This is a genomic window from Paenibacillus polysaccharolyticus (assembly GCF_900102085.1).
Lineage (GTDB): Bacteria > Bacillota > Bacilli > Paenibacillales > Paenibacillaceae > Paenibacillus > Paenibacillus polysaccharolyticus.
Genome location: NZ_FMVM01000004.1, coordinates 173,014 through 230,684, shown reverse-complemented (window position 1 = coordinate 230,684; position 57,671 = coordinate 173,014). Strand labels below are relative to the sequence as shown.

Annotated in this window: 48 protein-coding genes (2 of these 48 only partly in view); 12 read left to right on the top strand and 36 right to left on the bottom strand. The window is 47.0% G+C overall.

Annotated features, from left to right (window positions below; translation table 11 throughout):
- Window positions 1–1,606 carry the 3' portion of a YhgE/Pip domain-containing protein gene (locus tag BLQ13_RS07535; protein WP_090917713.1) on the top strand. 581 nt of this gene lie to the left of the window's left edge, so the window shows 1,606 of its 2,187 coding nt (coding positions 582–2,187); its start codon lies beyond the left edge, outside the window; its stop codon occupies window positions 1,604–1,606.
- Between the two features lie 219 nt (window positions 1,607–1,825).
- Here the strand turns inward: BLQ13_RS07535 and BLQ13_RS07530 are convergent, their stop codons facing one another.
- From BLQ13_RS07530 to BLQ13_RS07470, 14 genes are all read right to left on the bottom strand, one after another.
- On the bottom strand, window positions 1,826–2,197 hold the full coding sequence (locus BLQ13_RS07530) for a hypothetical protein (protein ID WP_090917709.1): 372 nt from the start codon (window positions 2,195–2,197) through the stop codon (window positions 1,826–1,828).
- A gap of 866 nt (window positions 2,198–3,063) precedes the next feature.
- A complete protein-coding gene (locus BLQ13_RS07525) occupies window positions 3,064–3,819 on the bottom strand; it encodes an amino acid ABC transporter ATP-binding protein (RefSeq protein WP_090917707.1) in 756 nt (251 codons plus the stop codon).
- Between the two features lie 33 nt (window positions 3,820–3,852).
- Entirely contained in the window at window positions 3,853–4,512 is a 660-nt protein-coding gene (locus BLQ13_RS07520; RefSeq protein ID WP_090917706.1) for an amino acid ABC transporter permease, read from the bottom strand.
- 186 nt (window positions 4,513–4,698) lie between these two features.
- Window positions 4,699–5,469, bottom strand: coding sequence for an amino acid ABC transporter substrate-binding protein (locus BLQ13_RS07515; protein ID WP_090917704.1), 771 nt, complete (start codon window positions 5,467–5,469; stop codon window positions 4,699–4,701).
- A gap of 128 nt (window positions 5,470–5,597) precedes the next feature.
- A complete protein-coding gene (locus BLQ13_RS07510) occupies window positions 5,598–6,158 on the bottom strand; it encodes a DUF4825 domain-containing protein (protein ID WP_090917702.1) in 561 nt (186 codons plus the stop codon).
- Entirely contained in the window at window positions 6,155–6,856 is a 702-nt protein-coding gene (locus BLQ13_RS07505; protein ID WP_090917700.1) for a permease prefix domain 1-containing protein, read from the bottom strand. Before BLQ13_RS07505 ends, BLQ13_RS07510 begins: the two co-directional genes overlap by 4 nt.
- 2 nt (window positions 6,857–6,858) lie before the next feature.
- Window positions 6,859–7,212, bottom strand: a complete 354-nt coding sequence (locus BLQ13_RS07500) for a PadR family transcriptional regulator (protein WP_090917697.1) — start codon at window positions 7,210–7,212, stop codon at window positions 6,859–6,861.
- Between the two features lie 269 nt (window positions 7,213–7,481).
- On the bottom strand, window positions 7,482–8,981 hold the full coding sequence (melA, locus tag BLQ13_RS07495) for an alpha-glucosidase/alpha-galactosidase (RefSeq protein ID WP_090917696.1): 1,500 nt from the start codon (window positions 8,979–8,981) through the stop codon (window positions 7,482–7,484).
- A 182-nt stretch (window positions 8,982–9,163) separates the two neighbouring features.
- Window positions 9,164–9,928: a carbohydrate deacetylase gene (locus tag BLQ13_RS07490; protein ID WP_090917694.1), complete on the bottom strand. Its 765-nt coding sequence runs from the start codon at window positions 9,926–9,928 to the stop codon at window positions 9,164–9,166.
- Window positions 9,929–9,954: 26 nt separating this feature from the next.
- Window positions 9,955–11,934 carry a beta-glucoside-specific PTS transporter subunit IIABC gene (locus BLQ13_RS07485; protein WP_090917692.1) on the bottom strand — a complete coding sequence of 660 codons (1,980 nt, stop codon included), beginning with the start codon at window positions 11,932–11,934 and terminating at the stop codon, window positions 9,955–9,957.
- 196 nt (window positions 11,935–12,130) lie between these two features.
- Complete coding sequence (gene licT, locus BLQ13_RS07480; protein ID WP_090917690.1) at window positions 12,131–12,982, bottom strand: BglG family transcription antiterminator LicT; 852 nt, start codon at window positions 12,980–12,982, stop codon at window positions 12,131–12,133.
- Window positions 12,983–13,271: 289 nt separating this feature from the next.
- Window positions 13,272–14,102 (bottom strand): helix-turn-helix transcriptional regulator, encoded by an 831-nt coding sequence (locus BLQ13_RS07475; protein ID WP_244159247.1) that lies wholly within the window; start codon window positions 14,100–14,102, stop codon window positions 13,272–13,274.
- Window positions 14,078–14,410, bottom strand: a complete 333-nt coding sequence (locus tag BLQ13_RS28765) for a cupin domain-containing protein (RefSeq protein ID WP_244159246.1) — start codon at window positions 14,408–14,410, stop codon at window positions 14,078–14,080. Before BLQ13_RS28765 ends, BLQ13_RS07475 begins: the two co-directional genes overlap by 25 nt.
- An 80-nt stretch (window positions 14,411–14,490) precedes the next feature.
- Window positions 14,491–15,105 (bottom strand): Type 1 glutamine amidotransferase-like domain-containing protein, encoded by a 615-nt coding sequence (locus tag BLQ13_RS07470; protein WP_090917688.1) that lies wholly within the window; start codon window positions 15,103–15,105, stop codon window positions 14,491–14,493.
- 116 nt (window positions 15,106–15,221) lie between these two features.
- On the opposite strand from BLQ13_RS07470, the gene BLQ13_RS07465 reads away from it, so the two are divergent.
- On the top strand, window positions 15,222–15,845 hold the full coding sequence (locus BLQ13_RS07465; RefSeq protein WP_090917686.1) for a histidine phosphatase family protein: 624 nt from the start codon (window positions 15,222–15,224) through the stop codon (window positions 15,843–15,845).
- 116 nt (window positions 15,846–15,961) lie between these two features.
- On the opposite strand, the gene BLQ13_RS07460 is transcribed toward BLQ13_RS07465, so the two are convergent.
- From BLQ13_RS07460 to BLQ13_RS07425, 8 genes are all read right to left on the bottom strand, one after another.
- Window positions 15,962–18,271 carry a rhamnogalacturonan lyase gene (locus BLQ13_RS07460; protein ID WP_090917684.1) on the bottom strand — a complete coding sequence of 770 codons (2,310 nt, stop codon included), beginning with the start codon at window positions 18,269–18,271 and terminating at the stop codon, window positions 15,962–15,964.
- 936 nt (window positions 18,272–19,207) lie between these two features.
- Entirely contained in the window at window positions 19,208–21,649 is a 2,442-nt protein-coding gene (locus BLQ13_RS07455; protein ID WP_208606758.1) for a glycoside hydrolase family 6 protein, read from the bottom strand.
- 518 nt (window positions 21,650–22,167) lie between these two features.
- A complete protein-coding gene (locus BLQ13_RS07450; RefSeq protein WP_167375669.1) occupies window positions 22,168–23,244 on the bottom strand; it encodes an efflux RND transporter periplasmic adaptor subunit in 1,077 nt (358 codons plus the stop codon).
- A 91-nt stretch (window positions 23,245–23,335) separates the two neighbouring features.
- Entirely contained in the window at window positions 23,336–24,706 is a 1,371-nt protein-coding gene (locus BLQ13_RS07445; protein ID WP_167375668.1) for an ABC transporter permease, read from the bottom strand.
- Window positions 24,707–24,731: 25 nt separating this feature from the next.
- Window positions 24,732–25,427 (bottom strand): ABC transporter ATP-binding protein, encoded by a 696-nt coding sequence (locus tag BLQ13_RS07440; protein WP_090917679.1) that lies wholly within the window; start codon window positions 25,425–25,427, stop codon window positions 24,732–24,734.
- A 257-nt stretch (window positions 25,428–25,684) separates the two neighbouring features.
- A complete protein-coding gene (locus tag BLQ13_RS07435) occupies window positions 25,685–26,842 on the bottom strand; it encodes a hypothetical protein (RefSeq protein ID WP_090917677.1) in 1,158 nt (385 codons plus the stop codon).
- Window positions 26,839–28,305: a sensor histidine kinase gene (locus BLQ13_RS07430; RefSeq protein WP_090917675.1), complete on the bottom strand. Its 1,467-nt coding sequence runs from the start codon at window positions 28,303–28,305 to the stop codon at window positions 26,839–26,841. The genes BLQ13_RS07435 and BLQ13_RS07430 overlap by 4 nt, the downstream gene beginning before the upstream one ends.
- Window positions 28,302–29,015 carry a response regulator transcription factor gene (locus BLQ13_RS07425; RefSeq protein ID WP_090917674.1) on the bottom strand — a complete coding sequence of 238 codons (714 nt, stop codon included), beginning with the start codon at window positions 29,013–29,015 and terminating at the stop codon, window positions 28,302–28,304. Before BLQ13_RS07425 ends, BLQ13_RS07430 begins: the two co-directional genes overlap by 4 nt.
- A 211-nt stretch (window positions 29,016–29,226) precedes the next feature.
- On the opposite strand from BLQ13_RS07425, the gene BLQ13_RS07420 reads away from it, so the two are divergent.
- Together BLQ13_RS07420 and BLQ13_RS07415 are read left to right on the top strand one after the other, a co-directional pair.
- Window positions 29,227–29,703 (top strand): RNA polymerase sigma factor, encoded by a 477-nt coding sequence (locus BLQ13_RS07420; RefSeq protein WP_090917672.1) that lies wholly within the window; start codon window positions 29,227–29,229, stop codon window positions 29,701–29,703.
- Window positions 29,704–29,923: 220 nt separating this feature from the next.
- Complete coding sequence (locus tag BLQ13_RS07415) at window positions 29,924–32,731, top strand: chitinase N-terminal domain-containing protein (RefSeq protein WP_420848915.1); 2,808 nt, start codon at window positions 29,924–29,926, stop codon at window positions 32,729–32,731.
- A 125-nt stretch (window positions 32,732–32,856) separates the two neighbouring features.
- On the opposite strand, the gene BLQ13_RS07410 is transcribed toward BLQ13_RS07415, so the two are convergent.
- From BLQ13_RS07410 to BLQ13_RS07385, 6 genes are all read right to left on the bottom strand, one after another.
- Window positions 32,857–33,117, bottom strand: coding sequence for a hypothetical protein (locus BLQ13_RS07410; RefSeq protein ID WP_090917670.1), 261 nt, complete (start codon window positions 33,115–33,117; stop codon window positions 32,857–32,859).
- A 517-nt stretch (window positions 33,118–33,634) separates the two neighbouring features.
- Window positions 33,635–34,258, bottom strand: a complete 624-nt coding sequence (locus BLQ13_RS07405) for a hypothetical protein (protein WP_090917668.1) — start codon at window positions 34,256–34,258, stop codon at window positions 33,635–33,637.
- 229 nt (window positions 34,259–34,487) lie between these two features.
- A complete protein-coding gene (gene phnE / locus BLQ13_RS07400; RefSeq protein WP_090917666.1) occupies window positions 34,488–35,300 on the bottom strand; it encodes a phosphonate ABC transporter, permease protein PhnE in 813 nt (270 codons plus the stop codon).
- On the bottom strand, window positions 35,297–36,154 hold the full coding sequence (phnE, locus tag BLQ13_RS07395) for a phosphonate ABC transporter, permease protein PhnE (RefSeq protein ID WP_244159245.1): 858 nt from the start codon (window positions 36,152–36,154) through the stop codon (window positions 35,297–35,299). Before phnE (BLQ13_RS07395) ends, phnE (BLQ13_RS07400) begins: the two co-directional genes overlap by 4 nt.
- Window positions 36,151–36,948 (bottom strand): phosphonate ABC transporter ATP-binding protein, encoded by a 798-nt coding sequence (phnC, locus tag BLQ13_RS07390; protein ID WP_090917664.1) that lies wholly within the window; start codon window positions 36,946–36,948, stop codon window positions 36,151–36,153. The genes phnE (BLQ13_RS07395) and phnC overlap by 4 nt, the downstream gene beginning before the upstream one ends.
- Before the next feature lie 345 nt (window positions 36,949–37,293).
- Entirely contained in the window at window positions 37,294–38,280 is a 987-nt protein-coding gene (locus BLQ13_RS07385) for a phosphate/phosphite/phosphonate ABC transporter substrate-binding protein (protein WP_090917662.1), read from the bottom strand.
- Window positions 38,281–38,556: 276 nt separating this feature from the next.
- Between BLQ13_RS07385 and BLQ13_RS07380 the strand changes: the two genes are divergently transcribed.
- Window positions 38,557–40,179 (top strand): bifunctional metallophosphatase/5'-nucleotidase, encoded by a 1,623-nt coding sequence (locus tag BLQ13_RS07380; RefSeq protein WP_090917660.1) that lies wholly within the window; start codon window positions 38,557–38,559, stop codon window positions 40,177–40,179.
- Between the two features lie 149 nt (window positions 40,180–40,328).
- Here BLQ13_RS07380 and BLQ13_RS07375 read toward each other — a convergent pair whose 3' ends face one another.
- From BLQ13_RS07375 to BLQ13_RS07350, 6 genes are all read right to left on the bottom strand, one after another.
- Complete coding sequence (locus BLQ13_RS07375) at window positions 40,329–40,643, bottom strand: hypothetical protein (RefSeq protein WP_090917658.1); 315 nt, start codon at window positions 40,641–40,643, stop codon at window positions 40,329–40,331.
- Window positions 40,644–40,762: 119 nt separating this feature from the next.
- Window positions 40,763–42,124 (bottom strand): MATE family efflux transporter, encoded by a 1,362-nt coding sequence (locus tag BLQ13_RS07370; RefSeq protein ID WP_090917657.1) that lies wholly within the window; start codon window positions 42,122–42,124, stop codon window positions 40,763–40,765.
- 257 nt (window positions 42,125–42,381) lie between these two features.
- Complete coding sequence (locus BLQ13_RS07365) at window positions 42,382–42,804, bottom strand: MarR family winged helix-turn-helix transcriptional regulator (RefSeq protein ID WP_090917655.1); 423 nt, start codon at window positions 42,802–42,804, stop codon at window positions 42,382–42,384.
- A gap of 240 nt (window positions 42,805–43,044) precedes the next feature.
- Window positions 43,045–44,886, bottom strand: a complete 1,842-nt coding sequence (locus tag BLQ13_RS07360) for an ABC transporter ATP-binding protein (protein WP_090917653.1) — start codon at window positions 44,884–44,886, stop codon at window positions 43,045–43,047.
- The gene (locus BLQ13_RS07355) at window positions 44,867–46,687 is read right to left on the bottom strand and encodes an ABC transporter ATP-binding protein (protein ID WP_090917651.1); all 1,821 of its coding nucleotides are present in this window, start codon (window positions 46,685–46,687) and stop codon (window positions 44,867–44,869) included. Before BLQ13_RS07355 ends, BLQ13_RS07360 begins: the two co-directional genes overlap by 20 nt.
- Window positions 46,688–46,949: 262 nt before the next feature.
- On the bottom strand, window positions 46,950–48,008 hold the full coding sequence (locus BLQ13_RS07350; RefSeq protein WP_090917649.1) for a CotH kinase family protein: 1,059 nt from the start codon (window positions 48,006–48,008) through the stop codon (window positions 46,950–46,952).
- 347 nt (window positions 48,009–48,355) lie between these two features.
- On the opposite strand from BLQ13_RS07350, the gene BLQ13_RS07345 reads away from it, so the two are divergent.
- The 4 genes from BLQ13_RS07345 to BLQ13_RS07335 are packed head-to-tail and all read left to right on the top strand — an operon-like array spanning window position 48,356 to window position 51,282.
- Window positions 48,356–49,048, top strand: coding sequence for an LSm family protein (locus tag BLQ13_RS07345; protein WP_090917648.1), 693 nt, complete (start codon window positions 48,356–48,358; stop codon window positions 49,046–49,048).
- A 52-nt stretch (window positions 49,049–49,100) separates the two neighbouring features.
- Window positions 49,101–49,238: a hypothetical protein gene (locus BLQ13_RS28450; protein WP_167375667.1), complete on the top strand. Its 138-nt coding sequence runs from the start codon at window positions 49,101–49,103 to the stop codon at window positions 49,236–49,238.
- Window positions 49,239–50,600 (top strand): arsenic transporter, encoded by a 1,362-nt coding sequence (locus BLQ13_RS07340; RefSeq protein ID WP_090917646.1) that lies wholly within the window; start codon window positions 49,239–49,241, stop codon window positions 50,598–50,600.
- A 13-nt stretch (window positions 50,601–50,613) separates the two neighbouring features.
- The gene (locus BLQ13_RS07335; RefSeq protein WP_090917643.1) at window positions 50,614–51,282 is read left to right on the top strand and encodes a DUF2642 domain-containing protein; all 669 of its coding nucleotides are present in this window, start codon (window positions 50,614–50,616) and stop codon (window positions 51,280–51,282) included.
- A 132-nt stretch (window positions 51,283–51,414) separates the two neighbouring features.
- Here BLQ13_RS07335 and BLQ13_RS07330 read toward each other — a convergent pair whose 3' ends face one another.
- Window positions 51,415–52,155, bottom strand: a complete 741-nt coding sequence (locus BLQ13_RS07330; protein WP_090917641.1) for a nuclease-related domain-containing protein — start codon at window positions 52,153–52,155, stop codon at window positions 51,415–51,417.
- A gap of 309 nt (window positions 52,156–52,464) precedes the next feature.
- Window positions 52,465–53,358 carry an NAD(P)-dependent oxidoreductase gene (locus BLQ13_RS07325; RefSeq protein ID WP_090917639.1) on the bottom strand — a complete coding sequence of 298 codons (894 nt, stop codon included), beginning with the start codon at window positions 53,356–53,358 and terminating at the stop codon, window positions 52,465–52,467.
- 592 nt (window positions 53,359–53,950) lie between these two features.
- On the opposite strand from BLQ13_RS07325, the gene BLQ13_RS07320 reads away from it, so the two are divergent.
- The 3 genes in view from BLQ13_RS07320 to BLQ13_RS07310 are tightly spaced (each overlapping or abutting the next) and all read left to right on the top strand, a layout consistent with a single transcriptional unit that may run on beyond the window.
- Window positions 53,951–55,087: a GerAB/ArcD/ProY family transporter gene (locus BLQ13_RS07320; RefSeq protein WP_167375666.1), complete on the top strand. Its 1,137-nt coding sequence runs from the start codon at window positions 53,951–53,953 to the stop codon at window positions 55,085–55,087.
- A complete protein-coding gene (locus BLQ13_RS07315) occupies window positions 55,044–56,549 on the top strand; it encodes a spore germination protein (protein ID WP_090917636.1) in 1,506 nt (501 codons plus the stop codon). The genes BLQ13_RS07320 and BLQ13_RS07315 overlap by 44 nt, the downstream gene beginning before the upstream one ends.
- Window positions 56,546–57,671 carry the 5' portion of a Ger(x)C family spore germination protein gene (locus BLQ13_RS07310; RefSeq protein ID WP_090917634.1) on the top strand. It continues 50 nt past the right edge of the window, so only the first 1,126 of its 1,176 coding nucleotides appear in the window; its start codon is at window positions 56,546–56,548; its stop codon lies off the right edge, out of view. Before BLQ13_RS07315 ends, BLQ13_RS07310 begins: the two co-directional genes overlap by 4 nt.

The window sequence follows — 57,671 nt, the reverse complement described above, 5'->3', positions numbered from 1 at the left end:
TGGAGCAAGCAAACTGGACGAAGGGACGGCTACGTTAAAAGAAAACCTGGCGAAACTGGCTGACGGTGCAGGCAAACTGCAAACCGGCGCCGTTTCGTTAAAAAAAGGCACAGCCACCCTCGCCAAAGGCACAGGTGATCTTCACACTGGCGCGAGCACATTATCGAGTGGTCTCGCACAATTAGCTGCCGCCGGCACCAAGCTGGGTGACGGCGCAACGCAGGCTGCAGCTGGCAGCAAACAGCTGCATGCCGGTATCCAAGCTGCGCAAGAAGGTGCGTCCAAACTGGACGCCGGACTCGCAGCTACCGAACAAGGCAGTGCCAAGCTGACCGCCGGACTGCAAACTTCCGTGGAAGGCAGCGGCAAAGTCAGCGAAGGCGCCAAAGCGGTCGCCCAAGGTCTGGCTCAATTAGCAAAGTCCAGTCCCGAACTGGCAGCCAGCCCCGCTGTTCAACAGTTACTCGCGGCTAGTCAGGCCGTTGCCGCTGGCAGTGAGCAGGTATATCAAGGCGGACAGCAACTCGTTGCCGGAAGTCAGCAACTGCAAGCTGCACAGCAACAATTGCATCAAGGCAGTAGCCAGTTGGTTCAAGGTGAAGAGCGGCTGGTACAAGGCGCAGCACAGTTATCCGGCGGACAAGAAAAGTTGAGCGCTGGGCTAAACCAATTCAACGCCAAATTAAACGAAGCCGCCGCTGGCGGTGCCAAACTGGCAACAGGATCAGAGCAACTGAATACTGGCGCAAGTAAGCTGTTGTCTGGCGTAAGCCAGCTGGAAGGCGGAGTTTCCACCCTTACGGACGGTTCTCTTAAGCTGGCTGATGGTGCTGGTAAGCTGCAAGAAGGCACGATCAAGTTAACGGACGGTTCCGGTGAACTCGCCACCAAATTAAACGACGCTGCGCAACAAACGAGCAGTGTCAAAAAGACCGATGAACTGGTTACGATGTATGCCGAACCTGTTCATGTCGATGAACACAAATTAAACGAAGTGCCCAACTACGGCACAGGTTTTTCGCCCTATTTTCTATCACTCGGATTATTTGTCGGTGCGTTGATTGCAACGCTGGTTGTGCCAACACGTGGTAGTAGTGTAAGTGACGCAAGTGGATGGAATCGATTTGTCAGCAAAACCCTTGCCTTCACCATTATGAGTGGCGTTCAATCTTTGCTCGCTTCCGGGCTGGTATTGTACGGGCTTGGCCTGAAGGTACAGAGTGTGCCGCTATTCCTTTTGTTCAGCTTTGTGACGAGTCTGAGCTTCATGTACATCATTCAGGCATTGGTAACTTGGCTGGAGAATCCGGGACGCTTTATTGCCATCCTGCTGCTCATCTTCCAACTCACCACCAGCGCGGGAACGTTCCCACTGGAACTCATTCCGAACTGGCTGAAAGTGTTCAACCCATGGCTACCAATGACATACTCCGTAACGGGATACAAAGCGGTCATCTCCAGCGGACAATTCGGCGTTGCCTGGGATCAGATCGGCATTCTGTGCATCTTCGCTGTTCTCGGTCTGGTCGGTACATTAACGTATTTCCTGAAACATCGCACGGTGGAAAACGAAAGTCTCAGCAGTGAAGCTGTATTTCAGGCTTAGATAAGATATTCAGCTTTGGTATAAAACTTAGCTATCATGTTCGATTTAATATAAATATCAACACAAACGGTTATAGAAATGTAAAAGGCATATCCTTTATGTCAGACTGGCTGTGATGCAGCGAGTTGGGACAATGGATATGCCTTTTTGAATTTGTTTTTATAATAAAATAACCTTTGCCGGCTTCATGTTATAAGCAAAAAGATTTTATACTTATCGTCAGGCTCTCACAACATGTTCTTCAACAAACTCTAGAAACTCTGCTTGCATGGAGCCGAGCGTAAGCATTTTTTTGATGATGCTAAATCGATAATGAATACCATGAGACTGAAATGACCATATCGACGCCAACGAAACCCCGGATTTGAGTCGCTGTTGCTCCAGATCTGAAAGTGGTATTCGAACCATTTGAACAACTTTGGAAGAAAATAAATTGAGGAACAAAATTTTAAGCACGTCAAGATTGATCAGCAATATAGCTCGAGATGTCGTTGAGGAAATCGCTTGTGACGTAACATAACAGGCCAGCATATCTGCTTCTTTGTAAGGTTCGCTTAGTCGATTTATTAATTTTCTAGTAATAAGTAGCATATTGTTCGTACTCCTAATATGTAAAATACACCCGCAGTCAAAACTATAACACTAAAGACTGCATCAACCAACTGGCATAGTTTTATCAAAAATAGTGGTGCGTGTCTCTTGGAAAGATCGTATGAACTCGAGGTTTCTCCCACCCATATTTCCTTTGGGGAAAGTTTCGTTCTAAAAGAACACTAGTATGGGCGATCTACAGTTCGCCAGATGCCAGATTCACCCTACTGTGGACGATCTCCGGCTTTCCAAATTCTAACGATCACCAGCGACGCTATTCAGCCTATTTTAGGCATTTATAAAATCTAACGATCACCAGAAAGCTTATTTACTTGATGTACAGTGATCTACGCTACATTTTGAGGATTTCAGCCCAAATAACGCTTGTGGTGATCGTTAGAATTCCAAAGGTCGCCGAAACGACAAAATAAGCTTCTCTGTGATCGTTAGCGTGTTGGTTGTAAGCGAAGCCGAGAAAATCAGAGTTCAATTCAGGTACTCCGTATGGAGTTCGACGTGACATCGAACAAAATATACCAAGGAAATAACGGATTTCAATCCACACACTCCATACAGAGTGCGACTTTGGTTTTAAGCCATAGATTCATTAGATCCGGTAATTTCAATCCACGCACTCCATACGGAGTGCGACAGCGAAAAAACACGTAATAAAAGCATAGATTGTATACTTTATTACGTGTTCTCGTTTAATTCTTCTACTAATTAGTTTAATCTTAATATAAAAACCTTAAAATATTCAAGGTAATATGCCAAAAGGGTTCAAATCAGCCTATTCTCAGGTGCGAATCCCCCAGGGATTTCATGGGAGCTTGGCATTCGCACCTGTTTTAAATCACGCTCCACCGTTACTCTTCCATATCTACTCTCTTTAAAAACGTCTGGGTACGTGCGAGCTTGGGTGCACCGAACAGTTGATCGGGTGGGCCTTGCTCGGCAATTTCGCCATTGTCCATGAAGAAGACACGATCCGCAACATCACGAGCAAAGCTCATCTCGTGTGTGACAATCATCATCGTCATGTTTTCCTGTGCCAATTGCTTGATGACGCGAAGTACTTCTCCCGTCAGTTCCGGGTCGAGTGCTGAGGTTGGCTCATCAAAGAGCAGGATGTCCGGTTGCATCATCAGGGCACGGGCAATCGCTACGCGTTGCTTCTGTCCACCGGACAGATTGGCCGGATAAACATCGGCCTTGTCCGACAATCCGACTTTGGCGAGTAATTCCGCACTGCGGCTACGAATGACTTTGGTACTTTCCTTTTTCAACGTCTTCGGTGCGAGTTCCAGGTTAGCCTGTACAGTCAGATGCGGGAACAAGTTAAAATGCTGAAACACCATGCCCATACGATCGGTAATCTTCCGAATCTCGGCAGCACCTACGTACCTTCCGTCATCCGCCAGTGTCTGATTCTGAATGCGAATCGTTCCGCCCGTAATATCCTCCAGGTGGATCAGGCTGCGCAGCATTGTGCTTTTCCCCGAACCCGAAGGCCCGATGACCGCAATGACTTCCCCTGGCGCCACGTTAAAAGATACCTGTTTCAGCACATCCAGTGTGCCAAATGATTTTTTCAACTGATTTACTTCTATACTATAGGTCATATGCAGACAGTCCTTTGATTGAACAGATTTGATTTATTCATACGAAAAGCGCTTCTCCAGAACCTTGAATAGCAAGGTAAGCACCAGAGTCATAAGCAAATACATAATCGCCGCTACGAAAAATGGAATGAGTTGCAAATCCCGATTCACTGCGGCTTGCGCATAATAGAGCAACTCTGGTACAGCTACAGCATAGAGCAATGCCGTATCTTTAACCAGCGTAATGGCCTCGTTCGCTGTGGCTGGGAGCACCACCCGAACCATCTGTGGAATGATAACTTTCGTCATGGTCTGCCACTTCGTGAGTCCAAGCACTTTGGCCGCCTCATGCTGACCTTTATCAATGGACAACAATCCGCCCCGAAAGATTTCTGCAAAGTAAGCTGCATAGTTCAGAATAAATGCGATAGCCGCTGCAATGAAACGATCAAAGACCAGATACTCTCCGATGACCGGAAGTAATGGAAGGCCGAAACAGAAAAATAATACTTGCAAAAGTAACGGTGTCCCACGCATCACATAGACGTATGTGTGTGCAATCCAAGCCAGCGGTTTGAACTGGCTCCGCATCGCCAACGTTACCGCGAATCCTAGGGGGACCGATAGCACAATCGCAAGTAAAAATAAGAAAATCGTCGTTTGTGCACCTTCCAGCATCGGTTTTATAATCGTTGAAATATAGTCCCAATTCATGAATTAGTTCTCCTCTAATCTGTTAACCCCGCACTCCTTGGAAGCATATCGCTCCATCATGGAATACGGGGTCATCGTTTTCGTGAGTACAGTTTCCCCAACTGGGAAAAGCTCACATCATTATTTGTCAGGTGTATTTCACCTGGCTACTTTCAAATTCGCAAATTCAATTCTAAATGATTCTTCTTACTTCAGAACCTTATCCTCACCAAGCCATTTCTTAGAGATTTCAGCGGCTTGGCCGTCCGTGTTCAGCTCATCCAGCGCATTTTGCAGCTGATTGAGAAGTTCTTCATTGCCTTTTTTGATCCCGATGCCATATTGCTCTGGCGCCAGTGATTCATCCAGCAATTTGAAGGTACCTTCTTCCTTCGACATATAATATCTTGCGACCACTTCATCAATGATGACTGCGTCCAGACGTTTCGTTTTCAGATCAGTCAGCGCCAGTACATTATCTTTGAATTCGGAAGCTTTAACTTTATCCTTCAGAGGACTTGCCGCCAGCGCATCTGCCGCTGAGGACAGTGCCTGCAATCCTACATTTTTGCCGTCCAGTTCGTCCAGCTTCGTAATCGGGGAGTCTGCCAGAGTAATTGCAACCTGACTGTTCTCCAGATAAGGCTTGGTGAAAAGCACTTTCTCTTTGCGCTCATCTGTAATCGTGTATCCGTTCCAGATCATATCGATCCGGCCGCTGTTGAGCTCCGACTCTTTGGAAGACCAATCAATCGGCTGGAAAGTCACCTTTTTACCCATTTTCTCCGCAGCTGCACGGGCATAATCAATGTCAAACCCAACGATTTCATTCTTCTCATCCCGGAATCCCATTGGAGCAAACTTATCGTCGATCCCTACAATGATCGTATTCTCGTCTTTACTTGCCGAGCTGGAACAGCCCGCCATAATGATCATACATATGCTAATAAATAATAGTAGAATTGCTTTCTTTCTCATCTCTCGTACCCCTCCATGTCTATGACCAAGCTCAAACGCTTTAGTTCGTTACCACGTTATCAGAGACTTATAATAACATAGCATGAGAGAAGAGTCGAGCACCTTGCCCATTTCCAGCGAATTCAACCCTAAGAATTGTCAACAATTTGTGAAAATAAAGCCCGCACATCAGCCGGTTGCACCAGCTTCTCGCGAACGATAGAATCCCAGCGCTCCGGCTTTTGTAGCGCTTTAAGCTCTGTTCCAGCCCATTGCTGCGCGAGCTTGCGGTCGAACACAACCCGTGTGTCTTTGAACTGGTAGACAACCTGCTCCAGATTATCGATCAGTACAAAGTTTGCAAGAGCGTTATACACGAGGATTCGATCAAGTTGCACCGCATCCATCTCATCTGTATTCAGACTGTAATTAATCTGAGCGGTCAATGTTTCAGGAAACAGCTGATAGCCATCCAACTGCTCATGTAACGGCAGATTCTGATTCAGATGACTTAGATTCGAGAAATTCCCCATGTACGCATTTTGATATTTGGCCAAGGCCGTAAAATCATGCGTCAGCGAACTATTCTGCTCGGCTTCATATCGACTCTGATCTGCCGCAATTTTAGGATTAATGAAGCCTTCCACCACGACAAGACCCAATAACCCGATAATAAATAAGGAAACAATCCACCGATTTTTTCCGTTCATATGTTATCACTCACTTCGTATTTGCTAACGATCCGGTATGCCCGGTGAACGACCAGAGGAATGAGGATACTAAGTAGCGGTAATGCAAAAGCAAACAAAATGACAGCGAGCTGGTAGGGTCCATTCACCTGAATGGGTCGGTCAAACCAAATATTGCTTCCAAATCGCAATGCTGCCTGCGTACCCCAAAGCACAAGCACAACGGCTGCCCACAGCCACCATGCTCTACGTTGCCACTGCTTCAACACTAACACACGAACCCGTGTGGTCTTTTCTGTATCGGAAGATCCACTGCCATTCTCTCTGTTGCTCATCGAGTAAACTACATAAGCGGCTCCCACAATCAGGCTAATGATCAAAAGCAGATTGTTCAGAGCAGCACCGCCTAACATCACTCGTGTAGGAATCGTGATAATCCAGGCAACCAGGCTGTAGATAAGGGTCGATTGCCACAGCGCTGTCCAATAAGGAACACGTTTCACAAGCCGATAATCACTCATGAATTGTTCCATACCATCCATATGCTGTATCGCTGTCTGGAAAGCTTGCTCCTCGCTCATGCCTTCGGCCAGATAATCATGTATTCGTGCGGCAAGATTGCTACGAATTTCTTCTTTCAACTCCCGATGCTCCAGTGTATCCTGTGCACCTGCAAATAAACTCTCCAAATGCCGATTCATCCGTCTCTCGAGCGTCATCCTTACTCATCTCCTTCTTCACCGGTGGCAATCATGCAATCGATTAACGTTTTGGCTGCATGCCAAGCTTGAACCTGTAATTGATAAACTTCACGTCCCTGGCTGGAAATCCGGTAGTATTTCCGCCTTCCACCCTGCGTCTCCTCACCCCAATAAGACTCCACGTACCCACTCTTCTCCAGCCGTTTCAGACTGGAATACAGCGTCGGCTCCTTGAGTTCAAACTGCTCCCCGCTTTTGCGATATATTTCCTTAATAATGCCATACCCATAGTTATCTGACGGAATAAGCACACTCAAAATAATGGGGTCAATATTGCCCCGAATCAGGTCACTGTTAATCACTTGTACATCCATCTGTGCGTCTCACCGCTCTCCCTCTTACTCTGAGTATACTATAAGACATATTACTATGTCTGTAAAGGTAATATGTTGTGCATTGTAATTGGTTTTATGTGCCCACAACAAAAAGACGAAGCAGCTCTAATGCTGCTCCGTCCTCATTTTCTCTTCTCTTCCGCTTCATTCACGCTGTTATTTATGCCTCATTATCATGCTGTTTTTATGCTTTTGCGCTGGTTATTGTTATGCTGCTGTAATGACTCTTATTCCTGCACTCTCTACTGCTACACTTTCTCGCGGTCCTTGCCTTTATCGGACTCACCTGCGTTTTTATTCGCGGCCTCCCGATCTTGCTGCATCTCTTCTACCGTTTTGACCTTCAGACGTGCTGCGCCTTCGTATGCCTTGGTTGGAATAAGATCACCCGTAGCAAGTCTCTCTTCTGCAGCTGTAATCGCATCACTGTACTGTGGCAACCACTTCGCCTGTGCAACCAGCATCTCATCGACCATCTGCCAGATTTCCTTCGGATTACAAACCGCGCCTACCAGAGGGTCCATCATAAATGCCTGTCGTAGCAGCTTATCGTCCCCATGCACTGCTGCCTCCACCGCAAGGCGCTGCACGGAAATACTCACATTGCACACCGCCGCTGGGCCCAGAGGCAGTTCGCCGATATGCGGCATCGAAATGCCGTTACGATCCACATAACCCGGTGCTTCAATGATGGCATCATCCGGCAAGTTGGAGATCACCCCGTTGTTCACAGTGTTAAAATGTCCCCGATACACACGTCCCGTCTCCAGGCTCTCTATGATATAAGAGCCGTGCTCTTCGCCGCGTTTCTCTGGTAAATACTGCATCGGATCATCCTCCATCCAGTTTGGAAAATCCGTTTCGAACCAGTTACGCCCCTCGGTACACACGCGCAGATATCCACCCGTTTCACCGTTAATCCAGCTTCCCAGGTCAATCCAGTCATTAATCTCTTCAGGACGTTTGCGATACCATGGTACATATTCACTTAAATGACCATTGGATTCTGTACTGTAATAACCAAAGCGGCGCAACATATCGATCCGAACTTTCTCCGTACGGCTGTACTCGGGATGCTTCTCAAAAGCTTCCAGCAATTCCCCCGTAAGATCCTTACCTTTGTGGGACGCCTGAATATACCATGTCTGATGATTGATACCTGCACAGATAATATCCACTTCACTCTTTTCTAGCCCGTACACTTCCGCAATCTGATGATGTCCATGCTGAACGCCGTGACATAGTCCAATTGTGCGCACACCACCGTATTTGTTGCACGCCCAGGTCAGCATCGCCATCGGATTGGAGTAATTCAGGAGCAGCACATCCGGCGCACTCTGTTCGCGAATATCTTTGCAGATCTCAAGTATCTCGGCAATCCCGCGCTGTCCATACATAATGCCGCCTGCACACAACGTATCCCCGACACATTGATCCACCCCGTATTTGAGCGGAATATCGACATCGGTTGCAAAAGCTTCCAGTCCCCCTACACGAATCGTACACAGAACATACTTGGCGTCTTTCAACGCTTCTCTCCGATTGGTTGTCGGCTGAATCTGAATATTCAATCCATTCTCTCGGATATCCCGCTGGCACAGCTCGGTGACCATGTCGAGATTGTGCTGATTAATATCGCAGAATGCGATCTCGATGTTATTGAATTCCGGTACGGTGAGCAGATCACGCAACAATCCTCTTGTAAAACCAATGCTGCCCGCCCCGATAAACGCTACTTTGAACGACATGTACATGTCCTCCCGTAATCCGAACCTTACGGCTTCGGTTAATGACTTGCTTCATGGGTTCATTGTAGCAACAGTGAGATGGAGAGCGTTATCAAAATCATGACCTGTTCGGAGGCAGAGTGTCAAAAATCCTAACTTATCTTATCTTTTCTTATTATTCTCAATTCTTCTCATATCCTCAACTACAGTTGACTATAGCTAATGAGTTGAATCCCTTGTTCCTCCACATATTCCCGTAGTGCCGGATTGAGCAACACCGCAAGATCATGCTCACGCTCCTCTACCAGAGATGAGATACTTCGCAGTTCATCATCCGCATAACCTGGATGCCCAGCAATCTCAACGATATCTTCCGATTCCTTATACTGATCCAGTACCCCGCGAAACCATGATTCCTGCAGAGTAGGCATAGCTGGATCACCACACAATATATCCGTAGACCGAATCCCCGCATCCACAAGCTTGCCGTTCAACTCCGGAGATAAGATATCATCTCTTCGCATGGGAACGTTATATTCCCGGGCCAGTTCCATGACCAAGTCCAACATTTGTGCATTTTTCACACTCACTCCATGATGGGTATCCAGATGATTCAATGTTAGCCCGGAAGCGAGAAACTTCTCGATCTGTGCCTTCAACTCCGCGCGTACTTCCCCAGGATCATAGGTCGAAGGAATAAGTCCAGGTTTTCGATAGAAACGGCCCGACTCGTCCACGATACTCTGAACAGCCGAAGCTTCCAGCACAGGGGTCATGAACGTCAGGTTCAGATGAACCCCCATAGACGTAATGCCCGCTTCAAGGGCCATAACGCTACTCTTCTCAAAATGTACCGAATTCACCAACGCCGAGGTATCTGTAATCAGACCCTGTTTCATTCCATGAATGATGCCTTCGCTCACTCTCATCGTGATGCCATAATCATCTGCATTAACAATCAGTTTCATCTTGCTCTATTCCCCTCTGATCTGATTTAGGATCGAACAGATAACAGTTCCTCTGTGACAGCAACCGTTCCTTCTGACAGCAACGGCGTAATATCGCGGAATTGATCGGAGTTCGTCACCACAATTGGCGTGGTCAGCTTAAAACCTTCGTTCCGAATCTGATCCATATCAAATTCAATCAGTACCTCTCCCTTACGGATTCGGTTCCCTTGCTGAACCTTCTGAGTAAAATACTTCCCTTTTAATCTCACCGTATCTATGCCGATATGCATGAGAATTTCGACACCTTCGTCCGAGGTGACTGCGATAGCATGTGCACTTTTCATCGTGACCGACACGACCCCGTCTACCGGGGATACGAGCTGACCTTTGGACGGAATGATGGCTACGCCCTTCCCCATTGACTCCGAGGAAAATACGACATCCTCCACGTCATGAAGCGGAATGACCGTTCCTTCGAGTGGACTCGTAATCAGGCTTTCCATCGCAACGTTCGCGTCGATCCCAGCAGCATTTTGTTCCATTTTCCCCGTACCTGATCCAGAAATCAATTGCTGGTTACCTTCTCTTTCGTTTTGACGTTCATTTTTATTTCCACTTCCATTCTCGCTTGCCACTTGATGACTCTTGTCTTTCTGTACCTTCAGACCTTCAGCAACCTGATCATTTTTCTTGCTCTCGTAACCAAACAGCACCACACACAGGGCTCCGCCCGCAATCGCAGTCAACACGCCAATAATGTAATACAACATCGGACTCTGGGCAGGTAGTGTGAACACATTGAGGAAGAAATTGAACACAATCAACTTCACACCGAGATATCCCATCAATCCACCGGCAATGGCTCCAGCGGCTACCAGATAGATGAGAGTTTTGCGATAACGCAGAATGATACCATACAGAATAGGTTCAGTAACCCCGGACAGGATCGCAGACAGGAAAGATGAACCGCTTAAGGCCTTAAGATCTTTATCCTTTGTTTTCAGGAATACCCCGAGACCAATCCCCATCGAAGCCGCAACGGATGTTGCCGCAAGAGGTGCAATGAGATCGCCCCCAGCGCTCAGATTCCCCATAATAATAGGCACCGTTGCCCAGTGTAGTCCAAGCAATACAAGGAAGGACCACGTTCCTCCCAGAATAATACCTGCGATGACAGAGTTACTGTTAATCAGGAAATTAACAATATCCCCAATCCACTGACCTACATACTGCCCGAATGGACCAATCAACATGGCCGTGAGCGGTACCATAATGACAAGAGAGAAGAACGGAACCGCGAACAACTGCACATTTTTGTGCATGATCTTCTTTAAAAACTTCTCCAGAACCGCGTAAATGCTAACGGCGATAAACATCGGAAAGACCGACGAAGCGTAGTTCATTAGCGATACCGGAATGCCTAGGAAATGAGTTGTAGTTCCTGCTGCTGTCAAAGCCGTAAAATTCGGCTCCATCAATGCAGCCCCGATTGCGGCCGCCACATAAGAATTCACATTGAGAACTTTCGCAATCGTGATGCCGAGAAGAATCGGCAGGAAATAAAAGATTGAGTTCCCCGCAGCAGCCAATATCGCGTATGTTCCACTATCCACAGCAATCCAGCCTGCTCTTTCTAGAACGATTAACAGTGCTTTGACCAGACCAGCTCCGGCAAATACCGGGATTAATGGCGTTAGACTGCCCGATATCAGGCCAAAGATGGCTGAACGAATGCTCTTCTTTTCTTTTTCAGAGCTTGCACCAGAACCTGCTCCATCGAATTCCCCTTCTGCAACGATATGTTTGTACACCTCGGACACGTCATTGCCTACAACAACCTGAAATTGTCCGCCGCTTTCAACCACCTTCAAGATACCTGCTGTGTTTTCGAGTGTGTCTGCATCGGCTTTCCGATTATCGTTCAAGACAAATCGTAAACGGGTAGCGCAGTGAGTCAGCGATTGAATGTTCTCCCTTCCTCCAACGCGGTCTACAATGTTTTGAGCTAATTTGAGATGATCCATGTTGTTCCCCCCATACTTTGAATAATCACTACAATTCAGATCTCACTTCATCATTTCGGATGACATATTACGATGACAAAATAAAAACCTGAACTGAAGCTCGTTTACTGACCTTAGTCAATACACAAGCCTCAGTTCAGGTTTCGCCTGCCGAACAGTCACAATCCCTAATGTATAAGTTTGTATCAATATTTCTTCATTCTTCCGTCAGATCATGCTCACGGTTCGTGACCCGGTGAATGTGGAGCATGAAATAAACCATTTCCTCATTCGTTGTTATTTTCTCGTAGTTAATCTCCAGGTAGTTTCTAATCTTTTTCGCGCACGCGTACGATTCGGGGTACTTATCCTTTACATGATCGTATAAAGAATCTCGATCCTCCGGAATCAGCTCATCATGAAGAATTCGGTACGCAAAATAACGCAAATGTGTGAGGAAACGGCTGTAATTAATCGAGTTTTCGTCCAGTTTGATTCCAAAATGGTATTTCACAATATTGGCTAGATCGTTAACAATCTTCGTCATCTGATAGGTTTGTTTCATATCCTGCCCACGCTGCTGTGCATTCACAAAATGAAGGGCAATGGAACCAGCCTCATCCTCTGGCAACTTCACACCTGTTTTCTGTTCAATAATGTGGAGCGCCTTAAAGGCAACTTCATATTCGGCTGCATAGAATTTTTTGATCTCCCACAGCAAAGCATTCTTCACAATGATGCCTTCAGGGAACCTTCTCAGTGCGAAGCTGATATGATCTGTCAGGGTGATGTAGATGTTGTCACTGAATTTGAGAGCAAGCTGTTGTTCGGCATATTCAATAATTTCGTTCGACAACTCCAGATGTTCAGTTGGAATCTCACCAATCAGCCCCATCAGTTTGTCAGACGTTGCTTTTTCAACGACGAACTTTTTCTCTACTTGTGAAAAGTCGATAACATCACTGTTATGTTTGTTATACCCGATCCCTTTTCCCATCACGATCATTTCGTGCCCGTTATCATCCGTCAGTAAAATCACATTGTTATTAAAAATTTTCCTAATCTTCATCTGCATCACCCCCAACTCATCACAGGCTCGTCCCGTTAATATTTCATAAAATTCTTCGAAAAATCAAAATTCCCTATAAAAAAAACCTAAATTGAAGCAGTAACATGCACAACTCATGTTTACTACGAACAATTTAGGTATCGCCTGCCGAACAGTCACAATCCTGAATATATTAAATTACTACTACATTATCAACGAATGGGTTACTTCTGAACAAAGGATATCATGAATACCCTTTCAGTTCAACATTTAGTTTCTACCCTCCTGTTCCAGCACGGCGGCCCTGCTTCTACTCCAATTCCTCCGGGTAACTCCACTGAATTCGCTCCATGGAATCCCGGTATTGAACAGGTGTCTGGCCCGTATACTTTTTGAAAAGCATATGAAAATACTGCCTACTGCCCACACCCACATAGTCTGAAATTTCGGAGATCGGAATATTGGTCTGCTGCAGCAACATCTTGGCCTTCTCCATCCGTAGCATCGTCAAATAATCGGTCGGAGTCCATTGCATATAATTACGGAAAATGCGGTGCAAATACCCTGGATGTAAATTGACTGCTGCCGCGATATCTTTCATCTGAATACTGCGATCCATATTGTGATGCATGAATTCAATCGTACGTTTGACATAGAGCTCTGTCTGATCCAGTGCACTTCGTTCCATCTCGCCTCGCAGTCTTGCAATCCGAACGAGCAATTGGATAAAAAGAGTGCGTACCAGCATCCCCTGCTCCGGGGAGCTCAGGTTTCGGGCTTCACGATGAAGCATTCGCTCTTCGGCAGGAATCACCCGCATGTGTACAGGAGGAGGTCCAGATTTCGTCTGCTCTTGTGATTGTTCCAGTTCCTGTTTCTGTCCCTGCCCCTGTGCCTGTACCTGTACCTGTACCTGTGTCTGTACTTGCCTTTGCTCCAGCAAACCACGCTGATCCAGTTCAAGCACCAGGCTTTTCATCGTGTGATACACTTCTTCCGGGTCAGGCAAAACAAGATAAGGAGTAGATCGAGTTAGAAAAGCATGAACCGTATCCTCTTCCAGCGCAAGTTGCTTTATGGTAAGTTGTCCAGATGCAGTACGCGCAAAACCGAATTCTACATTGAGCATTCGGCACGGCACGGCACGCCATCCTGCACCAACAGCCGATGGGGAACCCCTGCATCCAGCAGGATGAACTGTCCTTTTTTCAACACCGCCTGTTCCGAGCTTCCATCTGCCATCCTCACATCCACTCGGCACATGCCCGTAATGATGTACATAATTTCCGTGGAGTCATGAGTGTGGTAGGACATCTGATAATCATCCCATTGTTTGTAATAATAAGCGAAAAAACGCGGACCCCAATCTTCGGTGCGAAGGCGTTCCTGAAAAAGACTGCCTGAGAAGGATGGTGTATGATTCGTTACTGATCCTGATCCTGTCCCCATCTCTACAACCTCCCTTCAAGCGCGATATGGCGTACAGATGTATTCGCTCTATTTTTGAATAAACATCATTGAAATCGACGTTAAATGCTACTAATCCGGTACTGGTCTCCATCTATGATAATAACCTCGGAGTTCGTTATAGGTACGAGAGGCAATGTGGACTGATACTCATCCATGACCTGAGCTGCCGACTCTACAAAAGGGGGACAACCCACATGCGGCACGGGATAAAAATCAACCGCATTCAGCCCTTCGTAACTGGACAAGTCCGGTGCTACCGCGCAATCATCCATAGCTTTCACATAGGCAATATCAGGGGCGAGAATGATGGAACCCGCCGACTCTCCGATGTATATTTTCCCTTCTTGGATGTGAGCCTGTATGTATTTCTCTGCTCCACTTCTGCGAAGCTCCTGTAACAGAAAAAAGGTGTTGCCACCCGACACGTAGATCAGGTCACTTTGTTGCAACTTGGTTGCTACTTCTTCAGAAGATGCCGTGGATACTTCCAACTCTTGTACGATAAGTCCCCACTTCTCAAGCTCCTTCCTGCCCGCATGTACATATGCATCATATGGTTCAGGAACGGCAGCTGTCGGAATAAAGGTAACGGTCCTTCCGTTTAACGTTTCTTCCAATGTGTTCAACAAGCTTGCTGTGTCAACAAAAGAAGATGACAAAAACAATTTTTTCATATTAATATCCTCCAAATTGTAATGGATCGAAACGTTCAGTTCCTATAAGCTTAGTATAAAATCATTATATCATGATCTGCCATTTCTAAATCCAATGTTGAAGGAGATTTCATGCGATGAGTACAACCTTTTATCTGGTCAGACATGGTGTCAAAAAAAGTGATATTGGAGACGTGCCACTTACTGCCGAAGGTAGCCGTCAGGCTCAATTGACCGCCCGGCATTTCTCGAAAGCTCCATATCCCATCCACCGGATCGTAGCGAGTCCACTCCGGAGAGCACAGGAAACCGCCGAAGCCATTGCTTCCCTTACCGGGTCTGACGTCTCGGAAGATGCACGCTTGCGTGAACGAGCGAATTGGGGTGATGATCCCGAGCAGACTTTCGAACAATTTGTAGCTTTATGGGACCAGTGTACCGCAGACCCGGAGTTCATTCCACATGTTGGTGACTCCGCCAAACAGGCAGGCACGCGGCTGGCCTCTTTGCTCGGCGAACTGGCAACACAGGCGCCAACCGGCAGTCATATTGTATTGGCTACCCATGGCGGTCTGATTACCGATTTCCTGGTGCAAACGTTTTCCGAACAAGAACTGAACAGATGGCATCCGAATTTCCTGGTTGAGCAGAAACGTCTCGTTCCCGAGTGTTCCATCACCAAGTTACTGATTCAGGACGGTCAATATACGCTGGAATCATTTGCTTCCGCAACACACTTGACTGAAGACATCGAGAAGTAGTTGGATGTACAAAAAAAGCTCTGGAATCTCTCTGCGTGATCATTACACAGAAGCGAATTCCAGAGCTATTTGCGGTTAGCTTACATCATTTCTCTTTCTAATCTGAGCGGACAGTCTTATTTATCCCCTTTGCCTTTCCCCGGAGTATAGAAGTTCGGCAACGTCACCTTCGACCAATCGATATCCGATGCCATGTAGAAGGAAGGATACGAAGGCTGGTTATATCCGCTGTTCTGTCCAGCAATACCTACACGATACATCGCATCATGCATGAGCGTATAGAGCTTGCGATCTGTTTTCTCGGTGCTCAGATAGATGCGGATCGCTGAACTGTCGGCTGTACGCACCAGCATCTCCTCACGCCAGTCTCCGAATACATCGGCAACTAGCGAAGGTGTACCTTTCGTGTGATTGTTGGTTAAGGTTCCCGTCGCGGTCAGCACTGTGCCGCGTTTCCAATCCTTGATCGTAGGCGTAACATCGATGGCACCGTCTACGATTTGGGTGGTCATGTCGGCGGCCCAGCGAATGCTCATATTGGTTCCGGGCGCCTGATCACTTATTTTTTCACCCTGTGCCGTCCATAATCCGACAGCCCATGTCTCCAGCCCGCGCCGGGTTGGATCGACATCTCCGACCATACCGCGTCCGGTATCTTTGCCTGTATATCCGCCATAAATGACTTCTCCGGTCTTCGCATCACGCAGGGAATATCCGTACGGCGCCCAAGGTCCGCCCTCATGTACCATAAAGATCTCCAGTCCCGGGCGATCCGGGTCGATATCTGCCACATGCAGTGCATCTCCGTGTCCTAGACGGGCAATCGTTCCCGGTGCAGCACTCTCGGGCGGCATCACATCGGTGGAACTATATAACACACTACCATCGTGGTCAATCGTAGCCGAACCATAGATAATCTCCTGTTTGCCGTCACCGTCTACATCCGCCACACTGAAATAGTGTGCTCCCTGTGTTGTAATCGAACCGTACTGCGGATCTGTGCCATCCACACCGTGCGGCCCGTCATTGAACGGATTTTTCATCGGTGTCCAGCCACTGTCTACCATCCACTCTTTTTTCAGTTTCTTGCCATCCCAGTTGTAGGCAGCCATGGTGGAGCGAGTATAATATCCGCGTGCAAAAATCGCAGACGGTTTCTTGCCATCCAGGTACGCAACCCCAGCCAGGAAACGGTCTACCCGGTTTGCCGGTTCAATGCGTGCCATCGCATAATCGCCCCACATCAGGCCGTCATCATGACGTTCGGGTTCATACGGGACGGTCTGTAATTCTTTTCCCGACTTGCCTTCAAATACGGTAATATACTCCGGCCCGTCCACAATAAACCCTTCGAACTTGCGCAATTCATTGCGGGCGCTCCGCTGCGGTGCGTATACATCTATAAAATAGTCGGCCAGACTTTCCGCATCCTGCCGGGATAACGGATAGTTGTACTTCTTCTCGATTCCAAATGCCTCTTCCAGTGTCGCAGGCCAGTTTCCTTTTACAACCTCTTCGTGTTTATGCCAGTTCCGGAACATATCGACCACATGGTCATAGTACCCTTCCGCACTGAGGCGATAATCGTCCTCGTGTGTCACCCCGGCTTTGCGATCTTCCTTCGGCAGTGTGATGTACTTTTGTGAGGTTGGTTTGCCCTTTTTGTTGTACTTCATAATTTGTGTGCCCGGAGCGGTCTTGAACATCAGTTCAGCCTTGCCATCTCCATCAAAATCATAGACAAGCATCTGCGTATAATGCGCTCCCGCACGAATGTTAACCCCGAGATCGATCCGGTACAACAGCTGACCGTCCAGCGTATAACAATCAACGTAGGTATTACCGGTATATCCTTTTTGCGATACGTCCTTAGCATTGGATGGGTCCCATTTCACAAAAAACTCGTACTGACCATCCCCATCCACATCACCAACACTCATGTCATTGGCACTGTAGGTGTATGCTTCACCCGCAGGTGTCACACCGTCAGCCGGCTTTTGCAAAGGAATATCCATATACCCGTTCGCCCAAGGTTTGACGGATGCGCTTCGTTTGCTTTCTTTACCTTTGTTATTCACGGCGGCAACTTCATAACGTGAAGATGTCGTACCTGCGCTGTCCACATAGTTCGTGCTGTCTGTGACCGTTGCAATTCTTTTACCATCCCGATAAACGTTGAAATCCGTCCCGGTCAGCCCCTTGTCACTGTACCCTGTTGCCTCGTCCCCAAGCAATCTCCAGCTTAGAAACACACCTTCGGACGTCGAAGCCGCTACCAGCCCGCGATCCAGCTTCTCCAGTTGAATGCTTTTCCCCTGAGATTGAGCTTGGGATTGTGAAGCATCCGCTCCACTGATCCCGGCGGTTCCACTAAGAATTAAAGCCAAGCTGAGTGCAGAAGAGAGCACTTTGGCCCCGAGAGGCATGCGTGATCGTTTTGACCTATGAGTGCTAGCGCTCTTCTTTTGGCTGACATTCGTACTGACATGGGTTCTATCGTCAGTGCTGTTACTATGTTTAATTCGATTATCTTCTACTGATCTTAAGTTCATCAACCTTCACTCTCCCTGGTTAGAATGGGTAATGATACTTCTACCTGAACATGTTAATGGTCTGGTCAATTTCGTGTTCATACGAAGATCAGATTCGTGCTCATGTTAGGTCAGGTTCATTTTCATACATCAAAGGAAAAATGGTTGCGCTTACATTATGAAGCGAAATGAAATTCTAGAAAGAATTTAGTTGGCCTGACGTACTTCCTTCTCCAGTTCCTCCGATCCCCCTTCCACGCCTTCACTTTCTTCGTAGCAAGAGTTACCATCCATCGGGTACTATTATAGACATCCTTACCGCCTAACCATAGGCAAATATCCGTGCAAAACGATCAATATTCAGTGTATCTCGGTCAGAGTGTACAACGGTGAATGATGAAAAATGAAAATTGAACAATCTTCAAAGGCTTATCATTATAGCTCATTCTTCCAAACCGTCGGATAGCGCTCCAAGCTTATTTATCCTATTATGCTTTTTCAACAAACACGTCCTTCTAAAAAATTCTAACGATCTCCACGGAGCCTATTCAGTCGTTTTCAACCACTTTTGAATTCTAACGATCACCAGTGACCTTATTTCCTCCCAAACAAGGCATATTACATCGAAATCACCAAAATTCCTCGAAATAGCGTCGCTACGGATCGTTAGAATTTCATCATGTCTCTTTTTCACCAAATAAGCTCCCCTGTGATCGTTAGACAAAAACAGAGCTGCCCCCGGTCAATGAATGACCAGAAAACAGCTCTGTTTTGATAAGTTGTGCGTACACTCACACGTACCTTAGCACTAAATCACCAAATGTATGACCTTTAAGGCTCAATTCCCCATACAAGACTGCCGTCTTGATAGAGTGTGACTTTATCCCAATCCTGATAGGATGTTTTCGTTGGGTCATAGGAATAGTCATCGCTCTCGTCAAAGTTGGACCAGTCCGTTTTGAACATGCGAAGCTGAATGTCTCCGGATTGTCCGCCCGCAGCAATGCTTCCTGCGCCGGACTTGAAGCTCAGCTCAACATATCCATCTCCAAAGGTACGGTCGATGTTGGCTGCGCCAACCACTGCCCAGTCAATGGCAGAATCCATCGCCGCCGAACCTTCTTTGGTGAAATAATAACGAAGTTTCAAATCACTCAGATCCACTGCAGTGCTGCCCAGGTTTTTGATGTTGAACAACGGTCTGATCTGGTTATCCGTTGCATTGGTATCCCCTGCACGATATTGCACCACCAGATCACTAGTTGGTACAACCACACCCGCTGGTGTCGCAGAGGCTACAGTAGAATTAGCACTTTGCCCAGCTGCATTCACCGCACTCACCACATAATAGTAGGTTGTGCCATTGGTCAGCGAAGTATTGATATACGACGTTGCAGTTACATTGGATGCAACCGTCGTGAACGGACCCGCTGCCGTCAGAGCACGTTTCACATTATAGCTGGTCGCACCTGCCGAAGCTGTCCAAGCCAGACTCACCTGTGCATTGCCAGCTGTTGCTGTCAACGCTGTTGGTGCCGCCGGAGCCGTTGCAACTGATGCCGGTGTTGCCATAGCAGATGCAGAGTTCACACTCTCGCCTGCTGCATTACTTGCTGTCACGACATAATAGTACGTTGTCCCATTCGTCAAGCCCGTGTTGGTGTAAGTTGTTCCGCTGACATTGGCAGCAACCGTTACAAATGGACCGGATGCCGTCAGCGCACGTTTCACCGTATAACTCGTCGCACCTGTCGATGCCGCCCATGTCAACGTCACTTGAGCATTACCGGCCGCAGCTGTTAGTGTAGCAGGAGCTGCCGGTGCTGTGTTTCCACCTGGAGGGTTGCCTCCACCATTCTCAGAGAGTACAGGGAAGGAGTTCTTCACCAGTTGTACGAACTGATCATGGAACCAGTGACCTGATACCGGCGCGTTAGGCAATGCACCAGTCAGCACCCCATCTTTCGTTGTATACGTTGGATCACACATCCGGTCGAAGCCTTTACCCTCATTGTTCGGAATTTCGGAACTGGAGCCATCGGATTCACCTGGAGGTTTCACCCATACATAGGCATCCAGATGCGCTGGTCCCGGAGCTGCCTTCGGTGCTTCTCCGATACCTGCTCCGCTTGCATTACACCAGTTCCCCCGGTGCTCACGGCGATCCACACGACCAGAATTCACATAATCATTGATATTGCTGCCTGTAGCTGTAGCTGGACGATTCACACCGCCCCATCCGTTACGGCTGGTATCAATAAGGAAACCCGTGCTCGCTGGCCATCCTGCCTGTACGAAATCGGCATACAACTTCGCTGTGAAATCGGTTTCGTCAAAATAAGGATTCCATTCATAGAACTTAGCTGAACGGATCGGTTGTCCACCAATGTTCAGATCCGGATTAGACAGGTTTGGTTCAGCCAGCGGTGTAGTATTGGCAGTATTCGTAATGAATCCATCCGCACTGCTCAGTCCACCCAGCGTATCCCCGACTACATCGGTATAGAGGGCGACCGCTCCAGAACGGTTGTTATCCCATCCGAGCCAGCCGGAGTGACCGATATCGAGATAGTTGTATACGTTTGGAATCGCATGGAGCTTGTCGAGCGTATATTTAATCCCGGCTTCATAAATCCCCGTTGAAGCCGCTTGACCACAAGCTGGTGTGCTCAGATTGGTTACCAGGTTAGGCAAACTATCTGGCTCAATAACAGCGATAATGCGGATGTCCTGATATTTGGGATCAGCAAAAATATCTGCAATTACGTCAATGTAATCCGTTTTATACGTTTGCAATGCTGCCTGGGTTAAAGGAAGCTCCCCGTTAGAAGCGAGGGCATGGCAGTCCCGACCCGGCAAGTTGTAGATAACGAAAGACGCCGTAATAGGTACGCCTGGCTTCTTCTGAGCGAGAACCGCATCCAGATGCTCTTCCACGCTCTTGCGACCAGCATTCTCAGCCCCGCCATAGATGGCTGCAATACGGTCGATCCATACCGCAGTAGGGTAAGATTTCACCGTTTCCATCTTCGCTTTCAGCGAAGCATCACTGGTAATTGCAATAGAGGTGTCCACAAGTGCAGAGTAGTCCTCATTGAGATAAGCCGTGGCGCCCACAAATGGATTGTTCACATGCGCCTCCGCTGCCTGTGTCACACCTGGAGACATGCCAGGGAAGATCCCTGCTGCAAGCAGCGCAGCTGCCATCATTTGTTTTACACCTTTACGCAGCAGCTTCTGGCCTCTTGATTTGGTTTTCAATGTTTTCTTCATAGTTCCACCTTTCCCTTAGATAAGATTGGTCTCGACTCATGTCTGCTGTTCCTCTGTGTAGAAGCAGGATGCATGGCACAAAGTGCATGAAAAAATGTGTGGTGTTTCGGTCACCTCCGTAATTAAAAGGGCTGAAGTCAAAAAGCAAATAAAAATAAACGTCGGGTGTTTTCAGTAGAATTGCTGTGTGAGCTTGTGTGGGGGTGGAATCTTGAGAGTAAACCGTGGTGGAGTAGTTAAATCATCATCTTGGAATTGAAGTGTGAAGAGAACGTTGAATGCGAACTAACTTTGCGTAAGCGCTTTCCATTAAAACTTGAAAAAAAATGTGATCTCGCGTATGACTGCTTGTTCACCTCCTTATAGTGTGATTATACGACATGTAAATATTACTGTAAATTGAATTATATAAATTAAATTATATTTTTTTCCACATAAAAAGAAGGAATTTGCTCCTCTCTGTCGCAACAAATAAAGGTTCATTACGGCACGAGACCGCAATGAACCTTCACATCCCCCTATGGAATAACAACAACATCCCCTGGCTTCAAACCACTAACAACCTCGGTTTTATCTCCGGATTCCATGCCTGTCTTAACCGCCTGCTGCTCCGTCTGTCCGTTCCCTTTATCCACTAACACGTAAGGTTCAGGCTGATCACGCATAATGGCGAGACTCGATACGGCAGTCACCTTGTCCTTGCGCATCGTTTCAATGTCTCCTTCCAGACTGACACCTCCATACATGCGAGCATCCGGCTTCAGATCGATGACAACATCAAACTGAGAGGCCTGCTTCAGATCGGTATCCGTACTTTTCCGGGCAAATTTGGATACCTTGCTTACTTTTCCGGTAAATTTCAGATCCTTCTGCGCACTCATGCGCACCTGTACCGGCATGCCCTCCTTCAGCTTGAACATCTCTTCCTCACCGACAATAGTATTGAATTTCATTTTGCCCGTGTTCGTGATTGAGCCGATTAACTGCCCTTCCGTAACGGCCCGTGTTTTGTTATCCTGCTCATTCAACTGAAAGATCCCTGTGGTCGCGGCATGCACCACTGCCTTGCTCATAACATCCTGCTTCTTGCGGATTTCCTGCTCTTTGAGAACCAAAGCCTTTTGGCTAAGTTCGTTCGCCAGACGTTTGCTCTCCCGGTCCGCGAATGCTTTTTTACGTTCCTCTTCCGTCACACCTAATGTTTCGGTCATGCCGGCCTGGTCGATGCTGATCTGATTCATCTCCACATCTAACCGTGCTTTGTCCAGATCACTCTGCATCTGACTGACTTCTGTCTGTAATGCCGACGTATCGAGCGTGAACAAAACATCCCCTTTTTTCACTTGTTCTCCGTTCTTGACATGCCACTGTTTAATGTTGGAAGCATACGGTGCAAACACGTCCGTCTGCTCGGTATAGACCGATTTCCCTTTCACTTGGATGGTCTGTGTCATCGTCTCCTGTGTCACATCAAAAGTGATAGGCGGAGGAGTCTCAACGGGTGCTTCCGGCTGGGGTTTGTATTTCTCATATACCCAGTACCCTGCACCTGCCATAAGTACAATCGTAGTGATGATGCTGATCCATTTCTTCATGCTTAGTTCCCTTCCACTGAAAAGTTTGAGTCTGTTCATATCTCCAAATGTTCCACGTTCAGCCATGCACGTCAGCCTTTCCGTAGATCCATCACATCGATTTAATCACACTTAGCGCATTGGTTCGCGATGCACTGATGGCTGGATAGATACCCGATACCACACCGACAAGTACGGCAAAAACAATCCCCAGCGGCAATGCCGATTGCTGAATGATTACTGTCATCGGTCCGCCCGCCTGATCCGCCATCTGACTTGCGAGTAGCTGGTTCACCCCGCCGAGCGCGGCAAAGGCAATCCCAACCCCAGCCACACCGCCAATGAATCCCAGCATGGCTGCCTCCGCAATAAACATCTGACGGATCTGCCACAGGTTGGCGCCAAGCACCTTCATAACCCCGATCTGCTTACGCCGCTGATGCGTGGACATGATCATTGCCACAATAATGGACAGTGAAGCCAGCACCATAATAAAACCGCCAATACCGATGGCTGCTTTCTGGTACATCGCAAGCTGCCCAGCCATGGCTTCTTCCTGGAAAAGATTACTTTGCGTGTTTAACGTCAGCTTTTTGATCTGCTCTTCCACCTGAGCCACATGCCGTTTGTTATCCACTTTCACTAATGCGGAATTAAGACGTTTGAGCGCAGGGCTGTCAGCCTGTTGTAGTCCAAGCTCATCTTGCAAAGCACGCGCCGTATCCAGCGGAACATATACTTTTTTGTCATTCTGAGCACTCATATCATCCATATTGGACGGTTTGGCTAGTTCACCCGATACACGTATCGTTCCACTCATCTTGGTCTTTCTGCCATTCGTAAAATCCTCATACCGAAATTGTATACGTTGCTGCATCAGTTGATCCTGCTTCATCATCATCTCATTGTACTGTTGCAAAAGATCATTGTTATAGGGATCGGAATTCAACTGCTCAAACAGCTTTTGAGTCACTTTGGAATCAATAAAGCCGTAGGTCGCTCCATAATTCACAATTGCAACTCGGCCATTTCCAGTTCCGCTGCCCTGTGCATATTTGTATCCGAACCCGCTCAACGTCTGCATCTCGGTTCCAATCACTTCCACGTAGGAGCTGCGCCCATCCGGAAGCACCATATCGAGCGCATCCAGTTTCAGCATAGGAGCCACAGCGACAACGTGAGGAAGGCGCTGAATAATCCGAATTTTCTCCATCGTCAGCGCGCCGCGTTCAAACTTACTCTTCGTGCCTCCGCCGCTTCCATTTCCCGTTTTGATTCCCTCGTTCGGGCTGATCGTAATCTCGTCCATCTTGTAGTTATCATTCAACGTTTTCTCGCTGTATGTCTGTACCGACTGCCCCACACTCAGTGCAATAATCATCGCTGCCGAACCGATTGACAGACCGATCATGCAGAGTAATGTGACCACTTTGCGCCGAATGATCTGTCCCCAGGCCATGCGCACTACGTCCCGTATTCTCACTGTTCCTCTCCTTTTACATGAACTCTCATACATGCTGCAACTGGGCAACCTGTTGCTGTTCAACCAATCTCCCCTGCTGTAACGTCAGTACAACCTGCATCTGTTCAGCCACCTCGGCTTCGTGTGTCACAATGACAAAGGTTGTTTTCATCTCTCTGTTCAGTTGCTGCAAAATGGAAAGAATCTCTTCCTCGGTCTCTGTATCCAGATTACCCGTCGGTTCATCTGCGAAGATAACCGAAGGCTCCGTGATGAGCGAGCGGGCGATACTGACCCGTTGCTGCTGACCACCTGATAACTGCGACGGAAAGAGATTCGTCTTATCGCCGAGCCCCACTTGTTCTAGTAGGCGAAGCGCCTTTTCTTTACGTTTGGATGGTCTTATTCCCATAAATACCAAAGGCAACTCTACATTTTCCCGGATCGTCAGATTGGACAACAGCTCGTAGGATTGAAATATAAATCCAATGTGACTACGCCGAAACTCCGCCAGACGATTCTCACTGAAACGCACAATATCCTGTCCTGCGATCCAAATCTTGCCTTGTGTTGGCTTCATTAAACCAGCCATCAGATTCAGCAGTGTGGACTTCCCTGAACCTGAACTACCCAGCAGCGCAACCATCTGCCCCTCTTGAATCGTCAGATTAATATCTTGCAGCACGGGAACATCGCCCTGTGCATTGCGGAAGGCATGGGATACCTGTTCAACTTGAAGCATTCGTGGCTTGTCTTCCTTTCCATTTCCTGATTATGTATTTCTGTGTATCTCACTTTATTATAGTGCGCAGATGTATCGGGGCAGGACGCAGTTGTATCCAACTTGTAACATGTCAACACAAAAAGCCCTGCGGCAGAGCGTACAATGCTTGCCCGCAGGGATATATGTTCTTTCTAATATCTGAATAAAACTAAGGCTGTGGCAGCAAATTCTCTACATGAATCGACCTCTCGCCGGGTAGTGCTCCTGTCATAAACCTACCATGCCTTAAAGCTAAAACGATACAACTCACTCTTGCTGGCGGTGCTGCTTGCCATGAACAGTTCTTCCTCAAACCATTTCAGCTTGATAAAATTGTTGATATTCCGGTAGATCACCGTATCAGAGGACAAGTTCTGATCATTGAGGAAAGCAATATGAAGCTCATTTTTCTGATTTTCCAATGTATTCAGATAAGCAATTCGGGATTCGTCCGCGCTCAGATCAAAATTCCAGAATGTGCCCTTGGCCAGCAAGTTCAGCTTATTTTTTTCCACCTGATATCGATATAGTCCCTGCACCTGATTCACTTCACCCTGAAAGATCATATCCCCATTTTTCAACAGATGGTATTGCTGGATATCCTTCGATCTCAGGTATAAGGACACGTCCGGATTTTTCTCCAGCGACACACGATAGACGGCAAAATCATCCTTGTGCATGACCAGAACATAAGCCTGCTTCATATCCTGACTAATCTCAAAACTGTCAATAACGATGTAATTCTTGCCCGACTTATCCTCATGTGTCTCTACTCCGACTTTCTTCATCATGACCTCATCGGAAAACAGGATCTCTTCTTTGCCCGTTCTCAGATCGGTCTGAATGAAACCACGATCATCATGACTGATGGATGTGTCGTTACTGAGAAACTCCCTGAAATAGGAATGTTCCTTGCCTAGTTTGGTTCGTTCACCACTTTTCATATCGTATATAAAAGCCGTGCGCTGGGCTTGTCCCGAACGATACTGAGCATACATCAGCTTGGTTCGATCCGGGCTCAGTACAACGCCAAAATCCGTGTTGCCACTGATCTCTTTCACCTGGTTATCATCCAGATGTAACTTGAGCAACCGCAGTCCTGTATACGAACGTTCGGTACTGTTAACAACAATCGTATTCCGATCCCCCATATCAAAATCATAAATAACAAAATCATTCGGAATTTTAGTCGCTGACTCGATTTGGATTGTACTGCTCGATGGGGGCGCGAGACGACTGTTGAATTGCTCACCAGGCAATATCACAGTACGTGGTTTAAGGTGACTCATGCTGAACAGACTGCCAATCCCGAATATCCCCCCGACAAAGGCAATGAGTAGCCCGGACAGCATCAGCTTATCGCGATGTTTACGCCAAAAGCCGGTATATTTCATGTGTTTCGATCCCCCGGCAGGCGGATATGGACTTGCGTCCCTTCCCGCATGATGCTTTTCATCTCCACTGTTCCTCCATGACGCTCCACAATGTTTTTCACAATCGACAGCCCCAGGCCGGCACTGCCTTTTTCGACACGGTTCATGCCCTTATCCTGGTAAAAGGGTTCAAACACATGATTCAGGGCTTCTTCACCGATGCCTTCTCCCTGATCTCGAATCATAATGGCAATAGACTGTTCTTCCCGCGAGGACTGCACTTCAATGATCGAATTCACATCACTATACTTGACCGAGTTATCCAGTACGTTCAGGAATACCTCTTTCAGCTTGTCCCGATCCCCCCGTACATATAGCTCTTCTTCAAGTTCATAATGAATGCCGATATTGTATTTGCCTGCCTTGATCGACATGTCCTCACACGCTTCCCGAATAACTTCCGAGACGTCAACCCGTGCAAAACGGTAGTTCTCAATCACTGCCGAAGACACGGACACTTCCAAAATATCCGCAACCATCGTATTCAGACGACGGCTTTCCTTGATGATATAATTCATGCCCTTGTCGAAGAAATCCGGGTCGGTGAATCCATTATCCCGCAAAATCTGCGCATAGCCCAGAATGGTCGTCAGCGGTGTTTTTAATTCATGTGTCACATTGTCAAAAAAAACCTTGCTTCGTGCCTGTACTTGTTTCACTTCGTCCCGTTCTCGCTCAATCACATCGATCTGCTCTCTTACCCGGTCAATCATGACCGTGAAGCTCGCCGCCAGTTCCCCAATCTCATCCTTCGTGGCAATCTGAATATCCGCATTCAGGCTACCTTGAGCCACTTCGGCAGAACGCTTTGTCAGCACACGAATGGGCTGTGTAATTTTCCGGGAAATAAAAATCGAAGCAATGAAAACGAACACAAATATCGTCGCTGCGAACAGCTTAATTGTATCCTGAAAGCGCATATTGCGTCGGTAAAGATCCGTATAATCCTTTTCGAGTTGCACAATGCCGACAAGTTGCTGGTCACTCTGAATCGGAAAAGAAAGGCTTGCGACAACCCGTCCTTGATCCACCTTTGTCGTATAGGCAATGCGAGATTGCATCGCTTCTCTCAAATCCTCTATCTCTGTATGTTTGACCAGTTTCCCTTCACTGGTGCTGGAGCCATACATAGAGGCATCGGGACGATAGAGCGTAATGCTTCCACCCACAGCAGAGCCAATCTGCTCTTTTAATTCCCGGCTGCCTGCTTCCAGCGAATCTTTGCTGATCCGTTTGTTATGTATGAGAAAGTACTGATTCAAGGCGATATCCAGATTTTTTTTGGATTGCACCATATCCTCTCGCACTTCACGATACATATTCTCTTGAGCAACCTTGTTGGACAGAATTAGCAGTGCCGAGAAACCGATAAAAACGATCACCGAGAACAGCACAACCATCTTGAACTGAATCGTCCATTTCATGTCTGCACCTGAATATTCAGCTTGTACCCTACGCCAAATACCGTTTCAATCATCGATATGCCTTGATCGCCGCTATCCAGCTTTTTGCGAATGCGCTGAACGTGGATGTCCACGGTACGCGTATCTCCTGCAAAATCAAATCCCCACACCTTGTCCAGCAGCTCTGAACGTGTATGTACTTTGCGGTGGTGGTTCACGAGGAAGAGTAGCAGATCATACTCCTTGTTGGTGAGCCCTGCCCGTTCTCCGTCCTTCCACACCTCGCGCTCATCCTTACGAATCTCGATATGTTTGCCTAACCTAACGACTTCGTAAGACTGGTTCTCCAGCGTTTCGCTGATGAGATCGATCCGGCGGAAAATAGCCCGGATGCGGGCAACCACTTCGCGGATATCAAAAGGCTTTGTAATGTAATCGTCGGCCCCCAGTTCCATACCAAGCACCTTATCCAGCATATCGGACTTTGCCGTAATCATGATTACCGGGATTTTGGAATTCACAGACAACTGTCTGCACACATCGAAGCCGCTCATATCGGGCAACATCAGGTCAAGTAGAATCAGATCGGGCCTCGACTCCCGCAGCAAATTCAATCCTTCCCTGCCCGAAGCCGCCTCCTTGATCTCGAACCCTTCCTTGCGAAGCGAATAGGACAATATATCGCGAATGGACTCTTCATCTTCGATGATTAATATCTCTTTTGGTCTCATAATACATTCGTAATCTCCCTGCTCTATGAATTTCATCTGTCTATATTCTGTATCCCAAGCCGACTGCTTGAACAGAGGAAATCAAGAAATGTTACAACTCCGATACAACTCTGAACCTTTTGGAAACAACCTCCCGCTATACTGGCATTAACAGAACGCCAAACGGACCGGAACCAAGGTTTGATCCATATCCAAGGGGGATTCACATCTTATGAACCACACACAGATTAATGATGCTTACATTAACTATAAATCAGAAATCACCAGGTATCTATCCCAAATCGTCAAACAGCCGCAGGATGCGGAAGACTTGGCGCAGGATTGTTTTATCCGTCTCATGAACGTCACTGTCCATATTCCTGAAGACCGAATTCTCTACTATCTTAAACGCATCGCCCGTAACCTGGCTATGGACAGCTTTCGCAGACGTACCCGGACCTTACGCCGAGACAGCCGGCTGGAAACCCCTGCGCACCATGTTGATACTCCTCAGATGGAGATTAATGAAGGAGTTAACGAAATTGTCTCCCATATCCACAATACCGAGCATCGCAAAATTTTGGAGCTGCGCCTGATCCATGGGTATTCCATTAAAGAAACAGCCCAGATGGTGAACCGCAGTGAAGGCATGATCAAATCTTCCGTTTTCCACGCCGTCAATCGTATTCGTGCCAAAGTCATCTCGTAGAGATGGCTTTTTTACTTTGCGTTCCCCTACTCCGTTATCCACCACATTATTATTTCCATTCCTGTAATAACCAATAATCCAAACGACCTATTCATATGACGAAATACCTAATTTTACAAAGTTCGATCTAATTTTTACAATTTGTTATGACTATGTGAGATTTTCATGTGGTAGAATATGGACGAACTCATGAATCAACTAATATTTGGGAGGGATTTGGTTGGGTAAAATGAAACGTTTGCGGGGAGTTTGGTTAAAATCACTCCTGGCATTATCCATGGCTTTGCCACTTCAGATCGGATTATGGAACGGAGATGCTTCGGTTCATGCGGAAGGACCGACAGACCCGGCACCATTCATTCAAGCCAAGGTCGTTAACCAGAACGCTGGTAAGAAAGTGCTGTTCGACAATTCGCACGGTCAGACTGCCGGAGCAGCCGATTGGGTTATTGACGGTGGCTTCTCGGATTTCGGTAATGCTCTGGCGAACGACGGTTATTATGTAAAAGAACTGCGCAAAACGACACCTTTTACCTATGATGATCTGAAAGAATACAACGTATTTGTCATTGCAGAACCTCAAATTCCTTTCAAAACGTCTGAACAAGCGGCATTGAAACAATATGTTGAATCCGGCGGTAGCATCTTCTTCATTGGAGATCACTACAATGCCGACCGTAACAAAAATCGCTGGGATGGTTCTGAAGTCATTAACGGCTATCGCCGCGGTGCATACGAAGACCCAACCAAAGGCATGAGCACAGATGAGCGCAATTCAGCAGCCATGCAAGATGTAACCAGCACGGACTGGTTGTCCGATAACTTCGGCGTACGTTTCCGGTATAACGCACTCGGGGATATTAATGCCAATATCATCGTACCTGCGAATCAAGCATTCGGCATTACCGAAGGCGTATCTGCGGTAGCGATGCACGCAGGCTCCACGCTGGCGATCACAGATCCGGAGAAAGCCAAAGGTATTGTGTACTTGCCAAAAACCAATGCCAAATGGAATAACGCCGTTGACCAAGGTGTATATAACGGTGGCGGTATCGAAGAAGGTCCATATGTGGCTGTATCCAAACTGGGTGCAGGTAAAGCGGCCTTCATCGGTGACTCTTCCCCGGTGGAAGATGCATCCCCGAAATATTTGCGCGAAGAAACAGGCACACGCAAAACGACATATGACGGCTTCAAAGAAGTCGATGATGCTGTATTACTCGTGAATACGGTAAACTGGCTGGCGACACAAGAAAACTATACTAAGCTGTCCGAAGTAAACGGCCTTACATTGGATACAGCTACAGCGCTGTTACCATTCGAGGAGCCAGCGGCTTCCACTGAACCGCAAGCTGAACCTTGGGCTGCGCCTGCGGCCGGATACAAGTGGTATGATCGTTCCACGTTCAAGCCAGGCTCTTATGGCGGCCCTGCATCCAGTGCTAACGCAGCTTACAGCTTCGTGAAGCAAGATACATTGCCGAATGCCGAGGACTTCCAGATTCGTGTGGTTGTAGAAAATATGGCTCCAAACACTACCGTTTCCGGGTACAGTGCAGGTATTTATCTGACGGGTGGAACACAGGTAGCTATGATCCAGAATGATAGCGGAACATGGCCAACTTCATACGGATACAGCTCGGCGTTTAGTGTAACGTCAGATAGCAAGGGACGCGGGATCAAAGATCTGAATGTACGCATCAAACCAGGCACGAATGGCAACGCCAGCTTACGTCTGCGTCTGAACGGTAGCAACCTGATTACCAGTGCGGTAAGCATTGCTAACGTACCGGCACAGCCACTACCAGAAGAACAAGGTCCAATTCCAGCAACCATTAGCGTTGCCGAGGCACGCACCAAAGCGGCTGGCACTACAGTTACCGTTGAAGGTGTTGTCACAACGAAACCGGGTTCTTTCGGTGGACAAGCCTTCTATCTTCAGGATGATACAGCGGGAATCTACGTGTTCCAGCACACGAGCGGATTCGATGTAGGTGACAAAGTGAAAGTGACTGCACCCACAACGATCTACAACAGCGAGTTCGAATTAACCGATGTGGTTGCGATTGAGAAAACTGGAACCGCTTCTGTTCCAGCTCCAGCGCTGGTTACAGCCATAAATGATGCGAATCAAGGTCAACTCGTTCAATTGAAAAATGTAACAGTTCAGAACATCATCAGCGCTACACCAGCCGGTTCATTTGAATTTGATGCGGTAGCTGCGGACGGGACAAGCACACATGTGCGTGTGGATACGCGTACCGGTGTGAGTGAAACGACTTTCCCTTATGTTGCTGGTGACAAGATTGATATCACAGGTGTGTCTGCCATTTTCAAAGATGTCTATCAATTGAAACCAAGAAGCTTGGATGACGTTGTAGCTTCGGAAGAACAAGGTGGAGGCGAAAACCCTTCTACTCCAGCCGAAGGAGCGCCGGGTAAACCGGTGCTTTCTTCCGATAACGGACATACCACCGGGCTGTCTGATGGTTCATTCAACGTTAGCATGAATCTGTGGTGGGGTGAAAATGCCACCGAGTACAAGCTGTATGAGAACGGTGTCCTTGTGGATACGCAAAAGTTAACAGCAACTTCCCCTTCTTCACAGTTTGCTAAAACGGCGATTAAAGACAAAGCGAACGGAACCTATACGTATGTTGCCGAGCTGATCAACGACAAAGGTGCTACTCGCAGTGACGAGTTAACGGTTCAAATTGCGAACGCGGCTCCAGGTAAAGCCGTTTTGTCTCAAAACAACTGGGACGGCGATGGCAACTACACCGTAACGATGAACCTCTGGTGGGGAACCAACGCAACCGAGTATCGCCTCTATGAAAATGATGTACTGATCGATACGCAAGCGTTGAACGCTGCTACACCATCTGCTCAAACGGCAAAAACCGACCTGAGCGGTCGTGCGAACGGAACATACACGTATCGCGCGGAACTGATCAATGCCGCTGGCGTAACTAACACGGAAACCGTCACGGTACAAGTCAGCAAAGCTGCTTTGCCATTGGCGAGCTAGTCTAGTAGTAAGCAAGCTTAAAAGCAATAACGAAAAACCGAAACCAGTCCGGCGGCCAGAAACAGGCGGCGGTGGTTTCGGTTTTTTTGTAGTTTTTTTAGGTCTTTGTCGTTTTTTGAATCAGCTCATCTGAGGCGTGGATTTTCATAGCCTTCTCTTACAAAAAGAATGCTGTTCCACACCGCACAATAAGCCGCAAAGGCCAAGATACCAATGACAAAAATAAGGTTCATCTGCGTAAATGAAGCGCCGCTACCTATAAAAATAATAAGAATCGCACTGAGTCCGATATTTTCCCGGTTATGCTTTTTAAACTTCTGAAAGATCATTCGGTACAGCAATATAAGCACCATAAAGACGATCCATATCAAATAAAATGTTTCCATAGCATAGTTACCTCCTTGCAAAAAGGTCGACTTTAACGTTAAAAGTTAACGTGTCGAGCCATATATCCAACATCATTATGTACGTTCCAACTTGTCCAGCGGCTATATTCAACAGGCAACACCGACACGATCTATTACTCTCGCCACTACTTCAATTGTAACACAGACAAAATTCTAATTTTACCAATATATCTAATTTCTAAAAATTAATGAACCACATAAAACCAAATATCTAGAATGCGATAAACAGCTACACGATCATTTTAATGACACATATTCTTTTTTTCTCTTAAGGAAATACACCACAACAACAAATGGGAACAGCGTTAGCGCCATGTTCAGTATAATACGAGTCCTCCAGCAATACTCAGAACGCTCGTTAGAATCAACAAAATAATCCGTATAATAGCCCACGCCCCTTTGAGCATCGGTATCTTATACGGATAAATGAATGATAACTAGAAATTCTTGCGAGCGGGAAAAAAATATGTATAGTTAATTCTGATTTTAAATTCAGCTACCTACAATAAAACTCATTTGTACAATATATTTCTTTTCCCCTGTCAATTACAACTGTTACATAATTATCTTCCGCTTGTCCCCTAAAAGTTAGCTTAACATCCGTCTCAAATGTTGTATTAACAAATGGCTTTACCTCGTTTTTTTCTATATCTTCTTCTTGTATTTTTCTCATATAAACAACGGTTCGTATGACTTCGTGATCGGTCCGGCCTTCACTTTCTTTCTGGTCTATGACAAAAGGCAAGTGTTGTTCATCAATAATGTGCTGCACTTGACTTTGAATCTCCGATTGGACATGTTTCGAAGGCGTTCTAAAAAAGTCGAATACTGCACTTTGATATGGTATTAATATAAAACTCATTACAAAAGATGCTACAAAAGAAACGATAATTGTTTTTTTTATTGCATGCTGTTGCTTCTTGTTAAGAACATATACCGCGACAACAAACGGCAGAAGAATTAAGGCAAGTTTGAGAAGAGTCTCGCTTTTAGGCGGACCAATGAAAATACGAAATCCACCATCGTCTATAGATAAAAGCAGTATAAACAAAAAATAGGCAAAAACTCCCCCTCCTCCAATACTCAATATCGATGCAATAATAGGTAAAATAATTCTCAAAATGAAATTCACCTCCTTCTCATATTAAAATCGGAATAAATTACAAATAATTGAATAGAGAATTAAGCAAATTGTACAACTATTTTTACAAATTATTTCAAGTGAAAAATTAGGCAACTACCAACATATAACTACATTTAGAGCCTGTTGATTTAAAATCAAAAAAACTACCTCCTGCCGTATCATCCAGCAAAAGATAGTCCTTTTCTCTACCACTTCATTCCGTCACCTACACCAGTTTCTTCCGAATATACCCCGAGATCAGGTCAATGATCGTGATCATCACGATAATGCCGAGCAGGATAATGCCGACACGCGGCCAGTTGCGTGTGCTGAGTGCAAAGATCAGCGGTGTTCCGATCCCGCCTGCGCCGATCACACCGAGGATCGTGGCAGAACGAACATTAATTTCGAACCGATACAACGTATAGTTCAGGAAACCCGGGATAACCTGCGGCAAGATGGCAAACCAGAGTTGCTGCAACCGGGTCGCTCCGGAAGCCAGTAACGCTTCGGACGGGCCGTAGTCAATATTTTCAACCTCATCCGCGTACAGTTTACCCAGCATCCCAATCGAGTGAAGTCCAAGGGCTAACACCCCTGCGAATGATCCGGGACCTACGGCCTTAATGAACAAGAGAGCCATAATAATCTCGGGAAATGTACGGATGAAACTAAGCATCATTTTACCCGCACCCGAGATCGCCCGATGTCCACTCATATTCCGTGCAGACCAGAAAGCAAACGGTATACAGAGCACAGCGGAGATCACAGTACCTAAAACAGAAATCGCCAGAGTATCCAGCAGTCCGCGAAGCAAATCCTCGCCTTCCGGCAAATAGACGAAATTCCAGTCAGGCGAGAAAATACCCGCAATAATAGCTTTCATGATCTGTCCGGCGGTTTCCTTGAATCCGGTAAAGGGTACACCCGCAAGCGCCCACGCATAGACCAGAATTAACAGCAGAATGATAAGCCAGCGCAGCGGATTTTTCCGTGGTTTGGGTCTTGGCCGAATACGGCTCGCTTCATTTTTCATCATAACAATTTCTCCCGCAGCTTAGTGCTCACATAGTCGATAATCAGAACGATGGCCAGTGTGAAAATAATAATGGTATTCGTCTTGTCATACTCCAGGAATCCAAGTGTAGCTTCATAATAAAGTCCGATACCACCCGCTCCGACGAGTCCAAGGATGGCGGCGGCACGTACGTTAATTTCGAAGGCATACAGTACATAAGACGTAAACTGGGCTGCCAGTTGCGGCACGACACCATAGACAATAAGCTGAATTCGGTTCATGCCCACAGCGGTCATCGCTTCAAGCGGTCCTTTGTCAATCGTCTCCAGCGTTTCATAGGTGAGCTTGGCGATCAGACCTACCGAGAATACAGCCAGTGCGAGAATCCCCGGAACCGGCCCCAGTCCAAATACAGCAACGAACAACGCTGCCAGTAGCAAGTCAGGAACCGTACGAATCAGATTTAATAGAAAGCGTGCCGGATAATAGATCCAGCGGCTCGGCGCCAAATTACCTGCACAGATGATGGAAATAGGAATAGCAATGATTGCACCGATGGTTGTCCCGAGCAAAGCCATACGGATCGTCTCCAGCATGCCCTGTACGATATTGTCAAAATAACTCCAGCGCGGCGGAAACATCTCTTTCAGCAGCTTCCACATCTCCGGGCCACCCGTGAACAGTTCTGCAAAGCTCGCATCCGTCTGCTTTGCGCTCGCCCACAAGAGTAGCACAATGATGACTAGCGTCAGTAGATGTTTGGTCTTCCCCGGTGGTTTGGGGCGATTCACGATCTGCTTCGGGCTTGAGCCAGGTTCCTTGCCTGCGCCTGCACGCCCTTCCTGTTCAAGTGAAACGTTGGATTGTCCTTTCATACCAGCACTTCTCCCTGCTCATGCACAGCCTGCTTGTCCAGCAACTCATCCGCCAGAATCGGTCTGCCGTAAATCTCAGCAAAACGCTCATCCGTCGCCTCTTCCACCGGACCGTCAAATACAACTTCGCCTGCCCGCAAACCAACAATACGTGTCGCATATTCTCTCGCCAGATCTATAAAGTGCAAATTAACAATCGTGGTAATGCCGAGATCCTGATTAATCCGTTTAAGGTCATCCATGACCTGTTTCGTCGTCAGCGGATCAAGTGAAGCAACCGGTTCATCGGCCAAAATAATTTTTGCTTCCTGAGCGAGTACACGGGCAATCGCCACACGCTGCTGTTGTCCACCAGACAACTGATCTGCACGAGAGTAAGCCTTCTCCGAGATATTCACCCGATCCAATGCATCAAAGGCCAGTTCCACATCCTCTTTCGGAAAACGACCCAAAATGGTACGAAGTGTGGAATGGTACCCCACCCGACCAGCCAGTACATTGCGCAACACGCTGGATCGTTTCACCAGATTGAAGCTCTGGAAGATCATGCCGATATCGCGGCGGATCAGACGTAGGCGTTTGCCTTGTGCCTTGGTGATGGAGCTACCGTTAATCAAAATTTCACCTTCACTAATATCATGCAGCCGGTTGATCGACCGCAGCAATGTGGATTTGCCTGCACCAGACAAACCGACCACCGCGATGAATTCTCCCTGCTTAAATTTCAAATTTATGTTATTGAGGCCTTTCGTGCCGTTCGCATACGTTTTGGTCACGTTGTGAAGCTCAATCATCGCGTTAATCCTTCTTTCATCCATAATATTTATCGATATAAGTTGAACTAAAGGATGATTTACACAGGCACTTCGATGACAGAATAACCTTACAATCGCTGTTATCCCCAGATTTTTTTGATCCCCTTTTCTAAAAGGGTAAAATCCGGTGATAAAGGCGAACGCTCCGCTTTTCCAGGTTTTTTCTGCCCTCTCCGTTGTTGTGTAAATTAAAAGTTCAACATATATCGTTTCCGCTGTTCCCTAGCAGAAACTTATAATAACGGCACAAGCCAGAACAGCGTCAATTACGCTGAACTGGCCTGTTCACTGTGCAAAGTCACGAATTGCTTTTGGAACGAAAAACTACTCGGTTTTCACTTTCTCGTTATACTGGCGAACGATATCGAACTTGCTGTCATCGGACTCCACATAACCTTCGTGCGTGTAGATTTCTTTGATGATCTTGTGACCTTCTGTATCTTTACCGATATCGATGAAGGCTTGTTTGATCTTCGCTGTCCAATCTGCGTTCATGTCGGTACGAACGGCGATCGTATCGTTAGGAATAGGCTCAGTGAAAGCAAGTACACGTGTATCTTTGAACACATTCGGGTAGTCTTTGGAAACCGTGTTACGGGCATCCTGGAAAATAGCTGCTGCATCTACGTCACCGTTCAATACGGCAAGAACAGCTTGGTCATGGCCTTTAACGGTTACAGGCTGTACATCTTTGAGCGGATCAATGCCGCGATCCAGCAACAAGGCTGCAGGCCATACATAACCAGCGGAAGACGTTACGTTCTGGTAAGCCATTTTCTTACCTTTCAGATCCTCAACCGATTGGATCGGGGAGTCTTTTTTGACAATAATCATGGATTTATACGAATCTGCCAGTTGCTCTGTCGGAGCGCCGGTCTCATCATTCACACCGAAACGTTGAGCTTGCAAAATGACTTGTGCTGCTCCTTTTTCTTTCGCAAGGACATAAGCCGTCGGAGGCAGGAAACCTACATCTACTTTTTTGGAAGCCATCGCTTCGATAATCGTGTTGTAGTCCGTGGATACGCTGACTTTCACCGGGATACCCAGCTTGTCGCCAAGCAGTTTTTCCAGCGGTTTTGCTTTTGCTTCAAGGGTGTCTGCATTCTGTGAAGGAACGAATTGCACTGTCAGTTCCGTAGGTACATAACCTTCAGCGGTTTTGTCTTTCTCTGCTGTGTCGGTTGATGTGCCGGACGCGCTTGAATTGGCTTCAGCGCCGTTTGACGAATTGGATGTAGCATTAGACCCACATGCACTCAGGAACAGTACCAAAATCAACAATGGTAAAAATAAAGCAGACTTCTTCAATCGAACACCCTCCAAAAGTTTTTCTGATTTTCAATACTTGTCTACTATAATTGGCAAATATTTGCGTGATGTGAAACGAAATTTGGAGTTTTGTAAAGTTTCCTGGCAGGCTGTCAACGTGACATTCTTCTGTTAAAATAAGCTCATTATGGTCGATGAATTCGGAGAAATTACGCTTGGATTAAGGCTTTACACCCGTTATTCAGGCTAGTTCTTCTGCTTCTTTCTACGGTTTATGCCATATATCTAAACTTATATATTAGAGGAGATTGTAAAATGACACGCATTCCCCCTACGACAAACTTCGATATCTTGTTCACAAGTGACCTTCACGGAGCAATTCGCCCGATCCATTACAATACCAACGCATATCGTCATGCCGGTCTTTCTTTGCTGGCTTCCCTGATTCGGCAGGAACGTGAACGTTCGCCTGAATTACTGTTAATCGATAATGGAGACTTGCTGCAAGGCTCTCCTCTGGCTTCTTATGCAGCTTCTCATGGCTCCACAGCGCAGACTCATCCTTTTATTCACGTCTTAAATGAGCTGGGATACGATGCGGCGGTCATGGGTAATCATGAGTTTAACTATGGTCAGGAATTGTTACGCGGTGCGGTGGAAGGTTCCTCCTTTCCTTGGCTGTCTGCCAATATTGCAGAACTACCGCTTGCCACTGAAGGAGCAGGTATTCCGGCTTTTGGCGAACCTTATCTGATCAAGACGCTCTCCACTGGTGTAAAAGTCGCCTTGCTCGGTGCAACCACCCATTACATCCCCAACTGGGAGCATCCGAAAAATATTGAAGGGCTGCATTTCATGAATGCGATGGATACGATTCGTACTTGGGTGAAGTACATTCGGGAACATGAACAACCCGACGTACTGGTGGTCAGTTATCATGGAGGATTCGAGTGTGATCTGGAGACGGGTGAACCCGCAGAGCGCTTAACGGGGGAAAATCAGGCATATGCCATCTGCCGAGAGATTGATGGCATTGACATACTACTGACGGGTCATCAGCATCGCCAATTGACAGGCGAAATCCATGGAGTAACTGTAATTCAACCAGGGTTTAATGGCAGTGGACTCGGTCAAGTGTCTGTGCAACTTCAGCAATCGCCGGACACGGACAAATGGATGGTAACGGAGAAAAAAGCGAAGTTGCTGTTACTTGAGGATTACCCTGATCTAAAGCCTGATACTGCAGTAATGAAGCTCACTAATGAGCTGGAAGCTTCGGCACAAACGTGGCTGGATCAGCCGATTGGCGAAGTAGCGGGGGACGGGGATTTATCGATATCCAGTGCCACACAGCTACGGCTGCAGGCGCATCCTTTTATTGACTTTGTACATCAGGTGCAGATGGAAGCAACCGGAGCCCAGCTTTCCAATACGGCTATGCTTAGCGAAGAAGCTCGTGGTTTCGGCAAGCAAATTACGGTGCGGGATGTGTTATCGAACTTTATTTATCCCAACACTCTAACTGTGCTTGAACTCAGCGGAAAGGATATTCGGGAGGCTTTAGAGCAGACTGCACGTTATTTCGAACTGAACATATCCGGAGAAGTAGTCGTAAATCCGGCGTATATGCAGCCCAAACCTCAACACTACAATTACGACATGTGGGCTGGCATCGAATACGAACTGAACATCTCACAGCCTGTAGGTAGCCGTGTGGTGAAGTTGGAACGTGATGGAAAACCGCTGGAGATGGATGGTACATACTCCGTCGTGATGAACAGTTATCGCGCGGCAGGCGGTGGAGATTATGCGATGTATCCCGGCAAAAAGGTGCTGCACGAAGGCGCCACGGACATGGCCGCACTGGTGGAAGACTTCATTCGCAGGAATCAGCCATTACAAGTTCGGGAAGTGCATAACTGGAAGGTCACCAACTGAAGTTTGGATTGTGAAAAACGAAAAATGAACAAGTACATGAATTAAACGAGTGCGTGAAAAAGGACGGAGCCGGGTTTATTCGGTTTCGCCCTTTTTACTTTTTATGGAACGAAGACTATGGAATCAGTAGTAGGATCTACATTGCCCTATTAAAACAATGAATCCGAGAGAAGCAGTACAATGAGAAAAGCCCCTAACCAGAGCAGAAACAAATTTGCAGTTGCGGTTGCCCATTTGCTTTTGCCCGAATGATAGAACGCCCAGCATAATAAGGAAGCTAACACACCAATGGGATACGTAGCCATGAGGACCGCCGCAATTGTATCTAACAATGGATGTGCACCTGATTCCCGATAGGCATATAAATACACACTCATGATCAGCACAACCGGATAAGGCAAGAGGGTTATTCCATAAATCGCATTGAAGAATATAAGCCGATATGCAAGTTTGGGATTTTTCAAAACAGATGGACAACCTCCTTGTGAACAATGAACTCATTTCAGTATATCCACCTGTTCCTATCACGTCATGGTATATTTCACCATTAAAAGCATTAGTATATATCCTTGTACATCTCCTTTCAAACAGCAACCTGTTTGTGCATTCTATTCACGCGTCTGTAGTGGTAAGCAAACAGGATGAGTCCTAGCGCACTTGTAATGATCTCCGTTACTGTCATAGACCAGATGATACCTGTAAGGCCATAGAATTTATGGAATACGATAATTACCGGAATAAACAGTGTACCCTGGCATATCGCCATGACATTGGTTGGTATGCCTTCTCCTGCCGCTTTGAAAATGCCTGTAAACAGTCCTGTTAATCCAGTGAACAGCGCAGAGATCAACATCGCTACCAGAATTGAACTTCCCGCCTCCAGTACGGCTACATCCGAAGAGAACAACCGAATGACAGGTTCCTTGAACATATAAACGATGCCTATAAAAAGAACACCAATACCGACGATATATAGCGAGGCCTGTTTATACGTGGCTTTTAAACGACCAAACTTCTTACTCGCGAAACTGTGTGCCACCAGTGGGATAATCCCCATAAAGATCCCCATTGCAAGAAACTCGGGAAGCTGTACAACCCGTAAAGCAATACCAAATCCAGCAACTACGCTTTCTCCATAGATCATGGCATAATGGTTCAGTAGTAGTGTAGATACAATTAGAAAAGAGGTCTGTAGCAACTCGGAAACTCCGATTTTGAATACTTCCATCTGGTCTTTGACCTGAAGTTTCCAATGTCCCAGAAACCCTCTCAAATTCTCGCTGCGGCGGGACAAAAACCAAACATAATAGGCCGCGGAACATGCATTGGCTAATACAATGGATAAGGCGGCTCCAATCACATGCCAATTCAATATCAGAATCAACAGCACATCCAGAACGATGCTGGCTGCAATACTGATAAACATACCGATCATAGATTCTTTGGATGCGCCTTCCGAGCGAACCAGCTGTTCCAGTGTAAAATTGAGAATAACAATAGCCCCGCCTGCCAAAAGTGTAATGGCATATTGACTGGTGTATTCATATACAGCCTGATCCGCTCCCAGTCCCTGAACAATGGGTGAGATGAATAACCAGGCAATCAGGGCAATGAGCAAACCGATGCCCAAGCTGGAATAGAAGGAGTATCCTGCGACCCGTTTTGCTTTTTCCTGCTCTCCCGTTGCCGCTAAGCGTGTAATGAATGTGCCACCGCCAACCCCGAACATATTGCCAAAAGCCATTAATACCGTAAAGATCGGCAGTCCCAGCGTAATGGCGCTAAACATGCCCGTATCATGAACCAGACCGATAAAGAACGCGTTGATGAGGTTGTATAACGTTCCCGCTGACATACCAAGCATCATCGGAATGGACAAATGCATAATCGACTTGTGGACAGGCGCTTTATCCAGATAATGGGAGTTTGAATGTTTTTCTTTCATGTTAACTTCCACCTTTCTTAACCCTTTAACAATTAGAGTTCTAAGTATTTGTTTAAAAAAATACGAATCGAAGTTCATCATATTCTGCAAAGAAATATACAGCTTGATACATTTACGTTCATAATTACATTTACAGCTTCAGTCACAATGACAGCTACATTACAACTTGATTAATAGAACATTAATAGTTTGAATTCTAAGTTTTTGCTGAAGAGCAGTTCATCTGCTCTATACATCCCCAGTTACCGTAATCAAGCTTATAAATTCTGATTCACCTTGGTCAGCAAACGCATCAATGTTGCCTGCTCTTCATCCGTCAAACTTTTCACAATCTCGTTCTCCACGGTCGCAAACATCTGCTCTATATCTTGAATCACCTGCTCGCCCTTCGGCAGCACGTACAGATTCTTTTGCCGTTCATTGTCAGCAGGAATTTTTCGAACGATATAACCGTTCTTCTCCAGTCCCTTTAACATACTTGTAATCGTTGCATCTCTGCGGTTGAAGACGTCAGCCAGATTTTTCTGAATCAATCCTTCGTCCTGATGCTCATAGATATATCCAATGATTCTTCCTTGCTGTGCGTTCAATCCCAGTTCGTTAACCTGCTCATCGGCTTTGCGTTTGATCTTGATTCCAATCGTTTGAAACAGATCCGAATACGGCGTATTTTCGCGCATGAATTCTCTCCTTCCTGTTTGCTTACTTACAGTCAAAACCTAAATGTTAGATTTCTAACTATTCACGAACTAAATATACAACTGTGACTCCCTCTCTGTCAAGGATCCATATCTTTTTCTTTACTGCACATATCAACATATATAAAAGGGATTGAAGCCCCCTTCCGGGCTCCAATCCTTCTGCTGTTACATCGCTAGCCTAAGTCCCACTCTCCTGCTTGCTTCATGCCAGCCTACACTCTACTGTGCTTTCTTCCGCAGTTGGCTGTTATACAGATCACTATAAAATCCACCCTGTTTCAGCAGCTCATCATGTGACCCCTGCTCCAGCAGTTTCCCGTCCTTAAGTACCAGAATCCGGTCGGCCTGACGAATCGTATTCAGCCTGTGGGCAATGACAAAGCTGGTGCGGCCATGCATGAGACGTTCCAATCCCTCTTGAATTTTAATCTCAGTCACCGTATCAATGCTACTGGTCGCCTCGTCCAATACCAGAATGGACGGATCAGCCAGGATGGCCCGGGCAATAGCAAGCAATTGCTTTTGTCCTTGGCTAATGCCGCTCCCGTCCGCTTGAAGCACCCGGTCATACCCGTTCTTCATTCGCATTATAAAGGAATGTGCATTTGCCAGCTTGGAGGCAATCTCCACTTCTTCATCGGTTGCATCCAGACGTCCAAACCGGATATTCTCACGAATCGTTCCCTGGAACAAAAATGAATCCTGCAACACAAACGCCATGTGCGAACGCAGGTTTTCCCTCCGAATGGTTGTCACCTTCTGCCCATCCACCGTAATCGTTCCACTTGTCGGATCATAAAAGCGGGATAAGAGCTGAATCAGTGTCGTTTTCCCTGCTCCTGTTGGACCGACCAGCGCAATCATCTCGCCCGGCTTAGCTTCAAAACTGATGTCACGCAGAATATCACGACCCTCATCATATCCAAAGGACACCTTATCAAACCGAACGTTGCCCTGAATATTATCCAAGGAAATTGCAGCCCCTTCATCCTTGGATTCCTCATCCTCATCCAGCACCTCGAACACCCGCTCTGCCCCTGCGATCGCAGACAACAGCGTGTTCCACTGATTCGCCAGATCGTTCAACGGACGTGTGAATTGACGCGCGTACTCCACAAAAATAATGATCACCCCTACCGTAACGGAACCCTGTATCGCCAAAATACCGCCAATCCCCGCTACGATTGCAAAGCTCAGGTTGTTGAGTCCATTCATCAGTTTGGGAATAAAACCTGAAATCGTCTGTGCCCAGAATGCGGAAATACGAATGCGCATATTACGCTCCTCAAAGCCTCGAATGACCCGTTCTTCCTGCGAAAAAGCCTTGATGATTCGCTGCCCGGATAACGTTTCCTCAATATAACCGTTGAGTTCCCCCAGATTGCGCTGCCGCTCTTTGAAAAGCGGACCCGTTCTGCGCGTTATCCAGCGCATCCCCAGAGCCATTAGAGGTACAACAATAAATGTGAGTAACGTGAGCAACGGGCTGAGCCACAACATCACACCTAATGTGCCGATTAGCGTTAACACACTCGAAAAAATCTGAATCGCTGAGCTGTTCAGCGTACTGCTGACGTTCTCGATATCGTTGGTGACCCGGCTCATAATCTCACCTTGCTGGCGCTTCCCAAAGAAAGGAATCGGCAGCTTATGCAGATGAGCAAACAGATCATATCGCATACGGAATACGGTCTCCTGCGCAATTTCAATCATCCAAATATTCTGGAGCCAGGATGTGAGTGAAAAGAGCACATACACCGCTACCAGTCCAAGTAGAAACCAGGTCCAACTTGAACTGGTCACCTCTCCGGCGATAAATTGGTCTACTGCTACACCGACCATATAAGGCCCAAGCAGAGCCAGCGCAGAGCTGGCAAATACCATCAGAAGCACAAGTGAAAGCTTGACTTTGCGGCGTGAGAGGTAACTCCAGATCCGACCAAGCGTGCCTGACCAGTTTTTGGCTCTCACTTTTGGTTTACGCTGACCCCCTGAACGGAGTGACTCGGAATCCAGAACAGGCCGTGGCTGACGGAAAGGCTCAATGAGTGCTTTGAACATACTGTGCGCCCTCCCCATATTGTGATTCATGAATTCGGCGGTATAACTCCGACGACTCCATCAAGTCTTCGTGTTTCCCCTGTCCAATCAATCGTCCATCATCCAGGAGCAGAATCAGATCGGCCGAAGTGGTTGAACTGATCTTCTGTGTAATCAGAAACGTTGTGCAGGAGAGATCTTCAAGTGCATCTAGAAGTCTGCCTTCAGTAGCTACATCGAGTGCACTTGTGCTGTCATCCAGAATAAGTATGCTTGGACGACGTACCAAAGCTCTCGCAATGGAGAGGCGCTGCTTTTGTCCGCCCGAAAGGTTAACCCCCCTCTGACCGAGCAACGTATCATACCCGTTCGGCAACTGCTCAATGGTCTCATGGATCTGAGCCCGCTTGGCCGCTTCCACAATCTCTTCCATCGTGGCATCTTCTCGTCCCCAAGCAATGTTTTCACGCACAGAACCCGTGAACAGTACGACTTCCTGAGGAACATAACCAATCGCTTTACGAAGGGTCGGCAGATCCAGCTCGGATGCATCTGTAGCATCAATGCGCACCTCACCTTGTTCTTCCGTATACAAACGTGGAATGAGTTGCACCAGCGAGGATTTTCCTGATCCGGTAGCTCCCATAATCGCAATCCGCTCACCTGCTTTTGCAGAGAACGTAATATCTTCCAGCACTTTAATCTCGCTGTTGGGATAACTGAAACCCACTCTGCGGAACTCAACTTCACCTTGTACGGTACGCTGCTCCTGCTTATGCTGATCGGAGCCATAGCTATGCACATGATTCAATGAACTTTGGGTATCCGTGTGTCCGGCCTGTTCCCGTTGACCCGTACGCTCCGTCTCTGACGTATCCTCGGTTTCAAACACTTCATTCAGACGCTGTGCTGAAGCGCTCGCCCGGGAAAAGGTGACCAAAATCCATGACAGTGCCGACATCGCTCCAATGGTACGTAGCAAATAGTTAATAACCGCAACGACTTCACCCACGGTTGCCGAACCTGATACGATATCCTTTCGTCCAAACCAAAGCACGGCGATAATACAACCGTTCATCATCAGCAGCATGAATGGCATCGTGGTCTCCGTCAGGCGAAGCGCGGAGATCGTGCCTTTCATCAGCTTGCCGCTGAAGCTGGCAAAGCGTTCAATCTCGTGGCCCATCCGTACAAAAACACGGATAAGCCGGATGCCTGTCAGATTCTCCTGGATGACACCGTTCACGGCATCCAGTCTGCGCTGCACATTGCGGAACAGCAGCGCTGCCTTTTTAATCATCCAGATCACAACAACAAGCAACACCGGCACCATAACAACAAGCAACAATCCCAGCCTCGGACTGACCACCACTGCCATAATCATGCTCCCAATCACTACAAGCGGAACACGGGTCATGAAGCGAAGACTCATAAAGATGGTATCCTGCACCTGGGTCACATCCCCGGTTAATCGTGTGATGAGCGATGATGTCGCAAAACGGTTGAACACGGCATAGGAAAACGTTTGCATCTTGTCATACAATTTCTCTCTCAGATCGTACCCAAACCCAAGACTCGCATGCGAGGCAAAAAATGAACTTGCAATCCCGGCCGCGAACGCGATAACCGCACTACCAACCAGTACACCACCCCACATCCAAACGACACCCAGATCTCCCTGCTGAATACCATTATCAATGATTTTGGAGATCAGATAAGGCTGAGCCAGCTCCACCGTTAATTCAATCAGCATCATAACTAACGCTGCAATGGCGGCGACCCGGTACTTTTTCAAGTGAACGAACAGCTTGAGCATTCCCATTCCTCCGGCCCGGAGCACGTTACTGGCGATACTGCATTACAATCACACCATCAGCTCCGTTATTCTCTTTCTTTAAAGCTATGTAAAATTTCACGTAACCAATACGACTATTATATCGCATTTTCCATCTGCACACCGTTATGTTCTTCTCATTCTTAGTATTAACCTCAAATTTTAACCTGCAATCGAATCCTGAAGAACATGCTGGCTTAATCAAAGTAAAAATACCCGAGGCAGCGTCGCCCGTTGCCTGGGCATCCTTTTACAGCTGTTTCAACGCGGTGCCCACGTACTCACGGCGCTCTCTCACATACGTGCGAATCTTCTCCGGTTCATTCAGAAAGACATTCATGGGCCACTTCATATAAGGGTCGTTCCCTACATCTTCCCGAATTCCCTCGTGTAATCGATATACTAACGGCATGATTCTTTTCTCCGTAAAGGTACCCTCCAAATGCTGTTTCATCAGCTTCTTATACTGCTCACGGAATGTGCGGAATGCGAGCAAACGCCCCGTAAGTTTATTGTACCCCTGAATGCGAACCAGATTCGGATTGACCTTGGCGCCGTAACAATTTCTCCCCCAAGTCCCTTCGTAATCCCAAGGTAGGATACCGTATTTTCCACTTTTCACTTTTTCGTACCATGTATAGTTCTGATGGAAGCCGTCGAAGTTGCCTGTCAGCACAGCCCCGCTCAACCATCGTAAATAGTTATCAATATCCACCCGCGATTGTAAAAAACGAAACAGATCCATCTTGGACTTCATATTCAATTGTTGAATAAACCTGCGTAGCCTTCGGCGGTCCTCTGTATTGCCGCGGATCAGGCTGTATCCAGATAACTGGCTGTTTTCTGAATGAGTTGATCCGGTTGATAATGCAAAATTGGCGTTGTCGTTGACGGCATAGAAAATACTCCGAACAGGCATTCTCCGCTGGCGAAAATAAGAAGATTTTACGCCTTCAATTCTTACATACACCCCTGCGAGTTGATCATTGAGATACAGCACACAGTGGCGCGTAGCAGGTGCCGGAACTCGAATGGACTCAAAGAACTGAAATGAAAGTGCGTTCCGTAACAGTGAAGGGTCATCGTATTCCGCATTGAAGTGGAACGTACGGCTTGCCGTGCGAATCTCAAATGATTTTTTCTCATAAGCGCGTGTATGCCCACCCCGGTACCGAATTCGAATGGGAAGCTGCTTGCCGTCCATCTGCATCGTGCCGTTCACAAACGCTTCTGACCATATGTTCGATGTTAATCGCTGGTATTCATTCGTCGACACATGGATGTGGTAGACAGGTAGAGTCATTTCCATCCGCCTTTCGGTCACCTGTGAGTTAAGCCCGTAGGCTATTACATCATCCTATGCACAAGCACAGCAGACCGTAAGGGCGAATGCACAGCCCATTTGTGGAACCATCCGCGAAGTCACATTGTAAATTCGCTGAAAACATATCACACCAATCTATAAATTACCATTTTTCTCATAGATTACTGCCAATTTACTATACAAATGGTTGTCTGCTGGTTCCTCAGATGCTAGGTACACATATGATTAAACTACAGACAGACTCCAATGACGAGTGGCAGGGATTCAACAAACATCAACGAACAACCGTCAGCGGCCTATCTGAACTTATATCTGGGAAGGGGCAAAATACAATGTCTATGAATGGTCAGGGAATGAGAGGTTTGGTTGGAAGAGAAGTCAAGATTAATCGTGGTGGACCCGATTCAATCCAAGGCACATTAATGGATGTACGCTGGGACTACATGGCTGTGAGCTGCAAAGAAGGTATGGTGTATGTGAATGATGCTCATGTCAAAAGTATTACTGACACAGGTCGTTCCGGCGGAGCCAGAGGACCTATGGGGAATCCGATTCCGGCGAACACATTCCTTGGCGTTATGCAGGCACTTCGCTTCCGTCCTGTACAGATCAACCGCGGAGGCCCGGAAAAAGTGGAAGGCATCCTGGCCGATGCCAACCAGAGTCAATTAATTCTGACGATGAAAAATCAGGAGATCATCCGCATTCCTTTACAACATGTGAAATCCGTCTCCCTGGTTCGTGGAAGTAGCAACAACAACAATAGCAATAACAGCGGCAACAACAGTAAAAACACAAGCCAAGGGAATAAAACACAAAATACGCAGTCTGGCGGCAATCGTTCCCAAGGGAATCGCAGTGCAGGCAACCAAGCGTGCGGTAACAAATCACAGGGAAATAAATCGGGCAACAACAAGTCGCGTGGCAATCAGTCTCACGGGAATAAATCGGGTGGTAACAAGTCCGGTGGTAACAAATCACGGGGAAATCAATCTCGCGGAAATAAGTCTGGTGGCAAACGTTAATTAGAGGACAACAAGAAGCTAAGTTACTACCAGTTTAAAGGGGGGAATGATCATGCTGATCTTTATCGCAATCGTCTTGACAGGTGTGCCTTTGTATTGGATTGTTATGCCGGGCAGGCCCACTTCGACTCATGAACATCTGAAACAGTCTTCACAAGGACTTCTCCCCCTGGGAGGTGAATCACAGTAAATGCCTGATTACCAGTTGTGGTTAACCTTCGGGGTATTTATCATCACTGTCATTTTCCTGATGTGGCGGCCTGGCGGATTAAATGAATCTATTCCCACTTCGCTTGGCGCGCTGCTTCTTATCCTGACCGGTGTAAGCAGTTTGGGGCATATCCTGGGCATTTTCGAAATTGTATCTGGCGCAGCGATTACGATTCTTTCCACCATTGTCATGTCCATTATTCTGGATAGCATCGGCTTCTTTCGCTGGATCGCTGTGAACATGATTGAAAAGGCAAGAGGTTCCGGCTTCCGATTGTTCTGGCTGATTCTATTACTTTGTTTTCTCATGACCATCTTCTTCAACAACGACGGTAGCATTCTGATCACTACCCCCATCATCATTCGAATCTGTTCTATGTTACGTCTCAAAATTCATCAGCAGTTGCCCTACCTCATCTCTGGTGCACTCATCGCTACAGCTTCCAGCGCTCCGATCGGACTCAGTAATCTCGCTAACCTGATTGCTTTAAAGATGGTTGGATTAAACCTGAACACCTATACTCAGATGATGTTTGTACCATCCATGCTGGGAATTATCGCTATGACTTTGCTGTTACTCTATTATTTTCGCAGAAGCATACCCAAAGTTATTCATCAGTTCCCCGTATCCATGCAAAGTTCATCTGGATCAGGCTATCATCCACTGCAGACCACAGAATCTGAATCGGATAACTCCAAAACGAATGTAGACTGGTGGTTGTTCCGTGTCTGTATCGGGATTGTTGTGTTCATCCGGGCAGGATACTTTCTGGCTGAGCAGATCGGTATACACATGGAAATCGTCGCCATTACCGGTGTGGTTCTGATGCTTGCTGTACGGTGGTATCGTACACGATCAGGACTGAAAGATGTCGTCACACAGACGCCGTGGCATATTCTTCTCTTTGCCTTCAGCATTTATATTATTGTGGACAGTCTTCACCGAGCCGGGATGACAACATGGATTACCGAATTTACAGGCCCGATTGCCGAAAGAGGCAATGCCAGTCTGATTGCTGTATCCGGGTTATTACTAACGGTGCTGTCTAATTTGTTCAACAACTTGCCCTCGGTCATGATTGGAACATTCGCTGTTACAGACCTTCATTTGAGCGATACTCAACTTCATCTAGCATATCTCGCTAATATACTAGGCAGTGACATCGGAGCATTATTAACACCCATAGGCACGCTTGCCACCTTAATCTGGATGTATATATTACGGACCCACCATATTCGGGTCTCATGGAAACAGTATATGAAAGTAACCTTCATTGTGATACCCATCAGTTTAATTATCAGCCTATTTTCCTTATATATCTGGGTGGCTATGCTGTATTGAGAGGAGGTATACTGTGAAATCTGCAACGACGTGGTTAGGTAAAACGATAGAGTTTGAATTGTCCGGCTGCAAGTTGCCTATTCAGGGCGAGGTCATTGATGCAGGAGAAGATATCATCGTTGTCTATGGGAATCAGCGCTACATTTATGTGCCGCTTCATCATATTCAAACATTGCATTTTACGAAATCAGAAGAAACTTCGACTAGCCTGAACGTACCTGCACCCGATCCCGAAATGGACCATGACAACATCTCTTATCGAAAAGTACTAATGAATGCTCGCGGAAGATTTAGTGAAATTTCCATTGGTCAGCGAACGCTACACGGTTATATTACCAGCATCATGAACGATTATTTTATCTTCTATTCTCCGTTGCATCATTCGGTTTATGTTTCCATCCATCATCTGAAATATATAATCCCTTCTCCCTCCAATAGCAGACCATTCGCGATGGAACATCAACATTTCCCCATACAGCCATCATCCATCTCACTCTCTCGCACACTCGATCAACAGCTGCAAAAAATGGCAGGAGAACTCGTCATCTTAAATCTGGGTTACAAGCCCGAACAGACAGGATTGCTCAAACGTATCAACGACAAGTTGCTTGAATTCATTGATGCTGAAGGTAGTGCGCGGTTCATGCACACCAGCCATGTTCAAACGCTTCATTTACCTTAATGGTTAAAATAAAACGCAAACAGGGATATTCCGGAGAATGCCACTATGGCCTGGAATACCCCTGTTTCATGTTTTTTGCGAACCTTAACTTGTTAATCTGTGTGCTGGCGATTTAATTGTCTATATAATTACTTATTTAATTCCTTTAGCCTTCGCCATGTGCTCGGCCCGAATCTGATGATCCGTTGAATTTACTGTGTTCAGCATGTTCCAGATCGCCTGAGTGTCCTGTTCTTGATACAAGGTCTCCGGAAGCTCTGTTTCCAGTCGTTCCGTTTTGCGCTGAATGGTCTCCACCAATTCATGATCATAAATAATCATTTCATCGGAATTGACATACCTTACGGCTGGATCAACACTGATCCGACAGCGATTCGTGAACGTCACCATGGAAACCAGCCGAACACGCTTATAATCCCCGAGATGTGCCTGAATCGCTTCAACATGGGCGCGGTGTTGCATGAGCGGATTATACATTTTGACCCTGCTGCTGCTCACGGACCAATTCGCTTCGCGGCGGCCCCCACGAATCTCTCCAGTTGTCAGATTCCGGGTTTCGATGACAAAGATCGCCCGCGGGCCAATCACGACATGATCAATCTGGGAATATCCCGAACGTGACTTTGGATTGGTAACCAGCAGATCGTTCAACACTTTATATTCACTGGGCAAACCAAGCAGTAATTCAGCGGTTGTTGGTTCTTGCGGTGTACTGATCCAATCGGGTTCAGACTTCTTCTTTTTGCGCCGACTACGAGCCAGACGGGGAGGAATTGCTGTAACTGGCGGCAGAGCCGAAGCTGCAACAGAATCGGTAAGCGGGCTCACAAGCTCTGGCTGCGTCTTGAACAGAGACCAAATTTTCTTGAACATGGGCAAGCTCCGTTCTATTTGGAATGGTTAATGAAATATGGCTTATGAATTATGGTTTATGTAGATGTTTAGTACCTTTTACATGAAAACTTCTATACCTTATGTCGGATAAAGTCGAACAAAAATAAAGAGACATTGGCCAAATTCATTGTTTCGTTAAATGCGCACGACAGTATATACCCAAACCTGCGACTTTAGACGCACATCAAATCCATATGAAGTTCCCTTCAATTCCAATATATAAAGAAAAAGCAGCATCCCCTTTTTCCTAAGCCAAAGAGTCCGCTGCTGTCTTCCCATGTTCATCTTCTACGCCTGGAGATAGTACGTGTACAGCACTTGTGTACCTTTCTCATCCAAGCCATTCTTCGATATTTCCTGATAGAGCGATTCCGCCAGAGCCAGTCCCGGTGTGTTCATGCCCATCGCTTGAGCAGACTCCAGTGCAATGCCCATGTCTTTGATAAAATGTTTCACATAGAATCCAGGCTCATAATCGCCTGCGATCATGCGCGGGCCCAAGTTGCTGAGGGACCAGCTTCCGGCTGCACCGGTCGCAATACTCTTCAGCACATTCTCCGCGTCCAGTCCCGACGTCTTGGCATAGGCGAGTGCTTCGCATACGCCGAGCATGCCAGAGGCGATGGCAATCTGGTTGCACATTTTGGTATGCTGCCCGGCGCCGGGCTTGCCTTGCAGCACAATATTGGTGCCCATCTGCTCAAAGATCGGACGCACCGCTTCGAAAGCTTGCGCGTCACCACCCACCATAATGGACAGCCTGCCGTCCCGTGCGCCGATATCGCCGCCGGATACAGGCGCGTCCAGGGCATGCAAACCTTTGGCTTCCGCTGCTTCGGCGATGCGTGCAGCCAGCAGCGGGCTGGAAGTGGTCATGTCAATCAGGGTTGAACCTGATTGGGCATGAGCAACAAGCCCGCCTTCCCCGAGATAAATCTCCTCGACATCCTTGGGATAACCGACCATGGTGATGATCACATCACAAGCAGCAGCCAGTTCTGCAGGCGTTCCATGCCAAACAGCTCCTTCCTTCACGAGCGCTTCTGCCTTAGCGGCAGTGCGCGTGTATACATGAAGCGGGTAGCCTGCACGCTGAATGTGACCAGCCATGCTTTTTCCCATAACGCCTGTTCCAATAAACCCTACTTTAATCTCTTCAGGTGATTTAGTTAATTGTGTCATCGCAAGTTTCCTCCCTGTTCTTGAGTGCTACATAGTGATTTTGGGTGATGCATGTTGATCCCGAGTACTACATAAAGAGATTGCGTGCTACAAGTGCTTGTCCATAACTCTGTTGAAGCGGATGCGGATACTGCGACGAGCGCGGACAGAGACAACGATGCGAGTGAGTAAGTGGTTACTGATGCTATCATTCTCTAACGATCACCAGGAACGCTATTTGAGCAATATCACACCTTTTTATATTCTAACGATCTCAGGAGACCTTATTTCGGAGAATTGGTTCAAAAATGGGCGTTAACCTTGTCTTTTCAGCAAAATAAGGCTCCTGGTGATCGTTAGAATTCCAGAACTCCCCATTTCGCTCAAATAAGCTCATCTGAGATCGTTAGAATATTTAAGTGGTGAGCGAGAGCTCACTTCTCACAACTTATACCTCGTACCTTGACCTATTCCTTATATCGTATATGTTATAGCTTTCTTTCCCCTCCGTCCATCTCGGGCTGATTTTTCTGTGAAAAAATCTGAAAAACGAATCATTTTCTCATAGACTGTACAATCTAACGAAAACACATCGAAATGGGAGGGGATGGACATGAATCAGGAAAAAGGACAGATCACCATCTGGTTATCCATCTCCATTATTTTGCTCAGTGCCGGGCTAGTCTGTCACGTCTTGTCTGTCCCCGCCATTCTGGATGTGGCCGGAAGAGATGGCTGGCTCTCTGTTCTCGCTGCAGCGCCATTGTTCATGCTGTTCCTGGGTATGATGTACATCATTATCCGCCGTATTCGCGGACAGCGGTTGACCGATTGGATCACGCGTGAGTTCGGCGTCGTTCCCTCCTGGATCTTTCGCATTACTGCGGTCTTGTTGCTCTTCTCGCTAGGGACACACACCTTATATGAAACCACCAACTGGACGGTATCCACCTATCTCCCTTTTACACCGACCTATGTGCTGGCTGGTGGAGGTGCTCTGGTTGCTGCCTGGTCAGCAGCCAAAGGCATTCGTTCGATTGCAATGACATCCAGTATTTTATTACCTCTGGTCATTCTGCTTGGCTACTTTGTCATGTCAGCCAATATGAAATACAAAGATTACAGTCAGCTCTTCCCCATCATGGAACATGGCTGGACTCCCGTCATCCGAGGAATGATCTACTCTCTAGCGGGACTCATGGAGATCTGGGTGTTGATGCTCTTTCAACATGACATTAAAGGCAAGCTACGCTGGTGGCATGTGTTGTTGCTTGGCCTCTTCATGATCAGCATGGCACTGGGACCTACGCTCGGAGCCATTGTCGAATTTGGGCCAGAAGAAGCGGCGAAACAGCGGAATAGTCCGTACGAACAATGGAAACTCGTCAATATCGGCAAACTGTTTCAGCACGTTGATTTTCTCTCGATCTACCAATGGCTCAGTGGTTCCTTTGCACGTGTCGCCATCTCCATGTACCTGATTGTTGATCTGCTGGATATCCGCAGACCTAAGAAACGCTACATCACCATCCTCTGTCTCACGCTGATCATGTGCGCTTTGGCTATTCAGTGGTGGCGCATTGATTACGTTGATTATTATGTCGATCACATTCAATTTCCAGCCATGCTCTCTTACGTGGCAATCATCACCACTCTTTTGACACTGGCCGCTCTTATTCATAAAAAGGACAAGGAGGCTCCTTCTCATGGCTCAAACGCCGCGAACGAAACCAACCCGTCCAGGGACTAAACCGTTCCGTATCGATCAGCATCATCTGGAAACGTTTTTTGCAGGCTCCGATGATGTTATTATCGACAGCCACCGGCTTGGTGACGGACAGATGAAGCTGGTTGTCGCTTATTGCAGTGGCATGGTCGATACACAAATTATCCATGACATCATCTTGCCGGAAATGAAACGAACCTACGACATCACACATTTCATTCACAAGCCTGACATTGAAAAAAATATTAACCTGCAATGGAACAGCGTTGACCTTGATGATGCGCAGTATGGAACGGAACTGATCTCCCTTCGTGTTTTTGAAGGGCATCTGCTCCTATGCCTTCCCTCTCTGCAGACCATGTGGAGCATCGATATCTCCAATATGGCTACACGAACACCAGAAGAGTCAACGACAGAAGTCTCGATCCGCGGAGCAAGGGATGGTTTTATCGAACCACTTGCTGTCAATGTATCCTTGATTCGTAGCCGGTTGCGTACGGCTGAACTTGCATGCAGTATCGAACTCATCGGATCACGTTCAGCAACCAAAGTGGCTCTGATGTATATGAAAAACATTGCCAATCCAGAGCTGATCAAGGATATAAAACATCGTCTCCATGCCATTCAAACTGAACGTCTTATGACAGCGAATGATCTGGAAGAGTTGCTCTCACCTGCCAAGATCACCTTGTTTCCATTGACGCATTACACGGGTCGACCTGATTTTGCATCGGAATGCTTGCTAAGCGGTCGCTTCGTTCTGATCGTAGACGGTAATCCCAGTGTGATTATCGGGCCTGTAAACCTGTTTCTGTTACTCAAATCACCAGAGGATGCCAGCTTCCCCTTCCTTCCAGTGAACATGGGGCGTTTGCTTCGATTCATTGGTCTATTTGTCACTATATTTTTGCCTGGTTTCTATATCGCTCTAACTTCTTTCCATATGGATCAAATTCCGTTTCCCCTCGTCGCAACGATATCTGTCGGCCGCATGGGGCTTCCCATGGAGTCTGGCATTGAGATGTTTCTCATTATGCTGCTCATGGAGCTGTTCCGGGAAGCAGGCGTCCGTTTGCCCAGCGCCATTGGACAGACGTTAACGGTTGTCGGTGGTCTGATTATCGGAGATGCAGCCATTCGGGCCGGTATGGTCTCTCCGCTCATGATTGTCGTCATCGCCGTTACCGTTGTAGCTGGAGCAACCATTGTCAATCAAGTCATGACCAGTTCTATACTCATTTTGCGCTTTCTTTGCTTTATCTTGGGAGCGACATTGGGGATTTACGGGTTCATTCTGTCCATGATCCTGTTTCTGATCTATCTGACGGACTTAAAATCGTTTGGAATCCCATACCTTACACCCTTAACACCGCTGAATTTCAAACAAGCCATTGCCTCTCTGTTCAAAGTCCCTACGGGTTTGGGAAAACGTAGACCTATTTACCTGGAGACACAAAAACCGCGTAAGGATGGCAAAGGTCGATGAGCAACATACTACCGTGCTGGTTACAACGCTGGTTATTAAGTTTGTTGAGTCTTTTGCTTTGCATCATGACCACCGGATGTTGGAGTGCATACGAGATTCAGCAGGTGGATTATGCCAAGGCCATTGGCATTGAATATAAGGACGGCATGTATCATATTTACGTGCAAACTCTTGATTTTTCAAGTATAGCCAAAACGGATAATTCAGGGAAAACAGCCGAATCCCCTCCAATCTGGGTCGGACATGCTCAAGGGAAAACGATGAGCCTTGCCATGAACGAGTTATGGCGTGCATCTCAGCTCCACATTGCTTGGGGGCATGTGACAGCCATCGTCATGGCAGAGAGCGTGCTGAATAACCAACACATCAAGGATGTTTTTGACATGCTCGGACGATTTCCGGAAGCACGATATACGACATGGGTATACGGTACGCGAGAGCCTTTGCTGGACATACTGAGCACCGCTTCAATCTACAATTTGTCTCCACTGGACAGCATCCTGCACAATCCGTTGCCCAGCTACATGGAAAATTCACTGTTTGCACCTGTACTCAGCTTCGAACTGATTGCCAAGCACAATGATCCCGCAACCACGACGTATCTGCCTGTCATTGCTTTAAACAAGGACTTATGGCTGCAAAATAAAAAGGAACATGACTTGTTTCTGATTGAAGGAGCTTATTTTGAAAGGATGGGTGAAAAGTTCAATTTTTTGTCGCGAGACGAATTGTCCGGCTATCACTGGTTGATTAAAGGTATGCGCCGGGCTCCTCTACTTGTTCAAAAAAACGGTGTAATCTATGGGGCACTAAGTGTCGGTCTGCCCACAATAAAAGTAGAACCGATCATCCGAGGAGAGAAAGTTACCTTTCGGATTGATGCCAAATATCTGACTGCACTGTATGAATATCTCGTTCCCATGACATATGACGAAATGACCCAAGTAAGCGAGGATACGCTTAAAGAGCAGATCATGGAAACCTATCGAAATGGATTAAAACGGGGAGTCGATGTATACGGCCTACAAGAAAAACTGTATCGCAAAAACCCGAAACTGTGGCACAAGTTATCCGGGGATGGGGAAAACCTCATTCTCACGGAGGATTCCATTGAAACTTTAA

What these genes read in the sequence shown, in the direction of transcription:
- BLQ13_RS07530 (WP_090917709.1), bottom strand. Translation starts at nt 2,197, where the DNA reads ATGCTACTTATTACTAGAAAATTAATAAATCGACTAAGCGAACCTTAC.
- BLQ13_RS07525 (WP_090917707.1), bottom strand. Translation starts at nt 3,819, where the DNA reads ATGACCTATAGTATAGAAGTAAATCAGTTGAAAAAATCATTTGGCACA.
- BLQ13_RS07520 (WP_090917706.1), bottom strand. Translation starts at nt 4,512, where the DNA reads ATGAATTGGGACTATATTTCAACGATTATAAAACCGATGCTGGAAGGT.
- BLQ13_RS07515 (WP_090917704.1), bottom strand. Translation starts at nt 5,469, where the DNA reads ATGAGAAAGAAAGCAATTCTACTATTATTTATTAGCATATGTATGATC.
- BLQ13_RS07510 (WP_090917702.1), bottom strand. Translation starts at nt 6,158, where the DNA reads ATGAACGGAAAAAATCGGTGGATTGTTTCCTTATTTATTATCGGGTTA.
- BLQ13_RS07505 (WP_090917700.1), bottom strand. Translation starts at nt 6,856, where the DNA reads ATGACGCTCGAGAGACGGATGAATCGGCATTTGGAGAGTTTATTTGCA.
- BLQ13_RS07500 (WP_090917697.1), bottom strand. Translation starts at nt 7,212, where the DNA reads ATGGATGTACAAGTGATTAACAGTGACCTGATTCGGGGCAATATTGAC.
- melA (WP_090917696.1), bottom strand. Translation starts at nt 8,981, where the DNA reads ATGTCGTTCAAAGTAGCGTTTATCGGGGCGGGCAGCATTGGTTTTACA.
- BLQ13_RS07490 (WP_090917694.1), bottom strand. Translation starts at nt 9,928, where the DNA reads ATGAAACTGATTGTTAATGCAGATGATTATGGCATCACGATGAGAGTG.
- BLQ13_RS07485 (WP_090917692.1), bottom strand. Translation starts at nt 11,934, where the DNA reads ATGGATCATCTCAAATTAGCTCAAAACATTGTAGACCGCGTTGGAGGA.
- licT (WP_090917690.1), bottom strand. Translation starts at nt 12,982, where the DNA reads ATGAAGATTAGGAAAATTTTTAATAACAATGTGATTTTACTGACGGAT.
- BLQ13_RS28765 (WP_244159246.1), bottom strand. Translation starts at nt 14,410, where the DNA reads ATGGGGACAGGATCAGGATCAGTAACGAATCATACACCATCCTTCTCA.
- BLQ13_RS07470 (WP_090917688.1), bottom strand. Translation starts at nt 15,105, where the DNA reads ATGAAAAAATTGTTTTTGTCATCTTCTTTTGTTGACACAGCAAGCTTG.
- BLQ13_RS07465 (WP_090917686.1), top strand. Translation starts at nt 15,222, where the DNA reads ATGAGTACAACCTTTTATCTGGTCAGACATGGTGTCAAAAAAAGTGAT.
- BLQ13_RS07460 (WP_090917684.1), bottom strand. Translation starts at nt 18,271, where the DNA reads ATGCCTCTCGGGGCCAAAGTGCTCTCTTCTGCACTCAGCTTGGCTTTA.
- BLQ13_RS07455 (WP_208606758.1), bottom strand. Translation starts at nt 21,649, where the DNA reads ATGAAGAAAACATTGAAAACCAAATCAAGAGGCCAGAAGCTGCTGCGT.
- BLQ13_RS07450 (WP_167375669.1), bottom strand. Translation starts at nt 23,244, where the DNA reads ATGAAGAAATGGATCAGCATCATCACTACGATTGTACTTATGGCAGGT.
- BLQ13_RS07440 (WP_090917679.1), bottom strand. Translation starts at nt 25,427, where the DNA reads ATGCTTCAAGTTGAACAGGTATCCCATGCCTTCCGCAATGCACAGGGC.
- BLQ13_RS07435 (WP_090917677.1), bottom strand. Translation starts at nt 26,842, where the DNA reads ATGAAATATACCGGCTTTTGGCGTAAACATCGCGATAAGCTGATGCTG.
- BLQ13_RS07430 (WP_090917675.1), bottom strand. Translation starts at nt 28,305, where the DNA reads ATGAAATGGACGATTCAGTTCAAGATGGTTGTGCTGTTCTCGGTGATC.
- BLQ13_RS07425 (WP_090917674.1), bottom strand. Translation starts at nt 29,015, where the DNA reads ATGAGACCAAAAGAGATATTAATCATCGAAGATGAAGAGTCCATTCGC.
- BLQ13_RS07420 (WP_090917672.1), top strand. Translation starts at nt 29,227, where the DNA reads ATGAACCACACACAGATTAATGATGCTTACATTAACTATAAATCAGAA.
- BLQ13_RS07410 (WP_090917670.1), bottom strand. Translation starts at nt 33,117, where the DNA reads ATGGAAACATTTTATTTGATATGGATCGTCTTTATGGTGCTTATATTG.
- phnE (WP_090917666.1), bottom strand. Translation starts at nt 35,300, where the DNA reads ATGATGAAAAATGAAGCGAGCCGTATTCGGCCAAGACCCAAACCACGG.
- phnE (WP_244159245.1), bottom strand. Translation starts at nt 36,154, where the DNA reads ATGAAAGGACAATCCAACGTTTCACTTGAACAGGAAGGGCGTGCAGGC.
- phnC (WP_090917664.1), bottom strand. Translation starts at nt 36,948, where the DNA reads ATGATTGAGCTTCACAACGTGACCAAAACGTATGCGAACGGCACGAAA.
- BLQ13_RS07380 (WP_090917660.1), top strand. Translation starts at nt 38,557, where the DNA reads ATGACACGCATTCCCCCTACGACAAACTTCGATATCTTGTTCACAAGT.
- BLQ13_RS07370 (WP_090917657.1), bottom strand. Translation starts at nt 42,124, where the DNA reads ATGAAAGAAAAACATTCAAACTCCCATTATCTGGATAAAGCGCCTGTC.
- BLQ13_RS07365 (WP_090917655.1), bottom strand. Translation starts at nt 42,804, where the DNA reads ATGCGCGAAAATACGCCGTATTCGGATCTGTTTCAAACGATTGGAATC.
- BLQ13_RS07360 (WP_090917653.1), bottom strand. Translation starts at nt 44,886, where the DNA reads ATGTTCAAAGCACTCATTGAGCCTTTCCGTCAGCCACGGCCTGTTCTG.
- BLQ13_RS07355 (WP_090917651.1), bottom strand. Translation starts at nt 46,687, where the DNA reads ATGGGAATGCTCAAGCTGTTCGTTCACTTGAAAAAGTACCGGGTCGCC.
- BLQ13_RS07350 (WP_090917649.1), bottom strand. Translation starts at nt 48,008, where the DNA reads ATGGAAATGACTCTACCTGTCTACCACATCCATGTGTCGACGAATGAA.
- BLQ13_RS07345 (WP_090917648.1), top strand. Translation starts at nt 48,356, where the DNA reads ATGTCTATGAATGGTCAGGGAATGAGAGGTTTGGTTGGAAGAGAAGTC.
- BLQ13_RS28450 (WP_167375667.1), top strand. Translation starts at nt 49,101, where the DNA reads ATGCTGATCTTTATCGCAATCGTCTTGACAGGTGTGCCTTTGTATTGG.
- BLQ13_RS07340 (WP_090917646.1), top strand. Translation starts at nt 49,239, where the DNA reads ATGCCTGATTACCAGTTGTGGTTAACCTTCGGGGTATTTATCATCACT.
- BLQ13_RS07330 (WP_090917641.1), bottom strand. Translation starts at nt 52,155, where the DNA reads ATGTTCAAGAAAATTTGGTCTCTGTTCAAGACGCAGCCAGAGCTTGTG.
- BLQ13_RS07325 (WP_090917639.1), bottom strand. Translation starts at nt 53,358, where the DNA reads ATGACACAATTAACTAAATCACCTGAAGAGATTAAAGTAGGGTTTATT.
- BLQ13_RS07320 (WP_167375666.1), top strand. Translation starts at nt 53,951, where the DNA reads ATGAATCAGGAAAAAGGACAGATCACCATCTGGTTATCCATCTCCATT.
- BLQ13_RS07315 (WP_090917636.1), top strand. Translation starts at nt 55,044, where the DNA reads ATGGCTCAAACGCCGCGAACGAAACCAACCCGTCCAGGGACTAAACCG.